Source organism: Streptomyces sp. NPDC033180 (assembly GCF_055577645.1).
Genome location: NZ_JBVIPU010000001.1, coordinates 221,566 through 278,688, shown reverse-complemented (window position 1 = coordinate 278,688; position 57,123 = coordinate 221,566). Strand labels below are relative to the sequence as shown.

Here is a 57,123-nt window from a genome sequence, read left to right as displayed (position 1 = left end):
AGCCCAAGGCCCCGATGGGCTGCGGCCCTTGCTCGCCGCCACCCTGGACGCCCTGCGCACCGGAACGACCGCCCGAGGAGGGCCACTCCCCGCCGGCGGCCCCACCGCGGTCGCCGCCCGGGTGCGCGAGGCCACCGGCGAGGTCCTGCCCGCCCGGGGCGAAGGCGCCGAAGCGGCCCTGCGCACGCTGGTCCACGCACTGGCGGAAGGCGCGGCCGACCCCGCCGACGCCCTCTGCGCCGCCCACCTGCACTGCCCGCCCCTCGCCCTGGCCGTCGCCGCCGACCTGGCAGCGTCCGCGCTCAACCCCTCGATGGACTCCTGGGACCAGGCCCCCGCCGCGTCGGAGATCGAAACCCTGGTCACGCGCGCCGTCGCCGCGGAGGCCTACGGCGCCGGCAACGGAGATGCCCTCGTCACCACCGGCGGCACGGAGTCCAACCAGCTCGCCCTGCTCCTGGCCCGCGAGCGCACCGCCGCGCACGGCCCAGTCCAGATCGTCGTCGGCGAGAACGCCCACCACTCGCTCGGCCGCGCCGCCTGGCTGCTCGGCATGCCGGAACCGGTCACCATCCCCGCGCCCGCAGGCGTCCTCGACCCGGCCGCGCTCGACGAGGCCCTGTCCGAACTCAACGGCCCACCCGGCACATTCCTCGTCGCCGCCACCGCCGGCACCACCGACGCCGGACTCATCGACCCCCTCGACCAGATCGCCGACCTCTGCGCGGACCACGGCGCCCGCCTGCACCTCGACGCCGCGTACGGCGGTCCGCTGCTCTTCAGCGACGCACGAAGAGAGCTGCTGCGCGGCATGGAGCGCGCCGACAGCATCACGTTCGACCTGCACAAGCTCGGCTGGCAGCCCGTCGCCGCCGGCCTCCTCCTGGTCCGTGACGGCCGCGACCTCACCGCGCTCGGCCACCACGCCGACTACCTCAACGCGGGCGACGACACCGAAGCGGGCCTCCCCGACCTCCTCGGCCGCTCCCTGCGCACCACACGCAGGCCCGACGCACTCAAGATCGCCGTCACCCTCAAGGCCCTCGGGCACGAGGGCATCGGCGCGCTCGTCGACCAAGTCTGCGACCAAGCAGAGGAGTTCGCCGCACTCGTCGCCGCGCACCCCGGCTTCGAGCTGTACGACCGGCCCGTCATCAGCACCGTCCTGTTCCGCCCCGTCGACGCCGACGACGACCACATCGCCTACGTCAGGCGGGAACTGCTCGGCCAAGGCCGTGCCGTGCTCGGCCGCGCCACGATCGACGGACGCCGCTGGCTCAAGGCCACCCTGCTCAACCCGCACACCCGGCCCGGCGACCTCGCCGAGCTCCTGAAGCTCGTGGAAGGAACCACCCCCCGATGACCGGCCAGAACGACAAGCCCGCCCCGCCGCTCACCACCCCCGAGGACCCCCGGGACCTGGTCGGCATCGGCATCGGCCCCTCCAACCTCTCCCTCGCCGCCCTCGCCCAACCCCTGACCGGCCTCGACGCCGCCTTCTACGAACAGCGGCCCGGCTTCCACTGGCACCCCGGGCTCCTCATCGACGGCGCGAGCCTCCAAGTGCCCTTCCTCGCCGACCTGGTGACCCTCGCCGACCCGGCGAGCCCCTGGTCCTTCCTCAACTACCTCAAGACCCGAGAGCGGCTCTTCCCCTTCTACTTCGCCGAGCGGTTCCACATCCAGCGCGCCGAATACGACGCGTACTGCCGCTGGGTCAGCGAGAACCTGCCCGCCCTGCACTTCGGCCACCAGGTCGACGCGGTGCGCTGGAACCCCGAACGGGACCTCTTCGAAGTCGACTTCACGCAGCTCGACGCCGAGGGGGAGGCCGAGGCGCTCGGCCGGACCTACACGAAGAACATCGCCGTGGGCGTCGGCACCGCGCCCCACATCCCCGACCCCCTGAAGCCCCTCGCGGACGCCCCCGCCGTCCCCGTGATCCACTCCGCGGACTACCTCCTGCACCGCGACCGGCTGCTGGCCGCCGACCACATCACCGTCATCGGCTCGGGCCAGTCCGGCGCCGAGGTCTTCCTCGACCTGCTCAAGCACCGCCCGGTGGGCGCCGAGAAGATCCACTGGCTCGCCCGCACCGAGGCCTTCGCACCCATGGAGTACTCCAAGCTCGGCCTGGAACACTTCACCCCCGACTACACCCGCTACTTCCACTCCCTGCCCGAATCCGTGCGCGACGGCCTCGTCCCCCACCAGTGGCAGCTCCACAAAGGCATCGACGCCGACACCATCGCCGCCATCCACGACGAGCTCTACCAGCGCACCCTCCACGGCGGCTGGCCCGACGCCGTCCTCACCCCCGGCGTCTGCGTACGCACCGCGGGCCGCGTCGCCACCACCCGCGTGGAACTCCACCTGGAACACCTCCAGCAGGGCACCCGCTCCCGCCTCACCACGGACGCCGTCGTCCTCGCCACCGGCTACCGCGAGCGCCCCCTCGACCAGCTCCTCGCCGGCCTCGACCCCTACATGCGCCGGGACTCCTCGGAACGCCCCCGCATCGACGAGGAATACCGCCTGATCCTCGACCCCTCCATCACCGGCACCGGCAGCCACATCTACGTACAGAACGCCGAACGCCACACCCACGGCGTCGGCGCCCCCGACCTCGGCCTCGCCGCCTGGCGCAGCGCCACCATCCTCAACTCCCTCACGGACACACCTCCTTACCCGCTCCCGCAGCGCACCGCCTTCACCAGCTTCGGCCTCCAGGAGACCCCGGCTCGCCGCGCCACGGGCCTGATCGGCGAGCAGCGCGGCAGCAACCTCGTACGCCTCAAGAACTGACCGGCCCGGCCAGCTCGCCGACACCCCGGCGGCCTTCCGCGTCCGAGGGCACGACCACACCGCCACGCCCCGCTCCACCCCGGCCTCCAGCGGATGGCTGTCGGGGTGGGTGGGGCACTCGGGCCACACGGCCGGTCCCCCCGCCGAGCAGAGTGCCTCCACAGCCCAGTCCTGTGCCTGGTCCGCGAGGCGGGCCGTCTGCTCGGAGGACCGGGGCGAGCGCCGTGATGAGCTCTTCGTCCATGGGCGGGATTGTCCGCCGCCGAGCGCCGCGGCGCCCTTGAGTATTCCCTCAGGCGCGGCTCAGCCCCTGAACGCCTAGAAGACGGGCGTGCCGTCCCGGGTCAGCTTCCAGTCCACCGACGCGAACTGGCCCGGGTCGACCGTCCCCTTCGCCTGCACCCACTGAATGATCGTGTTCCGGATCTCGTCCGAATTCGCCCACAGCTGCTTGGCGCCCGCCACGTGCGGGAAGTTCCCGCCGCCGCTCGCCCGGTAGTTGTTCACCGCGAGCACGAACTCGGCCTTCGGATCGATGTCCTTGCCCTCGAAGCTCAGCTTCACGATCCGGGAACCCGCCGGCTTGGCGATGTCGATCTCGTACGTCACGCCGTACAGCGCGTCGTAGTTGTAGTCCGGAATATTGTCCGCGTTCGTCAGCTTCGCCGGATCCACCGGGGCGCCGGCCGCCGTCTGCACGTAGTAGCGCGCCGAGAACTCCAGGTACTCCTTGAGCTGCGCACCCGTGACGAGCCGCGCCTCAAGGGTGTTCTCGAACGGATAGAGCCCCGCCGCGTCTTGGCCGCCCTTCAGCGCCTCCTTGACCGTCTGAGCCTGCACATGGCTGATCAGATCGATGATCGCGACATCCTTGTACGGGCCTTCGGCCGTGCTCATCGCCTGCGTCGACGTGCCGATGACCTGGTTGACGTACGCGACGACCTTCTTGTGCTCGTCGGCCAGCAGCCGCGTGATCTTCCTGTCCTCCGCCGCCGCGTTGGAGTTGAGGACCTGCGCGCCGACCTTCTCCACCGTCCAGCGGCCCTTGGACCACACCAGGTCGAAGTCGAAGAGCGTCAGGCGCTGACCCCACTTCAGCGGCTCGGACAGGACGACCTTCTTGCCGGTCTCCTTGTTCTGAACGAAGTACTCGGCGATCTCCGTGTGCGCGTGCCCGACCAGGACCGCGTCGATGCCGGGCACCTGCTCGGCCACCAGACCCGCCGCGTTCTCGATGTACGGCAACTGGTCACCGTACGAGGACGTGCCGCTGGAGCCGGAGTGCGCCGAGACGATCACGACGTCCGCGCCCATGGAACGCAGCTTCGGCACCCACTTCGCCGCCTGCTCCTCAAGACCCGGGAACGTCATCTTGCCCTGGACGTTCGCCTTGTCCCAGATCGCGATCCCGGGGTTCGTCAGACCCAGGACCGCCACCTTCACGTCACGGCCGTGCGGGGTGCGAAGGCGCTTCACGAAGTACGGCGGGAAAGCGGGCTTCTGCGTCTTCGCATCGAGGGCATTTGCGCCGAGCAGCGGGAAGTCGCACTGCTCCTCGAACTTCCGCAGCACGGGAATGCCGTAATTGAACTCGTGGTTTCCGAGCGCCGCCGCGTCGTAGCCGATGCTGTTCATCGCCTGCGCCATCGGATGGACCGGTCCGCGCCTGGCCGTGATCGGGTCGATCTTGGCGTAGTAATAGGAGAGTTGAGTGCCCTGAATGGTGTCGCCCGCATCGATGAGGAGCGTATTGCGGCGCCCTCTCTCCTCGCGGATCTCGTTCACGAGAGTGGAGATCTTCGCAAGCCCCACATCGTTGTGGTCCTTGTCGTCGAACTCCTTGTCCGTGAAGTAGTCCCAGTTGAAGACATTGCCGTGCAGGTCCGTCGTGCCCATGACGGTGAACGAGTACCGCTTCTTCCGCTTGGCGGGCTTCCCGGCTGCCTGCGCCGACGCGGACGGCGCGGCGGCCACACCGCCCGCGAGCGCCACACCCGTGGCGGCGGCGGACTTGCCCAGGAACTTCCGGCGGTTCAGCGGCATTTCGTACTCCCCTTGGACCTCAGGTCGACCGACGTAACGCGCGTAGATAACGCGCGTAGATTCTGACCCCGACCGCCCCACCGGCAACAGACCCCGCAGGTTTCGATCCGATGACTCTCCGGTGCCGCCTCCCGATGACTGTCCGGTGCCGCCCCCCGATGACTGTCCGGTACCGCCCCCCAGTGCGAGAGTGGCCGCATGGACGAGACCACCCCCGAGACCACCCCCACTCCGGCCCCCTACGGCACCCCCGACGCCCCACGCCTGGCCGTCAAGGGAGAGGCACACCTCGAAGTCGACCCCGAGATCGCCCGCATCGGCATCACCGTCAGCGCACGCGGCACCGACCGGCGCGACGCCCTGAACGACCTCACACGCCGCAACGCAGGCGTCATCGACCTCGTGAAGACCTACGGCGAATCCGTCGAGACCCTGGAGACCGGCGCCTTCTCCATCAGCCCCGAACTGACCAAACACGGCCGCGGCGAACGCATCCGCGCCTACCACGGCCGAGTCCACATCACCGCCGAGCTCACCGACTTCACCGCCCTCGGCGAACTCACCACCCGCCTCGCCGACCTCGAACTGACCCGCGTCGACGGCCCCTACTGGGCCCTGCGCCCAGGCTCGCCCACCCACCGCGACGCCCGCCAGCACGCGGTCAGGGAAGCCGTCCAACGAGGCAGGGAATACGCGGAAGCACTGGGGACCACACTCGCCGCCCTCGTCGAACTCGCCGACATCGGCGCCGAGAACGCCCAGCCGTACGGCTACGGCGGCCCGACACCCGCCATGCGCACCGTCGCGTACGGCGGCGCCGCCGACATGGGCCAGGAAGCCGCACCCCTGGACCTCGAACCCCAGCGGCAACACGTCTACGCACAAGTCAACGCACGCTTCACGATGACACCGCCACAGCTGTAGACACGGAGAGACTCTGTAGTCACGAAGGGGCTTTACGTCGCGGGGCGGGCCGTAAATCGCTCATCAGAGCAGCGCCCCGCACAATTCAACACTTGTCAATAACCTTTCACGCAAAGGTTGTTGAGTAGTCATGCCCAGCCAATTCTCTACCGGCCGGTAAGGCCTAGGCTCGAAGCATGCGCCGAGCGAAAATCGTCTGCACCCTGGGCCCCGCCACCGACTCGTACGACCAGATCAAGGCACTGGTCGAAGCCGGAATGGACGTGGCCCGCTTCAACCTCAGCCACGGCACGTACGCCGAGCACGAGGAGCGCTACCAGCGCGTACGGAAGGCCTCCGACGAGACCGGCCACAGCGTCGGCGTCCTCGCCGACCTTCAAGGCCCGAAGATCCGCCTCGGCCGCTTCAGCGAAGGACCCGTACTCCTTGAACGCGGTGACGAGTTCACCATCACCGTCGAAGACGGCGTCGAAGGCGACCGCCAGACCTGCGGCACCACCTACGACGGCCTCGCCGAAGACGTCACCCCCGGCGAACGCATCCTCGTCGACGACGGCAAAGTGACCCTCGAGGTCACCGCCGTCGACGGCCCCCGCGTCACCACCACCGTCGTCGAGGGCGGCATGGTCTCCGACCACAAGGGACTCAACCTCCCCGGCGTCGCCGTCTCCGTCCCCGCCCTCTCCGACAAGGACGAGGCCGACCTGCGCTGGGCCCTGCGTTCAGGATTCGACGTCATCGCCCTCTCCTTCGTCCGCAGCGGCCGCGACATCGAAGACGTACACCGCATCATGGACGAGGAAGGCCGACGCCTCCCCGTCATCGCCAAAATCGAGAAGCCACAGGCCGTCGAGAACATCGACGACATCGTCGCCGCCTTCGACGCCATCATGGTCGCCCGCGGAGACCTCGGCGTCGAAATGCCCCTCGAACAAGTGCCGATCGTCCAGAAGCGAGCCATCAAACTCGCCAAGCGCAACGCCAAGCCCGTCATCGTCGCCACCCAGATGCTCGACTCGATGATCGACAACTCCCGCCCCACGCGCGCCGAAGCCTCCGACGTCGCCAACGCCGTCATCGACGGCACCGACGCCGTAATGCTCTCCGGCGAGACCAGCGTCGGCAAATACCCCATCGAGACCGTCCGCACGATGAGCCGCATCGTCGAAGCCGCCGAAGAAGACATCCTCGCCAAGGGCCTCCCGCCGCTCACCGAGCGGAACAAGCCCCGCACCCAAGGCGGCGCCGTCGCCCGCGCCGCCGCCGAAATGGGCGACTTCCTCGGCGCGAAATTCCTCGTCGCCTTCACCCAGTCCGGCGACACCGTCCGCCGCCTCTCGCGCTACCGCTCCCCGATCCCGCTGCTCGCCTTCACCCCCGACCGATCCACACGTTCGCAGCTGAACCTCACCTGGGGTGTGGAGACCTTCCTCGGCCCGCACGTCGAGTCCACCGACGCCATGGTCCGCCAGGTCGACGAACTCCTCCTCAAGTACGGACGCTGCGAAAAAGGCGACGTGGTCGTCATCACCGCGGGCTCCCCACCCGGAGTCGCCGGCTCCACCAACCTCGTACGCATCCACCACATCGGCGAGGACGACAGCCCTCAGTAGGAGGACTGTCCGCAGGGACCGAGGGGCCGCTCCGGGGGGAGCGGCCCCTCGCGCGTGTGAGGGGCCGCCTAGGGCGTCACGATGGCGAACCTCGGATCAGGCTTCTCCACCACGCCCAGCAGATCAATGAGAAGCGAGACGTCACCCTCCACCTTGATGTCACCAAGCCCCTTACCGCCCAGCATCGCGAGCAGCTGCGGCTTGGTCATAGTCAACGCGACCCCCGCACCAGGGTCCTTCTCCGCGTCGCTGCGATACGTCAACACCCCATGCCGCAAGGTCAGATGCCAGACCTTGCCGAGCGCGGGAAGACACCAGTCCATCCGCAGCTCCAACTCCCACGCCTTCGGACCATTCACACGGATCGCCACGGAGTCGATCAACTGATCCACGGAGAGCGCCATCAACATGTCAGCGCTGACCACCGAGGTGGGGGAGTCCTGCACACCCTCACGCAACTCCTGGGCACCCATCAGATAGAAGTTCCGCCACACAGCGTTCTCCGAAGCCCGACCCAACTTCACGTACAGCTGCGCCAGTTCGGACTTGGCGGCCTTGTGGTGAGGGTCCGCGAACACCACATGATTGAGCAAAGTCACCGCGAACCGCAGATCGCCGTCCTTCGCGAACGCCCTGGCTTTGGCGACCGTAGCCGTACGACCCCCCATCGCCTTGACGTACCGCTTGGCCTCCTCGACGGGAGGGTGCTCCCACAGGTGCGCGGGGTTGCCATCAAACCACCCCATGTAGCGCTGGTAGATGCCCTTCACGTTATGACTCAGCGACCCGTAATACCCACGATTCGCCCACACCCCGGCCAGAGCGGGCGGCAACTCCATCTCCTCGGCGATCTCCCGCCCCGTCATCCCCGCATTGATCATCCGCAACGTCTGATCATGCATGTACGCATACAGATCCCGCTGCTGCTCAAGCAGCTCCACAATCGTGTCCCCACCCCACGTAGGCCAATGATGCGAGGCGAAGGCGACATCGACCCGCCCATCGAAGAGCACGACAGACTCATTCAGATAATGCGCCCACTGCCGGGCATCCCGCACCTGCGCGCCACGCAACGTAATGATGTTGTGCATCGTGTGCGTCGCGTTCTCCGCCATACAGACCGCACGCAGATCCGGCAGCACGAAATTCATCTCGGCCGGCGCCTCGGTCCCCGGCGTCATCTGAAACTCGAACCGCACCCCGTCGACGGTCTCCACCTGACCGGTCTCGGTGACGTCCTTGGTCGGCGGAATCAACCCGATCGACCCCACGGAAACGGACTGCCCTAGCCCACAACCAATCTGCCCAGCAGGGGACTTGGGCAACAACGCCCCGTACATGTACCCGGAGCGCCGCTGCATGGCAGTCCCGGCATACACATTCTCCGAGACGGCATGCTCCATGAAACCGTCAGGAGCGAGGATCGGCACCTCACCGGCCCCATCCGGCAGCACACCTCGGCAACCGCCGAAGTGATCGACGTGCGGATGCGTGTAGATGAGCCCGGTGACCTTCTTGTCACCGCGGTGCGCGCGGTACAGCTTGAGCGCGGCGGCAGCGGTCTCCGCCGAGATCAGCGGATCGATCACGACGACACCGGTGTCACCCTCGATGAGGGTCATGTTCGACAGATCGAGGCCACGCACCTGATACACACGGTCAGTGACCTTGTAGAGCCCCTGCTTCGACACCAGCTGCGACTGCCGCCACAGGCTCTCGTGCGCGGTCTTGGGGGCGTCCTTCTTGAGGAAGTCGTACGCGTCGCCATCCCAGACGACCTGGCCCTTGGCGTTCTTCACAACACCCGGGGTGAGGGCCGCGATGAACCCCTTGTCGGCATCGGCGAAGTCGTCCCCGCCCTTGCCTGTGCCCTCACGGTCGACGGCGGATGCGGTCTGCGGATTCATGGCCACGGCTGCCGCGGCGGCACCCGCGGCGGCGGCGACGAAGGTACGCCGGTTCAAGGGAGTCATGCGGCCGAAGATCGCAGCGGGGTGCGGGGCGGGGCAAGGGTTTCCGGGGGATTTGGGGCAGCTCCCAGGGAGAGCGGGGGAGGGGAGTGACGCGTCATATTGCGTGGGTGGGGGTGGGGCGGTACCTGGGTCAGTACTTCGGGCCCACGTGGGCGTCCATCAGGGCTACTGATGCCTTGCGGGCGACGGAGATGTTGCGATGGTTCGCTGCCTTCCAGTCGACGCCGGCGCTGTCCAGGGTGTCGGTGAAGAGCCGGATGATGTCGCCCGACAGATTGGTGAAGAAGTACCGCGGATACTCGTAGCGCTTGCGCTCGCCGCCGATCATGCGGGTCGTCCAGTTGGTGACGCGGCAGCCGTCGGAGTGGATGAGGCCGCGGATGAGTTCCCAGGGGTGGGCGTCGACGATCTCTTGCTGCCAGGGTTCGAGGGCGATGGGGCGCTCGTGCTTCTTGCCGGGGCCGTGTTGGGGGAGAAGGCAGGGCCAGTGCTTGCTCCAGCTCGTGACGTACTGGCAGCCCTCGCTCTGGACGCGACAGACCTTGTTGTCCGGACGTACGGACTGGATGGCGTCGGCGCAGGCATCGATGAGGCCGGGCCACGCGTCGGCGCAGGCGATCCGCAGGGAGTGGACACCTCGCCGCTGGAGGCTGATGCAGCCGTCGCCGAGGTAGAGGCCCAGCAAGTAGGAGTAGGCGGCCGGGTCTTCGGGCTCTCCGGGGACGTCGCAGCACCTTGGGCACGGAACTGCGCGACGCATCCAACCGAGCGGTTCGATGCGGGTCTGCCAGGAGCGGATCGCGGCACGCGATATGCCGGTTTCCTTGCTGACTGAGTTCAGGCTGCGGCCTTGGCCGACCAGCGTCAGGGCTCGCTTTCGCATGCCGATGTCGTACATATGCCCGAGCGTGGCCGGATCTTTATGACCCCGTGAGGATTCGAAGGCACGTTCACTGCGACGAGTGAAGATCGCCAACCTTCGACTGCGCCTTCGATTCGAAGGTAAAGTGCCCCGGGTGGGATTCGAACCCACGCTGGATGGTGTTTGAGACCACTGCCTCTACCGCTGGGCTACCGGGGCATCCTTCAGAACGAAGGTTAGCGGTGACCCGCCGTGCCTCAAACATACAGGAGCTAGGTAGGCTCAAGGCAAGCAGTAACCTGCCCCGCACCTAGGAGCCCCCGTGACTTCCCCCGAGTCGCCCCAGCCCGTAGCCGATGACGACGACAAGTCGCACGTGCCTCCGCTGACGACCCGTGTCGTCATCGCCGAGGACGAGGCTCTCATCCGGCTCGACCTCAAGGAGATGCTCGAGGAAGAGGGTTACACCGTCGTCGGTGAGGCCGGTGACGGGGAGAAAGCCGTCGAGCTGGCCCGCGAGCACCAGCCGGACCTGGTGATCCTTGACGTGAAGATGCCCGTCATGGACGGCATCTCGGCGGCCGAGAAGATCGCCGAGGAGTCCATCGCCCCGGTGCTCATGCTGACCGCGTTCTCGCAGCGTGACCTGGTCGAGCGGGCCAGGGACGCCGGCGCGATGGCGTACCTGGTGAAGCCGTTCAGCAAGACCGACGTCGTGCCCGCGATCGAGATGGCTGTCTCGCGCTTCGCTGAGCTGAAGACGCTGGAGAGTGAGGTCGCGGACCTCACCTTGCGTCTTGAGACGCGGAAGCTGGTGGACCGTGCGAAGTCGATTCTTCAGACGGAGTACGGCCTGACGGAGCCCGCCGCGTTCCGCTGGATCCAGAAGACGTCGATGGACCGGCGGCTTTCGATGCAGCAGGTCGCGGAGGCCGTCATCGAGGACGCCGACGAGAAGAAGGCGGCCAAGGGGCAGTAGCCCCCGGTCCCCAGGACGCGTACGAGAAAGGCCCGCACCCCGAAGCCGGGGTGCGGGCCCTTTCCGTATGCCGGGACGGAGTCCTAGTCCTCGCCGAGGTACGCCTTGCGCACGGATTCGTCGTGCAGCAGGTGGTTGCCGGTTCCGGAGAGGACGATCTTGCCGACCTCCATGACGTGACCGTGGTCGGCGAGTGAGAGTGCCGCTTGGGCGTTCTGCTCGACGAGGAGAATGGTCGTGCCCTGGGATTTGAGTTCGGCGATGGTCGCCATGATCTTCTGCATCATGATCGGTGACAGGCCCATGGAGGGTTCGTCGAGCATGAGCAGTTTGGGCTGGGACATGAGGGCGCGGCCCATGGCGAGCATTTGTTGTTCGCCGCCGGAGAGTGTGCCCGCTGCTTGCTTTCTGCGTTCTCCGAGGATGGGGAAGAGCTCGTAGGCGCGCGCGATGTCCTTTTCGATGGCGGCTTTGTCGCTGCGCAGATATGCGCCGAGCCGCAGATTGTTCTCGATCGTCATGCGGGGGAAGATGTGCCGGCCCTCGGGAGAGTGGGCGAGGCCGAGCGAGACGATCTGGTCGGCGCGGTATTTCCGCAGTGCTTTCCCGTTGAATTTGATGGAGCCGCCGACCGGCTTGAGCAGTCCGGACAGCGTGCGCAGCGTGGTGGTCTTGCCTGCGCCGTTGGTGCCGATCAGCGTGACGACCTCGCCGGCTTCGACCTTGAAGGAGATGCCTTTGACGGCTTCGATCTTGCCGTAGGCGACCTTGAGGTCCTCGACTTCGAGCAGTGCGGTCATCGGTTGTTCTCCTCGTTGCCCGTGGCGTCGGCTTCTGTGCTGCCGGGGGCTCCTTCGAAGGGTTCGCCCAGGTAGGCGGCGATGACGCGGTCGTCCTGTTGGACGGTTTCGCTGCTGCCCTCGACGAGTTTTTCGCCTTGGACGAGTACGGCTACGCGGTCGCACAGGTTGAAGATGAAGCGCATGTCGTGCTCGATGACGAGGACGGCGATGCCCATGTCCCGGATGGCGAGGACGAGTTCTTCGGTGGCGCGGGTTTCTTGGGGGTTCATGCCGGCGGTGGGCTCGTCCAGGAGGAGGAGGCCGGGTTCGCTTGCCAGCGCGCGGGCGATTTCCAGCTTGCGCTGTTCGCCGTAGGGGAGGTTGCGGGAGAGGTGTTCGGCCTTGTCGGCGAGGCCGACGAACTCGAGGAGTTCCAGGGCGCGTTCCCTGGACTTGGCCTCGGCCTTGTGGAAGCCGGGGCCGCGCAGGAGGGCTGACCAGAGGCCTTCTTTGGTGCGTGTGTGGCGGCCGACGAGGACGTTTTCCAGGACGGTCATGTTGGCGAAGAGTCGGATGTTCTGGAAGGTGCGGGCCACGCCGGCCGCGGTGACCTTGAAGGATTTGCTGGGCAGGACCGTGCCTTTGTACCGGACTTCGCCCTCGGTGGGGATGTAGAGGCCGGTGAGGCAGTTGAAGAAGGTGGTCTTGCCGGCGCCGTTGGGTCCGATGAGGCCGACGATCTCGCCGCTGTTGACGGTGAGGTCGACGGAGCGTACGGCGGTGAGGCCGCCGAATCGCATCGTGACGCCGCGGGCGTCCAGGACGGTCTGCCCGGCCGGTGTCGCGGCGGGGCTGTCCTTGCTGGTGGTGGTGTCGGTGGTCATGGCTCAGGCCCCTGTCTTGCTGAGGACTGTGGGTGGCGGCGTGTCGCCGGGGGCCAGTTCGGCTTCGTGGAATTCGAGCTGGCGGCGGCGGTTGGGGATGAGGCCTTCGGGGCGGAAGCGCATGAGGAGTACGAGCGCGAGGCCGAAGGCGAAGAGCTGGTAGTCGCCCAGGAACGAGAGTTTGCTGGGGATGAGGTAGAGCAGTGCGGCGCCGACGAGGGGTCCGCTGATGGTGCCCATGCCGCCGAGGACGACGGCGGCGAGCAGGAACGCCGAGTTGGGCGGGACGGTGTTGGCGAACTGGTACTGCTCGGGGGTGACGGTGTAGGTGACGTGTGCCTGCACCGTGCCCGCGAGTCCGGCGAGCGTGGCGCCGAGTGCGAAGGCGATGAGCTTGACGCGGAAGCCGTTGATGCCCATGGCGAGTGCGGCGGTCTCGTCTTCGCGGATGGCGACCCAGGCTCGCCCGATGCGGGAGTCGCCGCTGCGCCGGAAGACGAGGACGACGACGAGGGTGATGAGCAGCATCAGGAAGAAGTAGTTCGCGAAGCGGCCGATGGTGAAGCCGCCGATGGTGTGCTCGATGCCGAGGTCGAAGCCCAGGATCTTGAGGTTCGGGATGGAGGAGATGCCGTTCGAGCCGTTGGTGATGTCGGGGCCGGAGGTGCCGTCGGAGTTCATGGCGACGAGCCGGAAGATCTCACCGAAGCCGAGGGTGACGATGGCGAGGTAGTCGCCGCGCAGTCGCAGTGTTGGGGCGCCGATGAGCACGCCGAAGATGAGTGATGCGCCGGCGCCGACCAGGATGGCGCCCCAGAACGGCAGATGGACGTCGAAGGGCGAGGACGGTGATCCGGAGACCATGGACGCCGCGTAGGCGCCGACGCCGAGGAAGGCGACGTATCCGAGGTCGAGGAGTCCGGCGAGGCCGACGACGATGTTCAGGCCGAGTGCGACGGTGGCGAAGATGAGGATGTAGACGCCGATGGTGGCGTACTGGTCGTCGCTCTGGGTGAACGGGAAGGCGGCTGCGGCGGCGAAGGCACCTGCGAGCGTGATGTTGCGGTGTCGCGCGGTGTAGGTGGAGACCTGGGCGACGAGCCCCGCCTTGGACAGCGCGGCGAAGCCGAACGCCACGGTGACCAGGAAGCCGATGAAGAGTTCGTCGTACTCGGTGCCGATGCCGTAGGTGAAGACCAGGAGGCCCACGGCGAGTGCGGCGATGATGACGAGGATCTCGACGTAGCTGGGCAGTTTGCGCGGTGTGGGTGGGGCTTCCGCGGCGAAGGCGCCTTTGAAGACGGTTATCGCGTTGCGTATGCGGTGTTTGAACTGTTCGCTGCCGGTGTCCTCGGTGTCGATCGCGTAGGTGTGCGGCCGTACGAAGGGCAGGGCGAGGGCGCCGATGAAGGCGCCGAGGGTGGCGATGGCGGCGACCCAGCCGCCGGGGTCGAGGTTGGCGAGGCCGCCGAGTTGGTAGCTGATCGAGATGATCGTGTACCAGGTGGTGGCGAAGGCCGCGAGAGCGGCGTATTTCAGCGCGGCGTCGGCGCTGCCGGGTGCCAGCGCCCGGACGCCCTTGACGCCGTAGGAGGCGAGGCCGAAGACCGTCGTCAGGAGCCCGGCGATCAGGACGAGGACCTGGAGGCCGCCGGGGTAGCCGTAGACGGTGAGGTCGCCGGGGAATTTCGCGGTCCAGGTCCACGCCATGAAGGTGGAGATGACGGTGAGGATGCCGCCGCCGGTGGCCAGTGCGCGGGCGGGGCCCACGGGGATGGCGATGAGGCCGGTGGGGGTGTGGTCCTGCTTGGGGCTGGGCGCGTCGGCCGCAGTGGTGTGTGTGGTCATGGTTCTCACGCCCTGTCCGCGACGCGCTCGCCAAGGAGGCCTTGTGGCCTGACGAGGAGTACGACGATGAGGAGTACGAAGGCCCAGACGTCGGCCCAGGACTGCCCGCCGAGTTGGCTCATGCCGGGGATGTCGTTCATGTAGGCGGTGGCCATGGCTTCGGCGATGCCGAGGACGAGGCCGCCGATCATCGCGCCGTAGATGTTGCCGATGCCTCCGAGTACGGCGGCGGTGAAGGCTTTGAGGCCCCAGAGGAAGCCCATGCGGAACTGGACTTCTCCGTAGCGGAATCCGTAGGCGACGGCGGCGATGCCGGCGAAGGCGGCGCCGATCGCGAAGGCGACGACGATGACGCGGTCGGTGTTGACGCCCATGAGTTTGGCGGTGTCGGGGTCCTGTGCGGTGGCTTGCATGCCGCGGCCGACGCGGGTCTTCATCACGAAGTAGCCGAGGGCGAACATGCAGATCGGGGCGGTGATCAGCAGGAAGATGTCGCCGGGCTGGATGGTGATGGAGCCCAGGTGGATGGAGTCGCCGGGCATCTCGGGGAAGGTGCGGGACGACTTCGCGTTGGGGTACCAGGCCCAGACGGCCTGCTGCAGTGCGAGCGAGAGGCCGATGGCGGTGATGAGGGGTGCGAGGCGGGGTGCGCCGCGCAGGGGGCGGTAGGCGAAGCGTTCGGCTCCGACCGCTATGAGGGTGGAGACGATGACGGCGCCTATGAGCATGAGCGGCAGGGCGAGCCACATGCTGGTGCCGCCTGGGAGCCACAGCCAGACGGTGAGGGCGCCGAAGCCGCCGACCATGAAGATCTCGCCGTGGGCGAAGTTGATGAGCTGGACGATGCCGTAGACCATTGTGTAGCCGATGGCGATCAGGCCGTACATGGATCCCAGTAGCAGGCCGTTGACCAGCTGTTGCGGCAGTTCGTGCACCGCAGGTCCTCCGAGTCTTTCGGTGTCGTTCGGCCTGCGGGCGGTGGCGGTGGGCCTCGCAGGACGGACGGCTTAGGTGACGGATGCGACGCCGCGCGGGGCGCTGTCTGAGGCAGCGCCCCGCGCGGTGGTGTCGTGCTGCGGGGTGGGTCAGCCGGTGAAGGTGCCGGACTTGACCGGCTTCCAGCCCTTGGTCGGGTCCTCGGTGGACTTCACCTGGTACACGGTGAGTTGCTTGTTGGTGGCGTCGCCGTACTCGTCGAAGGAGACCTTGCCGGTCACGCCGTCGAAGGAGACGTCCTGCATGGCTTCGACGATCTTGGCGCGGGCGTCGTCGGGCAGCTTGCCGTCGTTGTCCTCGACGACCTTCTTGACCGCTTCGATGATCGCCCAGGCCGAGTCGTAGGAGTAGCCGCCGTAGGCCTCGTAGGCCTCCTTGAAGCCGGCCTTCTTGTAGTTGGCGATGAACTCCTTGGCGGAGGGCAGTTCCTCGACGGGCTGGCCGACGGAGGTGGCGTAGTCGCCCTTGCCTTCCTTGCCGGCGAGCTTGACGAAGTCGGCGCTGTAGATGCCGTCGCCGCCGACGAGCGGGATCTTGGCCCCGGCCTTCTTCATCTGCTTGCTGAGGGGGCCTGCGGCGGGGTATTCGCCGCCGTAGTAGACGACGTCCGCGTCAGAGTTCTTGATCTTGGTGGCGACGGCGCCGAAGTCCTTGGTGTCCGGGTTGACGTGCTCGGTGCCGGCGACCTTGCCGCCGAGCTTCTTGAACTCGTCGGTGAAGGTGGCGGCCAGGCCGGCGCCGTAGGTCTTCTTGTCGTCGACGACGAAGACCTTCTTTTTCTTCGCCTCGTTGTACAGGTACTGCGCGGCGAACGGGCCCTGGATGGCGTCCGTGGTGGCCGTACGGAAGTAGGCCTTGTAGGGGCGCACCTTCTTGCCGCCGTTCCAGTCCTGGCCCTGGGTCATGGCCGGGTTGGTGTTGGCGGGGGAGACCTGGACGAGCTTCGCGTCGTCGAAGACCTTCTGCATGGACTCGCCGACGGAGGAGTTCAGGGGGCCGACGGCGCCGAGGATGTCCTTGTTGGCGACGAACTTGGTCGCGTTGGTCTGGCCCGACGCGGGCTGTCCCTGGTCGTCGGCGGATTCGATCTTGAAGGTGATGCCGTCGACGTACTTCTTCTCGTTGGCCTGCTTGGCGGCGAGATCCACGGAGTTGCGGATGCCGAGGCCCAGCGCGGACAAGTCGCCGGTCAGTGGCGCGTCGACGCCGATGACCACGGTGGTACCGCCGCCCGCGGAGTCTTCCTTGTCCTTGTCGTCGCGTGAGCCACAGGCGGTGAGGGTGAGTGCCCCCGCGGTGAGTGCAGCGGTGATGGCTATGAGCGAACGTTGACGCACGATCAGTCCTTTCCCCTGGCACGGCCGTCCCCTGTTGGGTGGCCGAGTCGAGCGCGGAACCGAACTGACAGGAATCCGGTGGGCGCGGTGACTGGCCGTGACTCTAAGGGCCGCTTTGTTCTTGGTGGAGTGGTCAGGCCAAAGGTGTGACGCTCTTGTTATGCCACGGAGTATTCCGGGCTGGAACTCAGGGTGTGGTTGGGGCGGAATAAGCCACCTTCGGCGCATCCCGCATGCTGAGAACTTGCAGGACTGTCAGGGTGTTTTACTCATGACATCAGTGTTCGGGGGGCATGCGACTGTCAGGGCCCCGGAAAGATCTTTTGCGTACCTCTCACCGAGGATGAAGCTCTGCAACTGCATTGCACGGACATTACGCAGTGTTACGGCCAGGAAAGGGAGTCCGGCATTCCGTTGCACCTTTCCGCATTCGCGAATGTGCATCGTGATGCGTGCCGTACGAGGGGTTCCTGTTTTCACGTTGAATGGGGTATGGGGGGCGACGGTGACCGACAGGCCTTCCGACGTCTGGGCGATCCGTCTGACGGAAACCGGCGGCCCCGAGTTCTGGCTGAGGGCGACGGTGAAGCTGAACGTGCGGTCGCCGGCCCGTGGGTGCGTCATGTCGCCCCGGTAGGTCACGGACACGGTCTGCGACGGATAGAGCGGGGGTGACGGCGCCGGGGGCCGCGGTCGGGTCAGGTAGAGGGTGAGCCCGGCCGCTCCGACGGTCACGGCCGCGGCGAGCGCCAGGGCGGTGCGGCGGTGCCGGGCGAGCAGGGGGCGGGGCCGGACGGGGTGTGCGGTGACCTGGTCCGTGGCGGCGGCGCGGCCGGCCCGGGTCTCGCCGTCGGCCCGGGTCTCGTAGGTGTCGTCGCCGGGCTCGATGGGGCCGATGGCGTTCACACCCACGGCCCGCCGCTCGGCTCCCCGTGGCGGTAGCGCTCCTCGCACCGCTCGCGGGCCTCACGGGCGATCAACTTGCGCCCCGCGTCGGGTCCGTGGCGCTTACGCTCGGCGCGGGCCAGGTCGAGGGTTTCCCTGAGGATCATGTACTGCCCGTTGGAGAGGCCCATCGACTGGTAGTCGCCGTAGGTCTCCTTGCCCGAGTCGTGGATCTGCCGCCCCCACTTGGTGATCAGGGCCGTGCAGAGGTCCTCGGGGGATGTGGTGGCGGGGGAGGGCTCGGGGCTCTTGCTGCGGGCGGCGTCGGCGGAAGGTGAACTCCCGCATCCGGCGGCCAGGGAGGCGGCGACGAGGGTGGCGAAGGCGAGCGCACAGAGCGGTTTCCGGTGCCTCATGCACAGACGCTAGACCGGTGCCCCACGCTCCGACAATGCGTAGGGCGCTCGCCTTCAGCCGCCGTGAACCGCCTGCGGCGGCCTTCAACCGCCTTACGCGGCCGAGCCGTTGGGCTCCACGTCACGCAGCAGGCAGGTCAGGCGCGCGGTGCACACCCGCTTGTCCTGCTCGTCGGTGATCACGATCTCGTACGTCGCCGTCGATCGGCCCCGGTGCACGGGCGTCGCCACGCCGGTGACCAGGCCCGAACGCGCGCCGCGGTGGTGCGTGCAGTTCAGGTCGACGCCGACGGCGAGCTTTTTGCTGCCGCCGTGCAGCATCGAGCCGACCGAGCCGAGGGTCTCGGCGAGGACGGCGGACGCGCCGCCGTGCAGCAGGCCGTACGGCTGGGTGTTGCCCTCGACCGGCATGGTGCCCACGACGCGATCGGCGGAGGCCTCGACGATCTCGACGCCCATCCGGGTGCCCAGGTCGCCCGCGGAGAAGAGGGCGGGCAGGTCGACGCCGAGCGCGGCGTACTCGTCGATGACCTCTTGCGGGAACTTCACGCTGTGCTGCTCGCCCATGGGGCCGGGCTCCGTTCGTCGTACCTCACCTGTGGCTGAGCGAACGCTCAGTCGGTCCCTGATTGTTCCAGGCGCACGACGACGGACTTGCTGGCGGGGGTGTTGCTGGTGTCGGCGGTCGCGTCCAGCGGGACCAGGACGTTCGTCTCCGGGTAGTACGCCGCCGCGCAGCCCCGGGCCGTCGGATAGTGCACGATCCTGAAGCCCGGCGCGCGCCGCTCGACGCCGTCCTTCCACTCGCTCACGAGGTCGGCGTACGACCCGTCGGCGAGGCTCAGCTCACGGGCGTCCTCGGGGTTGACCAGGACGACACGGCGGCCGTTCTTGATGCCCCTGTAGCGGTCGTCGAGGCCGTAGATCGTGGTGTTGTACTGGTCGTGCGAGCGCAGCGTCTGCAGCAGGAGGCGGCCCTTGGGCAGAGCGGGGAACTCGACGGGCGCCGCGGTGAAGTTGGCCTTGCCGGTGGCCGTGGGGAAGCGGCGCTCATCGCGCGGGGCGTGCGGCAGGGCGAAGCCCGCGGGGTCGGCCACGCGCGCGTTGAAGTCCTCGAAGCCGGGGATCACGCGCGCGATGCGGTCGCGCACCGTGGCGTAGTCCTTCTCGAACTCCTCCCAGGGCGTGGCCGATTCGGGGCCAAGGACGCGGCGGGCGAGGCGGCACACGATGGCCGGCTCGGAGAGCAGATGCGGACTCGCGGGCTCCAGACGCCCGCGCGAGGCGTGCACCATGCCCATGGAGTCCTCGACGGTCACGAACTGCTCGCCGCCACCCTGGACGTCCCGCTCGGTGCGGCCGAGCGTCGGCAGGATCAGCGCACGCGCGCCCGTGACGGCATGCGAGCGGTTCAGCTTCGTCGACACGTGGACGGTCAGGCGGGCCTTGCGCATCGCCGCCTCCGTCACCTCAGTGTCGGGCGACGCCGCCACGAAGTTGCCGCCCATCGCGAAGAACACCTTCGCCTCGCCGTCCCGCAGCGCCTTGATCGCGCGGACGACGTCCAAACCGTGCTCGCGCGGCGGCGCGAAGCCGAACTCCTTCTCCAGGGCGTCGAGGAACGCCGGGGCGGGCCGCTCGAAGATGCCCATCGTGCGGTCGCCCTGCACGTTCGAGTGGCCGCGCACCGGGCAGACGCCCGCGCCCGGACGGCCGATGTTGCCGCGCAGCAGAAGGAAGTTGACGACCTCGCGGATCGTCGGCACGGAGTGCTTGTGCTGGGTCAGGCCCATCGCCCAGCACACGACGGTGCGCTGGGAGGCGAGGACCATGGCGAGGGCTTCCTCGATGGCCTCGCGGGTGAGGCCGGTCGCGGCGAGTGTCTCGTCCCAGTCGGCGCCGCGCGCCGCCTCGGTGAACTCCTCGTACCCATGGGTGTGTTCGCGGACGAAGTCCTCGTCGACCGCTCCCTCGGTGTCGAGGATGAGCTTGTTCAGGAGGCGGAACAGGGCCTGGTCGCCGCCGAGGCGGATCTGCAGGAAGAGGTCGGTGAGGGCGGTGCCCTTGAGCATGCCCTGCGGGGTCTGCGGGTTCTTGAAGCGCTCCAGGCCGGCCTCGGGCAGCGGATTGACCGTGATGATCCTCGCGCCGTTGTTCTTCGCCTTCTCCAGGGCGGAGAGCATGCGCGGATGGTTCGTGCCCGGGTTCTGCCCGGCGACGATGATCAGATCCGACCTGTAGAGGTCTTCGAGCAGGACGCTGCCCTTGCCGATGCCGATGGTCTCCGTGAGGGCGGAGCCGGACGACTCATGGCACATGTTCGAACAGTCGGGCAGGTTGTTCGTGCCCAGCTCGCGGGCGAACAGCTGGTACAGGAACGCCGCTTCGTTGCTCGTGCGGCCCGAGGTGTAGTAGACGGACTCGTCCGGGCTGTCAAGAGCGGCGACCTCCTCGCCGATGATGTCGAAGGCCCGCTCCCAGGAAACGGCCTCGTAGCGCTCGGCGCCCTCGGCCAGATACATCGGGTGGGTGAGGCGGCCCTGCTGGCCCAGCCAGTACCCACTGCGGCCGGCGAGGTCGGCCACGGGGTGCTCGGCGAAGAAGTCGGGGGTGACGCGGCGCAGCGTGGCCTCCTCGGCGACCGCCTTCGCGCCGTTCTCGCAGAACTCCGCCGCGTGCCGGTGCTCCGGCTCGGGCCAGGCGCAGCCGGGGCAGTCGAAGCCGTCCTTCTGATTGACCCGCAGGAGCGTCAGCGCCGTGCGGCGCACACCCATCTGCTGCTGGGCCATGCGCAGCGAGTGACCGATGGCGGGAAGGCCCGCCGCGGCGTGCTGCGCCTGCGCGACCTGCGGCGCGTCCTGGACCGGATCACCCTTGGGCGACTTCCTTGCCATGGTCGGCTCCCCTTCGAGCACGTGCGTGAGCTACGTCTTCGATCCTCCCACGCGCCGCTGACAGCGCGGTCGCGGGTGAGGGTTGGGTCTGACTGTCAGTGGGGCGTGGCAGGATCGGGGACGTGGCAGAAAAAGCAGCGAAGAAGAAGTCCGAGACCGCGACGAAGCCGAGTGGCGAGCAGCGTCCGCGCCTGCTCCTCATGGACGGGCACTCCCTGGCCTACCGGGCGTTCTTCGCGCTGCCCGCGGAGAATTTCACGACCGCGACGGGCCAGCCGACCAACGCGATCTACGGCTTCGCGTCGATGCTGGCGAACACCCTGCGCGACGAGGCGCCCACGCACTTCGCGGTGGCCTTCGACGTCTCGCGCAAGACGTGGCGCTCCACGGAGTTCCCCGAGTACAAGGCGAACCGCTCCAAGACCCCGGACGAGTTCAAGGGCCAGGTCGAGCTGATCGGCGAGATGCTCGACGCGATGCACGCGGTGCGGTTCGCGGTGGACGGCTTCGAGGCGGACGACGTCATCGCCACGCTCGCCACCCAGGCCGAGGCCGCGGGCTTCGAGGTCCTGATCGTCACCGGCGACCGCGACTCCTTCCAGCTGATCAGCGACCACGTGACCGTGCTGTACCCGACCAAGGGCGTATCGGAGCTGACGCGCTTCACCCCGGAGAAGGTCGAGGAGAAGTACGGCCTCACGCCCAGCCAGTATCCGGACTTCGCGGCCCTGCGCGGCGACCCGTCCGACAACCTCCCCGGCATCCCCGGCGTGGGTGAGAAGACCGCCGCGAAGTGGATCAACCAGTTCGGTTCCTTCGCGGACCTCGTCGAGCGCGCCGAAGAGGTCAAGGGCAAGGCCGGACAGAACTTCCGCGACCACCTGGACGCGGTGAAGCTGAACCGCCGCCTCACCGAGATGGTGCGCGACGTAGAGCTTCCCAAGCAGGTCGGCGACCTGGAGCGGGCTCCGTACGACCGCACGGCCCTCGCCCTGGTCCTGGACACCCTGGAGATCCGCAACCCCTCGCTGCGCGAGCGGCTCCTCGCCGTCGACCCCGGCGCCGAGGAGGCCGACCAGACCCCGGCCGAGCCGGGCGTGGAGCTGGACGGCTCGGTGCTCGGCGCGGGCGAGCTCGCGCCGTGGCTCGCCGAGCACGGCAACGCGGTCCTCGGCATGGCCACGGTCGACACCTGGCAGCTCGGCACGGGCTCGGTGACCGAGGTCGCCCTCGCCGCGGCCGGGGGAGCGGCGGCCTGGTTCGACCCGTCCCGCCTGGACGAGGCCGACGAGAACGCCTTCGCGGCCTGGGCCGCAGACCCGAAGAAGCCCAAGGTCCTGCACAACGCCAAGGCCACGATGCGGGTCTTCCCCGAGCACGGCTGGACGGTGGACGGCGTCGCCATGGACACGGCGCTCGCCGCGTACCTGGTCAAGCCGGGACGCCGCTCCTTCGCCCTGGACGCCCTGTCCCTGGAGTACCTGGGCCGGGAGCTCGCGCCCGCATCGGCGGCCGACGGACAGCTCGCCTTCGGTACGGAAGAGGACGACCAGGCCGAGGCCGACGCACTGATGTCGCAGGCCCGCACGATCCTCGACCTGGGCACGGCCTTCGGCGAGAAGCTCCCCGAGGTCGGCGCGGGCAATCTCCTCACCGACATCGAGCTGCCGACGTCCATCCTCCTGGCCCGCCTGGAGCGGCACGGCATCGCGGCGGACCGCGCCCATCTGGAGGCGATGGAGCAGCAGTTCGCGGGCGCGGTGCAGCAGGCGGTGAAGGAGGCGCACGCGGCGGCGGGCCACGAGTTCAACCTCGGCTCGCCCAAGCAGCTCCAGGAAGTCCTCTTCGGCGAGCTGAACCTCCCCAAGACGAAGAAGACCAAGACCGGTTACACCACGGACGCCGACGCCCTGGCCTGGCTCGCGGCCCAGACCGAGAACGAACTGCCGGTCATCATGCTCCGCCACCGCGAGCAGGCGAAGCTCCGCGTCACGGTCGAGGGCCTGATCAAGTCGATCGCCGCGGACACCCGCATCCACACGACCTTCAACCAGACGGTCGCGGCGACGGGCCGCCTGTCCTCCACCGAGCCGAACCTCCAGAACATCCCCGTCCGCACGGACGAGGGCCGGGCGATCCGCCGCGGCTTCGTGGTCGGCGAGGGCTTCGAGTCCCTGATGACCGCGGACTACAGCCAGATCGAACTGCGCGTGATGGCCCACCTCTCCGAGGACGAGGGCCTCCTGGAGGCGTTCAGCTCGGGCGAGGACCTGCACACCACGGTCGCCTCGCAGGTCTTCTCCGTCGAGGGCTCCGCCGTCGACGCTGAGATGCGCCGCAAGATCAAGGCCATGTCGTACGGCCTGGCGTACGGCCTCTCCGCGTTCGGCCTCTCCCAGCAGCTGAACATCGAGGCGGGCGAGGCCCGCGCGCTGATGGACACGTACTTCGAGCGGTTCGGCGGCGTCCGGGACTATCTGCGCCGAGCCGTCGACGAGGCCCGCGCGACGGGCTACACCGAGACGATGCTGGGCCGCCGCCGGTATCTCCCCGACCTCAACAGCGACAACCGCCAGCGCCGCGAGATGGCCGAGCGGATGGCCCTGAACGCGCCGATCCAGGGCACGGCAGCTGACATCGTCAAGATCGCCATGCTGAACGTGCACCGCGCCCTGACGGAGGCGAAGCTCGACTCCCGCATGCTGCTCCAGGTCCACGACGAAATCGTCCTGGAGATCGCTCCGGGCGAGCGCGCCGAGGTGGAGAAGCTCGTCCGCCGCGAAATGGCGGGCGCGGTGTCGCTGAGGGCTCCGCTGGACGTGTCGGTGGGCGTGGGGGCGGACTGGGAGTCCGCCGCGCACTGACGGCTGCGCCGGGCTTGAGCGGGGTGTCCTGGCGCACCGCGAACAGCCGCCTTCGCCGAGCTCGTCCCCCATCGCCGGACAGGCCGGAAATTCCAGCCTGTCCGGCGATTCAGGACATCCTGTACAGAATCCCGGCCTCACCCTTGTGGCCCCCGCCCCCGAGCCCCGCAAAGGCGCCCCGGCCACGATGACCGCATGGCCCTTCACCTGCGAAACTGCCGGGCGGTCATAGCCACGGCCCTAGCCGCAGCCCTCGTCCCGCCGATACCCGCGAGCGCCGCTCGAGCCAGCGCAGCGCAACGCGCGGCCTCCTGCACGGCCCGCAGCGAACCCACCCTCGCCGCCCACCTCGCCCGCGACATCCGCGCCGCCCTGGTCGCCCGGCGGGGCACGGTGTCCGTGGCCCTCCACGACCCCGCCACCGGCCTCAGCTGCGCCCTCGGCAGCAGCTACCGTTACGACACCGCGAGCGTCGCCAAGGTCATGATCATGGAGGCGGCCCTCCGCCGCGCCCAGGACTGGGGCCGGGGGCTCACCGCCTGGGAGCGCCGCAAGGCCAGGGTCCGCCGACCCCTGCTGAGCCCGGCCTCACGCGCGTACGGCCTGAAGCAGCTGAACGAGATGCGGCGCCACCAGCGCTGGGCCGGAGCCAGGACCAGGACCCGGAGCGTGGCCTACCGCATCGTGGTTCTCTCGCACGACAACCCCACGACGGAGTACGGAGTCCGTACCATCGAACGCGTCGCCCGGGCCGTGCGCCGCGCTCTCGACAAGGGCCGTGCGGCAGGGCGGGAGCTCACCCCGGAGAACGAGGTCCTTTCCGACGTCCCACCCGAACAGGACGCGGCCAACCGGTGAAAATCGGGCGCGAACGGGTGTCTGGGCGCCGGAAGTTGTCGTAGTGTCGCCTGAGTCGGCCCGCTGGGGAGCACCACGGGGAGCACGGGAGAGCGGGCGGCGACACACACAGTCGTCAAGGGGAGGGGTTCACGGTCATGGCGGCGGTATTCGGCAGGCGGTTGCGCAGGGGAGCGGTGACCACCGCGGTGGCCGCGGCGGCGGTGGCCGCGCTCGCGGCGTCCCAGGCCCCGGGCGTGACGGACGTCCCCCGCGACGAGCGGGCGGGAGCATCCGGCGCCACGCCGCCGGCGGAGGATTCCGCGACCGGCAACTCGCCTTACTACACCGAGCTTCCGCGCCTGAAGTCCCCGGTGCCGCCGACCGGTTCACCCGACGGCACCGGCGACGGCGAAACCGATTCGGAGATCCCGGCCACCGTCCTCGACGCGTACAAGAAGGCCGAGGCGTCCCTGGCCACGACCAAGCCGGGCTGCAACCTCCCCTGGGAGCTGCTCGCCGCGATAGGCAAGGTCGAGTCCGGGCAGGCGCGTGGCGGCCGCGTGGACGCGAACGGCACGACGGTCGGAGAGATCCTCGGCCCGCCTCTCAACGGCAACGGCTTCGCGAAGATCACCGACACCGACAACGGCGCGTACGACGGCGACGAGACGCACGACCGCGCGGTCGGCCCCATGCAGTTCATCCCCTCGACGTGGGCGACGTGGGGGCAGGACGGCAACGCGGACGGCAAGTCGGACCCGAACAACATCTACGACGCCGCGCTCGCCGCCGGAAGCTACCTCTGCGCGAACGACCGCGATCTGTCGATCGAGGCCGATCTGCACAAGGCGATCCTCAGCTACAACCGCTCGACGCACTACCTGAACACCGTCCTGACGTGGCTGGAGCACTACCGCGACGGCATCCGCGAGATCCCCGACGGCTCGGGCGACCTGCCGGGCGACCGCAGCGACGGCAACGGCCCCGGCACGAGCCCGGTGCCCACGCCCCCGGCATCCGGTTCGCCCTCGCCGAAGCCGCCCAAGTCCGGCGACGACAAGCCCGGTGGCGACAAGCCCTCCGAGCCCGGCAACGGCGGCGGCAGCGGCGGCCCGACCACTCCGCCGTCCAACGGCGGCGGCTCCGGGACCCCGAAGCCCCCCTCGCCCACCGACCGGGTCGCGAGCCTGGAGGACGCCGGCACCGGCAAGCTCGCCGCGACGGCGGGCGACGCCTTCGCCGAACGCGTCGAGGTGCGCACGGAGTCCAGGTCGGGCTCCGCGGTGGCCAAGGCCAAGGTGAAGTTCGTGATCGTCGGCGACACCGACGCGCGCTTCCCCGGCGGCGCCACCAGCGCGAGCGTCACCACGAGCGCCTCGGGCAAGGCCACCGCCCCGGTGGTCAAGGCGGGCGAGAAGACCGGTGAGTTCAAGGTCCGGGCCACGGTCGTCGGCCGCTCGCTGCCCGGCCTCGACTACACGGCGACGGTCGGCGCGCGCCAGGCCGACGCCCTGACCAGGACCAGCGACAAGGCGCTGACCTGTGAGCCGGGCAAGGAGTTCGCCGACCAGGTCGAGGTCAAGGCCACGTACAAGGGGGAGGCCGCCGACCGCGTCGCGGCCACCGCCACCATGGTCAAGTCGGCGTCGGACGCCACGGCCAACGACAAGGGCCCGTACTTCAAGGACGCGGACGGCAAGCCGGTCCGCACCCTCAAGGCCCTGAAGACGGACGCGAACGGCGTGCTCAAGCTCCCCAAGATGTACGCCGACGACGCCGCGGGCACGTATCTCCTGCGCGTCACCACCGCCGGCGGCGCGACCCTCACGGTCGAACTGAAGGTGGCGGCTCCCGCGGCCTAGCCTCGGACCCCCGTGCGCACTCTGCCACAACGCCCCTGCGCCCGCCCGGCGCAGGGGCGTTCGTCTGTGTGCAACGTGTTCTCATCTGGCCGTCGCGTTGCTACGGTGCCCCAGCCCTGACGCCCTGTCAGTTCACGGCCGGCGTCCTCGATGCCGTCAGTTTTCCCGCCTCGGGAGGATCCGCATGCGCGCTCTCATCGCCGCCGCGACCGGTCTTGCCGTCGCCTTCGCCCTGGTCCTGACCATCACCGCGATGGGGGCCCCGCCCGGCGAGACCTCGCCGGAGCCGCTGCTCACCACCGTCCCCAAGCACCCCTGACTCGTAGGGAGGGCCGCCGCGATGCGCCGCAAGGCCAGCCTGATCCTGCTCGCCTTCGCCGTGTTCTGCACGGCGATGTCCCCGCTCATGCGCTGGTACGCCTTCCCGCGCCTGGCCAAGATTCCGCCGAGCCAGTACCAGGAGGCGGTCCTGGAGGCGAAGAACCCGACGCTCATCGACTACGGCTCGATGCGGGCCAAGAAGGTCGACAAGGTCACCATCGTGCAGACCCTCAAGGGCAACGTGGAGGCCTCGGAGAAGATCGAGAAGAGCGCGGACCGCGACGTCGTCGTCTGGGACGCCCTCTCCTACGTCCAGGACGCGGACGGCAAGATGGTCTCCAAGGTCCCCGAGCGCTACATCTTCGACGCGCACAGCCAGGAACCGGTGCACGCCACCGGCGAGATGGTCGACGGCGACGCGGTCAAGCGCGAGGGTATCGAGTTCAAGTGGCCCTTCCTGACCGAGAAGCGGGACTACGAGTACTTCGACGCGCAGGCCCGTGTCACCAAGCCCATCCACTACAAGGGCACGCAGACCTTCCGTGGCGTCGATGTCTACTACTTCGAGCAGACCATCCCCTGGACCAAGGTGCCCTTCCCCAAGACCATGCCGGTCAAGGGCATCACTCCCGAGTCCCTCGCCAAGACCGGGACCACGCGCTGGTACACCACGGTCCGCAAGTTCTGGGTCGACCCCACCACGGGGGCGCCCGTCTACGGCGAGGAGATCCAGAAGAACGAGCTGCGCGGCGGCACACTCCTCGGCGACCGCGACAAGGTCACGGTCTTCGAGGGGCACGTGAAGATGCGCGAGGACTACATCAAGAACACCGTCGACCTGGTGAAGTCCCAGCGCGTCCTGGTCCTCCTCCTGACGTCCTATCTCCCCTGGGGCTTCCTGGGCCTCGGCCTGCTCCTGCTCGCCCTCTCCCTCTGGCTCGAGGCCCGCAGCCGCAGGCCCGGCGAACCGCAGGCCACGGCCGCGCCCGAGCCGGAACCGGTCAACGCCTGAGCCGGGCGTTGGTGAACCGCGTCGCCCGGGCATCAGCCGGATCCTCCGGCCACGGATGCTTCGGATACCGCCCGCGCAGCTCGGCCCGCACGGCCCGGTAACCGTCCCGCCAGAAGGAGGCGAGATCGGCGGTGACGGCGGCGGGGCGGCCCGCGGGGGACAGCAGGTGCACGAGGACGGGCACGCCGCCGTCCGCGATCCGAGGGGTCTCGGCGAGCCCGAACATCTCCTGCAACTTCACCGCCAGGACGGGCTGTTCGGGGTCGGAGTAGTCGATCCGGATCCGGGACCCACTGGGCACGGCCACCCGCTCCGGAGCCAGCGCGTCGAGGCGGGTAGCCTCGCCCGTCGCCCATGGCAGGAGCCGGCCCAGGGCCTGCCCCGCGTCGATGCGCCGCAGGTCGGCCCGGCGCCGCGCCTTCGACAGCTCGGGCTCCAACCACTCGTCCACGCGCGCGTGCAGGGCGCTTTCGGAGACGTCGGGCCAGGGCGCTCCGCGATGCCGGTGCAAGAACGCGAGGCGCTCCCGCAGCTCCCGCGCACCCTGGGACCAGTGCAGGAGCGAGGTCCCTTCTTCCTCGAGCCCCGCCAGCAGCCCTTCCCGTACGAGTCCGGGGGCGGGCTTCTTGAGGGGCCGCACCGTCAGCTCCACGGCGCCAAGACGCTCGACGTGCCGCGCGACGAGATCCCCGTCGGCCCAGGCGACCTCGTCCCCCTCGCGGTAGAGAGGCGCGGCGGCGCTCCGGGCGACATCCTCGTCGATGTGCCCGCCGAGCAGCACGCGCGCGTGCCCGGCGCCCACCGGCCGGTCGGCCACGGCCACGGCGATCCACTCCGCGCCGGTCAGCGCGGACCCGGGCCGCACCTCGGCGCGGGTCCCGTTCACCATGAGGTACGTGCCGTCGCCCCGCCCCTGGGCAACGCGCTCGGGGAAGGCGAGAGCGGCAACGAGCCCGGCGACGTGCTCGTCGCTCCAGCGCCCCTGAGGCTCCCGACCCGCCCGCCCGTCTGCTTCGGGGTGCCGGGTGGGTGGGTGGGAAAGGTCTTGAGCCGAAGCTGCCGGAGGCGGCGTACCGGCACCGGCTCCCGGCGGCGACGCCCCCGCTGCGGTCAGCCGCCGCACCTCCGTGCGCCATCGCGCCGCGTACCCGTCCCCGCCCCGCCGGGCAGCGCGCCAGGCCGCCGCGAGATCGTCCCCGTACTCACGCGGTGGCTCCTCGCTCAGGAGGGCCACCACCTCGGCCGCGCGGCGCGCACCCACGAGGGGGGCCGCGTCCAGCAGGGCCCGCGCCAGACGGGGGTGAAGCCCGACCCGCGCCATCCGCGTGCCCCGCTCCGTGACCCGCCCCGACTCCGGGGACACCGCCCCGACCGCCGTCAAGACGGCCCGCGCCGCCGCCATCGCGCCACCCGGGGGCGGATCGAGCAAGGCGAGAGACGAGGCGTCAGGATCACCCCAGCACGCCGTCTGCAAGGCGAACGCGGCGAGGTCCGCCAGCTTGATCTCCGGCGCCGGAAAGCGCGGCAGACGGGCGTCCTCCGCCTCCGCCCAGCACCGGTACACGGCCCCCGGCGCCTCACGCCCCGCACGACCGGCCCGCTGCCGGCCCGCCGCCTGCGAAGCCCGTACCGTCGTCAGCGCGCTCAGCCCGCGCGCGTGGTCGACGCGCGGCTCACGCGCGAGCCCGGAGTCGACGACGACCCGCACCCCGGGCACCGTCAGGGAGGACTCGGCCACCGACGTCGCGAGGACCACCCGCCGGTCGCCTCCCGCCGAGCCCGCGAGCACCGCGTCCTGCACCGCAGCGGACGCCCGCCCGTGCACCTGCAGAAGCTCCGCGGGTGCGTCACCCAACTGTCCGGCCACGCGCGCGATCTCGCCGACCCCGGGCAGGAAGCACAGGACGTCCCCCTCCCGCTCGGCGAGCGCCCGCCGCACCACCGACGCCACATGCGTGAGCAGCGCCGGATCCACCCGCACCCCGTGCGGCGGCCGCACCGGACGCGCGGGCGGCGCCCAGACGACCTCGACCGGATGCGAGGTGCCCCGCGCCTCCACCACGGGGGCGTCCCCGAGGATCCGCGCCCACCCCTGCGCGTCCGTCGTCGCCGACGCGGCAACGAGCCGCAGCTCGGGCCGCAGCGCCGCCCGCACATCGACCAGGAACGCCGCCACCGTGTCGGCGTCGAGATGCCGCTCGTGGCACTCATCGATGATCACCACGTCGACGCCGGTCAACTCCTGGTCCCGCTGCAGCCGCTGCAGCAGGACACCGGTCGTGACGACCTCCACGCGCGCGTGGCGGCCCACGACGCGCTCACCGCGCACCGTGTACCCGACGCTCTCCCCGACCTTCTCGCCGAGCAGCCAAGCCATCCGCCGCGCGGCGGCCCGAGCGGCGATGCGCCGGGGCTCGGCGACCACCACACGACGTGCGGGCCCATCCCCGTAGAGCCCGGCGAGGACCAGCGGCACCAGCGTCGTCTTGCCCGTACCGGGAGGCGCGCACAGCACGGCGCTGCCCGGCCCCTCCAGAGCGGAACGCAACGCGGGCAGCGCACTGCGGACGGGCAGGTCCAGGGCTTCGTTACGGAGACGGCTCACGCACTCAGTCTCGTACGCAGACGTAGATCGCCGTCCCCGGGATCAGATTCCCGCGCAACGGGGACCAGCCGCCCCACTCCTGGGTGTTCCACGCCGGCCACTCCGGCTCCACCACGTCGACCAGCCGGAGACCGGCGGCCACGATGTCCCGCACCCGGTCGCCGAGCGTGCGGTGGTGCTCCACGTAGACGGCGTTCCCGTTCTCGTCCTGCTCCACATAAGGAGTGCGGTCGAAGTAGGAGGCCGACACGGAGAGCCCCTCAGGACCCGGCTCGTCCGGGAACGCCCAGCGGATGGGGTGCGTCGCGGAGAAGACGAGCCGGCCCCCGGGGCGCAGGACGCGCCGCGCCTCCTTGAGGACCATGACAGGGTCGGCGACGAAAGGCAGCACTCCGTAGGCGGAGCAGACGAGGTCGAAGGCGCCGTCCTTGAAGGGCAGCACCCCGGCATCGGCCTGGACCAGCGGAACGCTCCCGCCGATCCGCAGCGCGTGCTGCAGCTGCCGGTGGGAGAGATCGAGGGCGACCGGACGCGCGCCCTGGGAGACGAGCCAGCGCGAGCACTGCGCCGCACCCGCGCCGATCTCCAGGACGTCCTTGCCCTTCAGCTCCTCGGGCGGACCCAGCAGTTCGGCCTCCACCTCGTCGAGCCCCTCGGGACCCCACACGAACCGGTCGTCACCCAGGAAGGTGCCGTGTTCGATCTGGTAGTCGTCCGCGTTCCTGTCCCACCAGCCGCGATTGGCGCGACTGCTCTCCGTGACATCGGCGTCACGGCGGGTTGCTTCCGGGTCGGGCGTCTCGGGCAGCTCGGACTCTTGGATGATCGGCTCCATCGTCGTACTCTTCCGTCTGGCTTCGTCGAGGCTCGTCGCGGTGAGGCGGCGGTCGCGAGACGCCTTTGAAGCGTCGCGACAGGGCGCTGTGCGGCCCGTGTGGCCTCACGCGACAGCATTTGTGCCGGGTATGCGGCGTTCCGCCCCGGGTGTGCGTCTTCGCGCATTGACCCTGTCCGGCTGCCCCCGTATGCTACAAGTTGCGCTGCGAGCCTGCCGTCCTCAGACCTAGCGGGATGCGCTCGCGTCTGTTGCATGTCCCCTCGGTTGTCGAGGCGCCTTCACTGTTTCTCCGGAAACAGGAATCGGCGCTTCCCAGGCTGTCCGGCTTCTTCAGAGCGAAATCGGTTCCGGCGCTAGCAGTACCTACGACTCACTGTCCGTACCGGAGCCCTTACCCACATGACGAGCAGCACCGAGACCACCGCCACCACCCCGCAGGTAGCGGTCAACGACATCGGTAACGAGGAAGCCTTCCTCGCCGCGATCGACGAGACGATCAAGTACTTCAACGACGGCGACATCGTCGACGGCGTCATCGTGAAGGTCGACCGGGACGAGGTCCTGCTCGACATCGGTTACAAGACCGAAGGCGTCATCCCGAGCCGCGAGCTCTCCATCAAGCACGACGTCGACCCGAACGAGGTCGTCGCTGTTGGTGACGAGATCGAGGCCCTGGTTCTCCAGAAGGAGGACAAGGAAGGCCGTCTGATCCTGTCCAAGAAGCGCGCTCAGTACGAGCGTGCCTGGGGCACGATCGAGAAGATCAAGGAAGAAGACGGCATCGTCACCGGTACCGTCATCGAGGTCGTCAAGGGTGGTCTCATCCTCGACATCGGCCTCCGTGGCTTCCTGCCGGCCTCCCTCGTCGAGATGCGCCGCGTCCGCGACCTCCAGCCCTACGTGGGCAAGGAGCTCGAGGCCAAGATCATCGAGCTGGACAAGAACCGCAACAACGTGGTCCTGTCCCGCCGTGCCTGGCTCGAGCAGACCCAGAGCGAGGTCCGTCAGACCTTCCTCACGACCCTGCAGAAGGGTCAGGTCCGCTCCGGCGTCGTTTCCTCGATCGTCAACTTCGGTGCGTTCGTGGACCTCGGCGGCGTCGACGGTCTCGTGCACGTCTCCGAGCTTTCCTGGAAGCACATCGACCACCCCTCCGAGGTCGTCGAGGTCGGCCAGGAAGTCACCGTCGAGGTTCTCGACGTGGACATGGACCGCGAGCGCGTGTCCCTGTCGCTCAAGGCGACGCAGGAAGACCCGTGGCAGCAGTTCGCCCGCACGCACCAGATCGGGCAGGTTGTTCCCGGTAAGGTCACCAAGCTCGTTCCGTTCGGTGCGTTCGTGCGCGTCGACGAGGGCATCGAGGGCCTGGTCCACATCTCCGAGCTGGCCGAGCGCCACGTGGAGATCCCGGAGCAGGTCGTCCAGGTCAACGACGAGATCTTCGTCAAGGTCATCGACATCGACCTCGAGCGTCGCCGGATCTCGCTGAGCCTCAAGCAGGCCAACGAGTCCTTCGGTGCCGACCCGTCGGCCGTCGAGTTCGACCCGACCCTGTACGGCATGGCCGCGTCCTACGACGACCAGGGCAACTACATCTACCCCGAGGGCTTCGACCCCGAGACGAACGACTGGCTCGAGGGCTTCGAGACCCAGCGCGAGGCTTGGGAGGGCCAGTACGCCGAGGCGCAGCAGCGCTTCGAGCAGCACCAGGCCCAGGTCATCAAGTCCCGCGAGGCGGACGCCCAGGCCGAGGCCGAGGGCGCTGCGGCTCCCGCGTCCTCGACCGGTGCCCCGGCTGCCGGTGGCAGCGGTGGCGGCGGCGGTTCGTACTCCTCGGAGTCGGACGACAACTCCGGCGCCCTGGCGTCGGACGAGGCGCTTGCCGCCCTTCGCGAGAAGCTCGCGGGTGGCCAGAGCTGAGGCTCGCCCCTAGGCGGTAGCTGAACGCTGCGGGCCCGCATCCCTTCGGGGGTGCGGGCCCGTTGTTCTGTTTCGGGTGCGGGTCCGGTGGGGGCTGGGCGCGCGGTTCCCCGCGCCCCTGAAGGCTCGTCCCTTCGGGACGTTGCCCTCAGGGAGTCACCGGGATGTTCGTCAGGCCCTTGCCGCCCGTCACCGTGTTGCTGCTGTAGACCGTCGTTTTGCAACTGCCGCTGTGGTTGGTCACGTTGATGGCCAGCTGCTTGTCGCCCGTCGAGCCGGTCAGGTTGGACTTGTTGCCGCGGAACACCGTGCCGCAGCCCCAGCCCGACTGCTGGCTGTGGGTCTCGTAGCCGTTGTTCGTGGTGTTCTTGCCGGTGTTGTTCTCGATGACGTAGTTGTTGCCCTTCACGTCGATCCACGAGTCGTCGTAGTGGTTACCGGTCAGGCCCCTGCCGTCGAACGTGTTGCCCGAGACCCTGCCGCCCGTGGTGCCTTCCTTGAGGTCGACCGCCTCGCCGCCGACGTCCGGGCCGATGGTGTTCCCGACGATCTGTACGTTGTCGCTCTTGTCGGAGAGCGTGTTGGCGCTGCCCACGTAGACGCCCTCTCCCATCCCGCGGTCGTCGTTCCCGGTGTCGTGGATCCGCGAGTTCTTGATGACGCCGTCCGTGCTCGACTTCCGGAAGTGGACGCCCTCCATGTCGAGGCCGTGGACCGTGACCGTGTCGACGGTGACGCCCTTCGCGGAGTCGATCATGATGCCCTTCTGGCCGCCCGTGACGGTGATGCCCTTCACCGTCCAGTAGGAGGCGCCGTTCAGATGCAGGCCGTATCCGCCGCCCGCCGTGAGCACCGCCTTCGAGGAGCCGGTCAGGGTGATGCGGGCGCCTGAGCTCGCGGCGGTGCTCGTCTTGAAGTTTCCGCTGTACGTGCCGTCGGCGAGGTGGATCGTGTCGCCCGGGGATGCGCCGGTGAGCGCGGACTTGAGCTCGGCGGCCGTGGAGACCTCGATGGTCTCGGCGGCCGTCGAGACGGGGGAGGCGGTAGCCGCGACAGTCAGGCCTCCGGCGAGAGCTGTCGTGGTGAGCGTGGTGAGCGCGGAGATGAGCAGGGTGCGTCGGGTGCGCATGTGGGGTGACCCTCCGGTTCTTGTACGTGAACTCTGGGTGTGCACATGAACGTAGAGGTGGGTCATGTTCGCGTCAAGGTCTGGACCAGGTCGGGTGGAGGCGAAGGAGGGAATGCCCCTGGCCTGACGGGTGTTCTGCTGTACGAGTCACGACGAAGAGGGCGAGGAGCGGTCACAGTGCTTGATCCGCAGGGTTTGTACGCATGGGAGCCGAAGGGCCTCGCGGTCGTCGACATGGCGCTCGCCCAGGAGTCGGCCGGACTTGTCATGCTCTACCACTTCGACGGCTACATCGACGCGGGCGAGACCGGCGATCAGATCGTCGAACGGCTCACGGACAGCATGCCGGGCCAGGTGGTGGCGCGCTTCGACCACGACCGGCTCGTCGACTACCGCGCGCGCCGCCCGCTGCTCACGTTCCGGCGCGACCGCTGGACCGAGTACGAGGTGCCCACGCTCGACGTGCGGCTCCTCCAGGACGCCACGGGAGCGCCTTTCCTGCTGCTCTCCGGGCCCGAGCCCGACATCGAGTGGGAGCGCTTCACGGCTGCGATCGGGCAGATCGTGGAGAGGCTCGGCGTACGCCTGTCGGTGAACTTCCACGGCATTCCCATGGGCGTGCCGCACACCCGCCCCGTGGGCCTCACGCCGCACGGCAACCGCACGGACCTGGTGCCGGGGCACCGGAGCCCCTTCGACGAGGCGCAGGTGCCGGGCAGCGCGGCGTCGCTCGTCGAGTACCGCCTCCTGGAGGCGGGCCACGACGTGCTCGGTGTCGCCGCTCACGTCCCGCACTACATCGCGCGCTCCACGTACCCGGACGCCGCCCTCACGGTCCTGGAGGCGATCACCGCCGCGACGGGCCTCGTGCTGCCGGGCGTCGCGCACGGCCTGCGCACCGAGGCGCACCGCACCCAGACCGAGATCGACCGGCAGATCCAGGAGGGCGACGAGGAACTGGTCTCCCTCGTGCAGGGACTTGAGCACCAGTACGACGCGGCGGCCGGAGGCGACGCGCGCGGCAACATGCTCGCGGAGCCCATGGACATCCCGTCGGCCGACGAGATCGGCCAGGAATTCGAGCGTTTCCTCGCCGAGCGTGAGGGCGACGCGTAAACGATGCCCGGCCGAGGGGGCGGAGAGTAAGGCCAACCCCTAAGCTGCCGGTCATGCTGAAGGTGGGCCTGACCGGCGGTATCGGCGCCGGCAAGAGTGAAGTCTCGCGTCTCCTTGTCGCGTCCGGAGCCGTGCTGATCGACGCCGACAAGATCGCGCGGGAAGTCGTGGAGCCCGGAACTCCGGGCCTGGCGAAGATCGTTGAAGCCTTCGGCCAGGAGATCCTCGCTCCGGACGGTACCCTCGACCGGCCGGGGCTCGGCTCGATCGTCTTCGCCGACCCGAAGAAGCTGGCCGTACTGAACTCGATCGTCCACCCCCTGGTCGGCGCCCGCTCCGCCGAGCTGGAGGACGCGGCCTCAAAGGACGCCGTGGTCATCCATGACGTGCCGCTGCTCGCGGAGAACGGCCTGGCGCCGCTCTACGACCTCGTGGTCGTCGTCGACGCGAGCCCCGAGACCCAGCTGGATCGTCTCGTGCGGTTGCGCGGCATGAGCGAGGAGGACGCCCGCGCGCGGATGGCGGCTCAGGCGACGCGCGAGAAGCGTCTGGAGATCGCCGACATCGTGATCGACAACGACGGCCCGCTGGAGGGTCTCGAACAGCGCGTCGCCGCCGTGTGGGCTGACCTCGCGCGGCGGGCTCGGGCGGCCTAGAAGGGGGCGGGGGAGTGGTCGTACTGGCGGCGTTCACCGCCCTGGGCGGCCTGGTCGCGCTGCTGGCCGGGGCGTACGGCCTGCGGCAGACCCGGCGCATCACGGCCGCGGGCGAGGTGGCGCAAGCCCTGGTCAAGGCGGCGCCGCCGGGGGCCGAGCGGCCGGTGCTGCAGTTCGAGACGGGGGACGGCCGGGTCGTCGAGGTGGTGTCGCCGGTGCCGCCGAGCAGCAGGCGCCCGCTCGCCGCAGGGGACCGGGTGCGCATCGCGTACGACAGTGATGATCCCCGGGAGACCGTCGTGCTCGGCCGCGAGCGCAGGGGCATCGACCGGGGGTTCGTGGCGGCGGGGGCGGTGGTTCTGGCGCTCGGTCTTGTGCTCACGGTCCTTGCGCTGTGAGGCTCCGGGCGCCCGATGGGGACCGGCGGAATAGGCGTCGGCGTAGCGGGCGTTGACACAGTGCAGCGAGGGAAGGAGTCACGCGTGCCCGAAATTACCCCGGAGACCCATGTCATCGACTTCCGTGCGGCGGAGCAGCTTCTTGCCGCGCGGGATCCCAGAGGCGCCGTGAAGCTGCTCGACACGGTCATCGCGGCCCACCCCGAGAACACGGCGGCGCGGCTGCTGCGTGCCCGCGCCTTCTTCGCCGCCGCTCAACTGCGCGCTGCGGAGCTTGAGTTCAGCATCGTCCTGGAGCGCGAGCCGGACAACGCCTTCGCGCACTTCGCACTCGCCCGCACCTACGAACGCGGGGCGCGGCCCGACCAGGCCCGGCGCCACTTCCGCCTTGCCGCCGCGCTCGACCCGCAGCCGGATTATCTGGCGGCGGCGCGCTTCGACGACGCCGATGGCTGACGCGGGCCAGCCGGCTCTCGGGGGGCTGACGCGGGCTAGCCGGCCCTCGGGGGCTGACGCGGGCTAGCCGGTCCTCGGGGGGTCGTACGGCGGGATGTCGCGGCCCGGCTGGTAGTGCGGGCCCTGATGGATGTGGCGCAGGATCATCGCCATGTCGGCGGTGACGATCAGCCACAGCACGCCGCACGCGGCCGCCCACTCGGGGCGCCCCGCGAGGGCGAAGGCGACGGTGCCGAACGTCGCCCAGATCAGACCCCACACGCTGAACCAGAAACGCATGCGCAGCGGACTGCGCGCGGTCACCGGCTCACTGCCTGTGCGCATCATGAGAGGTCATCTCCTCCCTTGCCACCCCGTTGCCCGGGCGTCTGACACCTTCCAGGATCCACCTGCGGGCAGTGGACCGGAAGGGCCGGAGGCTTCAAGATCGTAGATGTGTCGATCGGGGACGGGACTGTGCTGGACGTACTGAGGAACCGGGCGAGGACGGACGAGCGCCTCGCCGCGTGGCTGAAGGATCTTGAGGACGCGCGGGAGCCACGGGCCGAGGCGGTGCTGCCCCCGGCCGGCGAGCTGCCGGACGTGCTGCTCGACCTGGCCGTGCCGCACGAGGACATCAACGACCTGGTGGCTCTGCGCGGGCGGCTGATGGGGGACCCCGGGGCGCGGTGGCTGCTCGACCGCAGCGTGGACGGGACGGTACGGGACATGGGGAAGGCAGGGGCGGGCCCGCAGTACCCGCCACTGCCGGCCGAGTTGGGCGGACTCGGGGCCTTCTTCTACCTCTACGTGTTCGTGGCGGCACTGCCGTACGTACGTGCGTATCACCGCGGCCGCGGCATCCCGGACGACATCTCCCGGCGCACGCTCGCGGACCTCGGCCGACACATGGCGGTGCACCGCCGGGCGCGCGGTGGCCCCGGTTTGCTGCACCCGGGCTGGAACTCCCTGCATTTCCGCGGCGAGCGCTACCAACTGGGCCGGCTGCAGTTCCAGCGTGCCGTCCTCGGGGAGCGGATGGGCGGCGCGGTGACGGCGGCGGGGCATTCCGCGGGGCGGGGCGATCCCTGCCTGAACCTCCACATCACCGACTTCCGGGGGCCGCTGACCCCGGAGTCCTGCGACCGGTCGCTGGCGCAGGCGCGGGAGTTCTTCGCGCGGCACTTCCCGGAGGAGCGATATGAGACAGCCGTGTGCCACTCCTGGCTGCTCGACCCACAACTGAAGCGGTATCTGTCGGCGGACTCGAACATCGTCCGCTTCCAGGAGCGCTTCCACCCGGCTGCCGGATACGAGCGGGAGCCGGACGACACCACCCCCGTCGCTTTCGTCTTCGGCGACCAGGACATCCCCGTGGCCGAACTGCCAAGGAGGACAAGGGCGGAGCGGGCCGTGGGCGACCACTTGCGGGCGGGCGGTCACTGGTACGGGGGGCATGGCTGGTTTCCGCTGTAGACCCCGGGCCGCGGGGAGAGGTGGGAACGGGCCCTCGGGGCACTTCGTTGAGGGGGCATGAGTGTGGAGATGCGTGAGGGATACGAGGGGACGGGCCCCGGAGCGATCACGCCGGACGGCTGCGCGGTGGAGCTGTACGCGCGCCTGTCCGCCGGGGACGAGCCCGATGTCATCGCCGGTGCGGTGCCGGCCGGGGCGCACATGCTGGAGCTGGGCAGCGGCGCGGGGCGGGTGACGCGCCCCCTCCTGGAGCGCGGCTTCCGGGTCACGGCGGTGGACGAGTCCGCCGAGATGCTGGAGAAGGTCGCCGCACTCGAAGGGAGAGTGCGCACCATCCGGAGCCCGATCGAGCAGCTCGACCTGGGGGAGCGGTTCGAGGTGGTGACGCTCGCGTCGTTCCTCGTGCACACCGGCGACCTGGCGGTCCGGCGCGGGATGCTGCGGGCCTGCCGGAGCCATGTGACGGACGACGGCTGTGTACTGATCCAGCGCGAGGGCGCGGACTACCACACGAACCTGCCGAGGGAGCGGGTCGACCCGGGCGGGTACACGGTGCGGATCGTGTCGGCGGAGCCGGTGGGTGACGGGGTGAACGAGGTGCACGCGGAGTACGTCTTCCCGGACGCTGTATGGACCCAGACGTTCCGCGCCCGGCCGCTCACGAAGGAGCAGTTCGAGCAGGCGCTGGAGGAGGCGGGGCTCCGGGTCGACAAGTACCTGACGGAGGACGGGATGTGGGTGCGGGCCGTGCCGGTCCGCTGAGGCGGTGGCGCTGTGCGGAGATGGCTCGCTGACCGGCGATGAGTTCCGCGGGGCGGTCCGGTCTATCACGGTGACAGCACAACAGCCCCTGCTCACCGAGGAGATCACCATGACCACGACCGCCTCCGCCGCCTCCGCCGCCATCGTCCCCACCGCCTCCGCCGGCACCACCACCGGCCACCGCTCCGTCCGCATCGCGCTGCGCACGGTTCAGGTGGTGCTCGCCCTGTTCTTCGGCATCGCAAGCGGGGCGCCGAAGCTGATCGCGCACCCCACGGCGGGCGAGGCCTTCGAGAAGCTCGGATGGGGCGATCCGGGGATGTACACGATCGGCGCCCTTGAGGTGCTCGGCGGGATCGCACTGCTGGTTCCGGTGCTCGGTTCCGTGGGCGCGACGGCCCTCATCGGGCTGATGATCGGCGCGTTCGTCGTGAGCGTGACCGCGCTCGGCGGGGAGAACGCCGCCACGCCGCTCATCCTGATCCTGCCGCTCGCGTGGATCGCCTGGGCCCGGCGCGGGCAGACGACGGAGCTTGTCCGTCTCCTCATGCGACGCGGGGCGTGAGAAGCGGCGTACGGGGCCGGGTGTCCGATCGGGACGGGCTCAGCCCTCGAAGCCGCGCAGCCGTTCCATCTCCCTGCGGTCGCGCTTGGTGGGGCGGCCCGTTCCCCGGTCCCGCACCCCGGCGGGGGCCACGGCCTCGCGGGGCGGTGGGGGAGGGCTGTTGTCGACGTAGCACTCGGCGGCCACCGGCGGGCCGACGCGCTTGCGGATGACGCGTTTGACGACGACGACGCGTTCGCGGCCGTCCGCGTGCCGCAGGCGTACTTCGTCGCCGACGTGCACGGCGTAAGCGGGCTTCACACGCTCGCCGTTGACCCGCACGTGGCCGCCCTTGCAGGCCGCAGCGCCCATGGGGCGGGTCTTCACCAGACGTACGGCCCAGATCCAGGCGTCGACGCGCACGGAACCCCCGCCCGCGACACCGCCCGTACTCGCGCCCCCGCCTGAAGTCTCCGAAGCCATGCTCCGACTTTAATGCCTGCCCGGCGGCGCAGGGCGGGGTCGCGACGTGGCAAGCGCAGTGCGGCAGCAGTGCGGCATCCCCTCCCGCACGGCGAGCCGTTCGGAAACCGTTCCCCTCGGAGTCTGATAATTCGGGCTATTCGTCGCAAAGCAGGACGTAGACCGAGGGGTGCCGCCCATGAAGCTCGAAGCCACCGTCGATGACCTGATGGATACGTTGCGCGCCGACCTCGAACGGCTCGCGGCGATCCCGTCGATCGCCTTCCCCGGCTTCCCGGCCGCACCGGTGCAGGAGGCACACGATCTGATCGTCGGGCTGTTGCGGGAAGCGGGCGTCCCGAGCGTCGAGCGGCTCGATCTGCCGGACACCGCGCCCGTGATCTACGGGGAGATCCCGCCGCCCACCCCCGACGCGCCGACCGTCCTGCTCTACGGCCATTACGACGTCCAGCCGCCCGGCGACGAGAGCCTGTGGAAGTCGCCGCCCTTCGAGCCGACCCCGATCGAGGGAGGCCTGCGCGCCCGCGGCATCGCGGACGACAAGTCCAACGTCATCGCGCACCTGGGGATGCTGCGGGCCTACGGCGGCCGCCCACCCGTCGGGATCAAGATCGTCATCGAGGGGCAGGAGGAGTACGGCAGCGCCTTCGACGACTATCCGCCCACCGACCCGGAGCGCTTCGCCTGCGACGCCATGGTGGTCGCGGACCTCGGCAACCTCCGGCCCGGCACCCCCACCCTCACCACCGCCCTGCGCGGCGCGTCCGAAGTCGTCGTGGAGGTCCGCACCCTCGACGAGCCGCGCCACAGCGGGGAGTTCGGGGGCGCGGCGCCCGACGCGCTGCTCGTCCTGCTCAAGGCCCTCGCCACCCTTCACGACGTACACGGAGACGTGGCCGTGGAGGGCCTTCGGCGCGAGGACTGGAGCGGCACGAGCTACACCGAAGACGAGTTCCGCTCGCTCGCCGGTGTGCGCGACGGGGTGCCGCTCATCGGCAGCGGCAGCCTGGGCGAGCGGCTGTGGAGCGGCCCCGCGATCACGGTGATCGGCCTGGACGCGCCCACGGTCGAGCACGCCGCGTCGGCGGTCGTGCCGTACGCACGCGCCAAGTTGAACCTCCGTTTCCACCCCCGTCAGGACCCGAAGGAGGCGCGGGGCAAGCTGGTCGACCACCTGCGCTCGCTCAGGCCCTTCGGCGTCCCCCTCACCGTCACGCCCGGCGACACGGGCCCCGGCTACGAGGCCGCCACCGGCGGGCCCGCCTACCGTGCCGCGCGCGCCGCGCTCAAGGAGGCCTGGGGCGAGGAGGCCTCGTTCGTGGCGACCGGCGGCTCCATCCCCCTGGTCAACGGCCTCGCGAAGGCGGCGCCCGGCGCCGAGGTCCTGCTCTTCGGCGCCCAGGACAGCATGTGCAATCTGCACGCCCCGAACGAACGCGTCCTCTTCTCCGAGCTGCGCAACACCGTCATCGCCATGGCGGCTTTCGTGCGTGAGTACGCCGCCGACTTCGGCGGATTCGATGTCACCGCGGAGCGCCCCGCATGAGCACCACCGCGACCGACCCCGGCACCGAAGAGCCGCGGTACAAGCGGAAGTTCACCTTTCCCAGCGCCCTGACCATCCTCGCGATCGTCACCGTGGCCGTCTGGTTGCTCGCCTTCCTCATCCCCTCCGGTGCCTACGACCGCAACGACAAGGGCGCCCCCGTCCAGGGCAGCTACCACCGCGTCGACTCGGACCAGACCTTCGTCGACCGCCTGAACGACCTCTTCCTCGCCCCGGTCAACGGCCTGTACGGCATCCAGGACGAGAAGTCGGGCGTCGTCGGGCCCGACCTGGCCGGTGAGCTGTACGGCAGCGCGGGCGTGTTCCTGTTCGTGCTCGCCATCGGCGCGTTCATCACCGTCGTCTTCGCCACCGGCGCCCTCGACCGCGGCATCGGCCGTCTCGCGCACCGGCTCCGCGAGCGCGGCGCGATGCTGATCGCGGGAGTGATGCTCGTCTTCTCCGTCCTCGGCACGGTCGAGGGCTTCGCGGAGGAGACGCTCGGCTTCTACGGCCTGATCGTGCCGCTGATGCTCGCCCTCGGCTACGACCGGATGGTCGCGGTCGGCGCGATCATCCTGGGCGCCGGGGTCGGCGTGCTCTGCTCGACCGTCAACCCGTTCGCGACCGGAGTCGCCTCCTCTGCGGCGGACATCTCACTGGGCGACGGCATCGTGCTGCGGTTCGCGATGTGGATCGTCCTGACCGCGGTCACCATCGCCTACGTCATCCGCTACGCGAAGCGCGTACGGAAGAACCCGGAACGCTCCCTCTCCGGCTTCCTGCCCGGTGACCGCGAGCAGACCGCTGCCGACGCGGGCGAGGTGCCGGAGCTGACGCGCCTGCACAAGGCCGTCCTCGTCGTGGTCGCCCTCGTCTTCGCCTTCATGATCTTCTCCGTGGTGCCCTGGGCGAGCGCGCTCACGGGCGACGCCGACGCGAAGCCGTACGGCTTCGAACTCGGCTGGTCCTTCCCGCAGTTGGCGGCGCTCTTCCTCTGTGCGGCGGTGCTCGTCGGGTGCGTGGCACGCATGGGCGAGCAGAAGCTCAGCTCCACGATCACCCAGGGCGCGGCCGACTTCATCTCACCCGCCCTCGTCATCGTCCTCGCGCGCGGGGTCACGGTGATCATGAACAACTCGAAGGTCACGGACACCGTCCTGCACTCCATCGAGGGCGTGGTGAAGGGCACGTCCTCCGGCCTCTTCGCGATCATCGTCTTCGTCGTGAACCTGCCGCTGGCCTTCCTGATCCCGTCCACCTCCGGCCACGCGACCCTCGCCATGCCGATCCTCGCCCCGCTCGCCGACTTCGCCGGGGTCTCACGCTCGGTCGTCGTCACGGCCTGGCAGTCGGCGAGCGGGTGGATGAACCTCTGGGTGCCGACGACCGCCGTCACCATCGGCGGCGTCGCGCTCGCGAAGGTCGGCTACGACAAATACCTGCGGTTCGTCTGGCCGCTGCTGGCCATCCTCTTCGTACTGATCTGCGCCTTCGTGGCGCTAGGAGCGGCACTCACATGACAACAAACTCATCGGCAACCCCCTTGGCGAACCCGCCGGCGAACACATCCGCCGCCGCGGCTCGTCCCTCGGCCGCCGCCTACCGCAACCTCGCCGTGGCCACGGTCGGGTTCACGCTCACCTTCTGGGCGTGGGACCTGATCGCACCGCTCGGCAGCGACTTCGGGGAGCGGCTCGGGCTCTCCTCGTTCGCACAGTCCCTGCTGGTGGCGGTGCCGGTCATCGTCGGCTCGCTCGGCCGCGTCCCGGTCGGCGCACTCACCGACCGCTACGGCGCCAAGCGGATGTTCCCGCTGGTCTCGGCGCTCACGATCGTGCCGGTGCTGCTGATCATCCCGGCCAAGGACAACTACGTCGCGATGCTCGCCGTCGGCTTCCTGCTCGGCCTCGGCGGAACGACCTTCGCGATCGGTATCCCGCTGGTCAACTCCTGGTTCCCGCCCGCCCACCGGGGCTTCGCGCTCGGGGTCTTCGGGATGGGCATGGGCGGTGTGGCGCTCTCCGGGTACTTCACGCCGCGCATCGCCAAGCACGGCGAGAACCTGCCGTTCCTGGTCGTGGCCATCGCGCTCGCGGCGTTCGCGGTGCTCGCGGCCCTGCTGATCACCGACCGCCCCGACCGTCCGGTGCCGACGAGCCCGCTCGCGACCCGGCTCGGGGAGGCGGGGAAGCTGCGGGTGACGTGGGAACTCTCCGCGCTGTACGCGATCGGGTTCGGCGGCATCGTCGCCTTCGGCGTCTACCTGCCCACGTATCTGAAGACCTGGTACGACCTCTCGCCCACGGACGCGGGCACCAAGGCGGCCGGGTTCGCGCTGGTCACCGTCATCTTCCGGCCCATCGGCGGCTGGCTCTCGGACCGGATCCACCCGGCGACGGTCACCTCGTTCGCGCTGGCCGTCGTCGCGGTCTTCGCCATCGCGCAGGCCTTCGAACCGTCACTGAACCCGGGCGGCACGATCTGCTTCCTGGCCATGGCGGCGGGGCTCGGCACGGCGAGCGGCAGCGTCTTCGCGCTCGTCTCGCAGGTGACGCCTCAGGCACAGGTCGGGTCCGTGACGGGCATCGTGGGCGCGGTGGGCGGCCTCGGCGGCTTCGTCCCGCCGCTGGTCATGGGCGCGATCTACAGCGCCAAGGACTCGTACTCGATCGGCTTCATGCTGCTCTCGGACCTGGCGCTCGCGGGATGCGTGTACGCGTACGGGCGGATGCGGGGCCTGCGGGCCGGGTGAGCGGCGAGGCGCGTGGTGCGCGTCGAGCGCGGTTATCGTCGGCCGATGGGCCTTTATCCGGAGATCGAGCCGTACGACCACGGCATGCTCGAAGTCGGCGACGGCAACCGCGTGTACTGGGAAGTCTGCGGGAATCCGCTGGGCAAGCCGGCGGTGGTCCTGCACGGAGGGCCGGGGTCGGGGTGCACGCCGTTCTTCCGGCGGTACTTCGACCCCGACGCGTACCGGGTGGTGCTCCTGGACCAGCGCGGGTGCGGGCGTTCGACGCCGCCCGCGAGTGATCCCCGTACCGACATGAGCGTCAACACGACCGGGCATCTGCTGGCCGACCTTGAGCTGCTGCGGCGGCATCTGGGGATCGAGCGATGGCTGGTGTGGGGCGGGTCCTGGGGGTGCGTGCTGGGGCTCCGGTACGCGCAGACGTACCCCGACCGGGTGACGGAGCTGGTCCTCACGGGGCTCGCCACGGGGAGCCGGGCCGAGGTCGAGCTGATGACCAGGGGCCTTGGGCAGATCTTCCCCGAGGCGTGGGAGACGTTCCGGGAGGGGGCCCCGGCGGGGGAGCGGGACGGGGATCTCGCCGCCGCCTACAACCGGCTCCTGGAGTCCACCGACGCGGAGGTCCGGGCCGCCGCCGCGCGGGCATGGACCGACTGGGAGACGGCCTTCGCGTCGCAGCCGCCGCGGTCTGTTCCCCGGTACGAGGACGAGACCTTCCGGGCGGGCTTCACCAGGACCGTCACGCACTACTTCGCCCATGACCACTGGCTCGGCGGAGACGAGGTCGTCCTGCGGGACGCGGGGGCGCTGGCCGGAATCCCGGGAACGCTGGTGCAGGGGAGCCTCGATTTCGGGAACCTGGTGGGCGTCCCCTGGCGTCTCCAACGGGCTTGGCCGGGCAGCGAGTTGGTTCTTGTCGGTACTGCGGGGCATGACGCGGGGGCGCGGGGGATCGCGGATGAGCTGGTGGCGGCGACGGATCGGTACCGGTCGGGGTAGGGCGCCCGAAACTGGGGCGGAGCCGGTGATCGACGGCATCCAAGGCCCCCGCGCCGAGCGGCCCGCGGCGGAGCCGCAAATGTCACAGCCGGGAAGGGGCGGGGTCGGGGCCAATCCTTTCCTCCTTCCCGCAGAACGACCACGAGCCGGTTCGGCGGCAACATCAAACCTCCACCGAAGGCCCGCACTTGAGCGCCGCCGTCGGAGTGATTCTTCGGGTGGACTGTCGCCCGACCGGCGGTGTACGAGGCATGGCGGGGGCCGGACGACCGCAGACTCCGGGGAACACGCCGGGCCGGTCCGGCGTCGAGCCACTGGAGGTGCCCGGTGTCGCAGCCGCCCTTCCGATCACCCGGCCGAGCCCGCCCCCGCCTCACCCGGCTGCTGGCCACCGTGCTCCTGCTGTGCGCGGCGGCGTCCGGCGGCGCGGAGGCGGCCGGGGCGGGCCCGCATGCCTCCCCCGCTCCTGAGCCGACAGCCCCCGCCCCCGGCCCGACAGCCCCCGCCTCCGACGCCACCTTCTGGGTCGATCCGAACAGTGCCGCAGCCCGGCAGGTCGCCGCATGGCGGAGCCAGGGGCGGACCGCCGATGCTCAGCTCATTCAGCGCATCGCGGGGCGTCCGCAAGCCGTCTGGTTGCACAGCTCGGGGCCGGGGGCGGTGGTCCGTGCGGTCACGGAGGCGGCCGCAGCGGAGCAGCGCACCGCGGTGCTCGTGGCGTACTACATCCCGTACCGCGACTGCGGTGACTACTCCGGAGGTGGGGCGGGGGACGCGGTGGAGTACCGGCAGTGGATCGATGAGTTCGCCGCGGGCATCGGGGAGCGCGCCGCGTACGTCATCGTCGAACCGGATGCCGTCGCGCAGAAGATCGCGGGCTGCGCGAAGGCCGACGCCGCCGAGCGGTACGGCCTGCTCGCCTACGCCGTCGACCGCCTCAAGGCACGCCCGCACACCAGGGTCTACCTGGACGCGGGCAACTCCAGCTGGATCCCCGACGAGCGGCGACTGCTCGCCCCGCTGCGGCAGGCCGGGATCGCAAGGGCCGACGGCTTCGCCGTCAACGTGTCCAACTACCGGTCGGACGCGGAGAGTTCGGCCTTCGGTCGCCGCCTCGCCGCAGCCCTCGGCGGCGCCAAGCACTTCGTCGTGGACAGCAGCCGCAACGGCAACGGCCCCTACGCGGGCGACGGCGACGAGCCCTGGTGCAACCCGCCCGGCCGCGCCCTCGGCACCTCGCCCACCTCCGTCACCGGCGACCCCGTCCTCGACGCCTACCTGTGGGTCAAACGCCCCGGCGAGTCCGACGGAACCTGCCGGGGCGGGCCGAGAGCGGGGCAATGGTGGCCGGAGTACGCCCTGGGACTCGCGAGCCGGGCCCGGGGCTGAGGGGCGGGTCCCGCAGGTCGGCGCCGGCGGGACCCGGGGTCAGGCGGACTTGGGGGGTACGACCGCCGTCGCCGTGATCTCGACCAGCTGGCCGGGGTAGCCGAGGCACGTCGTGCCGAGCAGCGTCGAGGTGTGCGGGCCCTTCGCGAGCAGGTCGGAGGCGCGGACGACCTCCCATGCCTCGCTCAGCGGGCCCGGCTCGTCGCTCACGACGTACACCGTGCTCGCCACCACCTGCGTCAGTTCGCTGCCGATCGCGCGAAGGGCCTCGTCGAGATTGGCGATGACCTGCTCGGTCTGGCGTGCCACGTCACCTTCCCCTACGAGGTTCCCCTCGGGATCGAGCGGCACCGACCCCGCCATGAAGGCGAGCTCGGTGCCGGCCTCGACAAGGGCGGCGTGGGCGTATCCGGGCGGCGGGAAGAGGGTGGGTACGACGACATGGGAAACACTGCGGCGAGTGGTGGTCATGGGCCGATCCTGCGGGAGGCGGACGCCGGTGCGCACCCGAATTCCGCCCGGGGCCCGGGTGGGGGGGGCGGTTGTAGGCCCCTCAGCGCACCGCCGCCGGTGAAGTACCGCCCCGTACCAGCAGGTTCGGTGCCCCGGCCCCGTCCGCCCGCGTCGTCCAGATGTCCTGCTTCCTGCCCTCCGCGCCCGGCAGGGCGTACGCCAGGGTGTCGTCGTCCAGCCATGCGGCCTGGTCGTCGACGTTGCGGGATTCGGCGAGCGGGTGCTCGCGCATCGTGCGGAGGTCCAGGACGTAGAGGCGCCATGGGTCCGAACTCCCCTTTCGTACGCGCTTCTTGAACGCGATGCGCGTGTTGTCGGGCGAGAGTGAGGGGCACTCCACGTTCGTACGCAGCGCGTGCGCCGCCCACCGCTTCATGTCGCCCTGTATCAGGTACGTCCTGCCCTTCGTCGAGACCGTCGCGTAGAAGCGGTTGTCGTCCTTGGTGAAGGTGACGCCCCAGTAGTTGACGTCGGGGGAGTGGTAGCGGCGGCCGTTGATGGTGAGGGGGATCTCCTCCATGTTCTTGATCAAGTAACCCGTGCGGGTGTCCAGGATCGATGTGCGGGTGGAGAAGGAGGAGCCCGCGTACGAGTCCCCCGTCGCGAACATCGTCCAGGACAGCATGTGGCCCGACGCCGATACCCGGGCCCGGTTGGGAATGCCGGTGAGCGCGATACGCCGCTTCACGCGCAGCTGCCGGTCCAGGACCAGTGCGTACGACCTGGGCGGGATTCCCGCGCGTCGCTGGAGGCACAGCCCGGTGCTCGCCGCGGCGTAGAAGCGCTCGCAGGAAGGGCCACCCGTGGTACGGGGTCCCTTGCCGGGCGTGGTGCCGGTGCGGGCCACTCGGCCCGCACCCGCTTCCGTGCTGCGGTAGTAGAGGTGGCCCGCGTCGAGCGCGAACCCCGAGGAGGCGGCGGCCGGTTGGGCGCGGTCGGCCGCGTGGAGGGTGTAGCCGACGGCCACCGCCGCGAGGACGGCGGCAGCCGCGGCCACGGCGATGACCCGGGTGCGCGGGGACTTGAGGGCGGGGGCAGGAGGCGTGGTGGGGGTGGGATCGCTGCTCGGGGGTTTCATGGCTGGGTCCGCCCTTCTTGGCGGGGCAGCAGCGCCGTCGCCCCCGCCAGTGCCGCCGTCAGCGCGAGCGCCGCGCAGGTCAGTGCCGGGCCGACGCCCCACAGTGTCCAGGCCGCGCCGAACCCGGCGGCCGCGATCAGACGGGCCAGCGCCTGGCCCGTCTGCAGGACCGCCATGCCACTGGCCCGGCGCCCCCGCGGAAGCACCGGCGTGGCGAGCGCCATCAGGACGCCGTCGGTGGCCGCGTAGAAGATGCCGAGGAGCAGGAGTACGCCGACGAGCAGGGCCCAGCCGTCGGTGGGCGAGAGCAGCAGGACGTAACCGCCGAGCAGCGCCACATGCCCGGCAAGGAACGGGGCGCGGCGGCCCGTGCGGTCGGCGAGCCGCCCGGCGGGCACCGCGAGCAGCAGATAGACCGCGGCGGCGCCCAGCGGCAGGAGCGGGAACCAGCTCACCGCGAAGTCGAGCCGCCGCTGGAGGAGCAGATAGAGGAAGGCGTCGCCGATGGTGGCGGCGCCGAGGAGGGACGCGGCGCCGAGGATGCGCCGGAAGGCGGGGAGGCGGAGGAGGTCAACCACCTTGATTCTGACGCTCGTTCGCCGATCCGCCCCTTTCGGGGCGGGCGCCATGTCACCCCGCCCCGGCACGAACGCCACCAGTATCAGCACTCCGAGCAGCCCGAAGCAGAAGCTGACCACGAACACGGCGTCGTACGCGTCCGCCGTCGCCCAGAGCAGCGCGAACGCGGCGAGCGGACCGAGCAGCGCGCCCGTCGTGTCCATCGCGCGGTGCACGCCGAACGCCCTGCCGAGGGCGTCCGGCGGACTGCTGAGCGAGATCAGCGCGTCGCGCGGCGCGGTCCGCACGCCCTTGCCGATGCGGTCCGCGGCGAGCGCGGCGCCGATCCCTGCCGTGGCGCCGCCCGCCAGGAGCAGGGCAAGGCGGGACAGCGCGGAGAGGGCGTAACCGCTGCCGGCGACGAGCTTGTGGCGCTCGCCGCGGTCGGCCGCGTACCCGCCGATGAGCCGGACGAAGGCGGTGACGCCGTTGTAGAGGCCGTCGAGGAAACCGAACTGGAGGGGGGACAGGCCGAGTTGCAGTACGAAATAGAGCGGAAGGACCGCTGTGACCATCTCGGAGGAAATGTCGGTGACCAGGCTGACCGCGCCGAGGGCGAAGACGGGACCGGCGACACGGCCACGCTTGGCCTCAGCCCGCGAAGCTGCCTCTGCCTCTGCCTCGGCGTTGTCCTTCGCGTCCGTTGACGCTGCTGACGCCAGATACATCTCAGCGGCTCATCGGCACTGGTAGGACGGGCTGGTGTCCTTCGTCGCGCCGTCCGTACCGACGAGGTTCCAGGAGAAGCCGGTGTCGGTGAAGTTCAGCTTCACCACGCCGTAGGTCTTGGTGATCCGCTTCTGGCTGTTGGGCTGGACTTCCTCGATCTTGTACGGATTGGCGCCGCCCATGCCGCCGAGCAGCTCGACGATGCCGTCGGCGTCGGCCCTCCCGTCCGGGTTCTGCGGAGCGAACCGCTCGTAGTGGTGATCGTGGCCGTTCATGACGAGCTCGGCCTTGTTGGCGTGAAGGAGCTTCCAGACGGGCCTGCTGACCGGGTTGTTGCCGTGCTCGCCCGAGGAGAAGAGGGGATGGTGCCAGTAAGCGGCCACGCACTTCCTGGAGTTGGCGGCGAGGTCGGCCTTGAGCCAGTCGATCTGCGCCTGGTCGTCGAAGCTGTTGGAGTCCAGGGCGATGAAGTGCCAGTTGTCCTTGTCGTAGCTGTAGTAGCTCTCGCCCTTGGGGTAGGCGACGCTGCCGAAGTAGGACTTGTAGCCCTTCAGGGCACCCGCCGGGTCGTACGTCTCGTGGTTGCCCGGCACCGGACGCGTCTTGTCCTTGAACGCGCCCCAGCTGGTGTCGTAGTACTCCTCGAAGTCCCGCAGCCTGGCGTCGTCGTACTGGTTGTCGCCCATCGTCAGGACGAAGGAGGGGTTGAGCCTCTCGACGAGCGCGGCGGTCTTGGGGTGTGCGCAGCCACTCTCGTCCGATGTGCACTGTTCGGCGATGTCTCCGGCGGCCACCGCGGTGAAGGCCGCTTTCGTCTGCGTGCCACCGGGTGCGGCGTCGGCCTCACCGGCAGGGGACCAGATGAGGACCCCGCCGACGAGCGCGAGCGAGGCGCCTGCTGCCAGAGGGATGAGCCAACGTGCCTTGCTCGTGCGGGAGTTCATGGCGCGGGGGGTGGGCGACATGTCCGTCTCCTGGATCGGCTTGGGGGGCCGTGAACGGTGCGGAGGCCATTCGCAGGCATCTTGTCGGGATGTCATGTGCGGGTCAATGACCTCGGCAGACTATTGTTAGGAAAGTTTCCTACCAGCGCTCACTTCGGGACAGCTGCCCTAGGCTGGCGTGCGGGAATGACGTACGAGTGACCGAGGGTGAGCGAGGTGGTGAACGTGAGGGCGGGGGTTGCCGCGGCCACGGGTGCCACCGCTGCCGTCCTTTCGGAGGAGGGGCGGCGGTCCGCGGAGCTCGTGCGGTCCTGTGCTGCTGTTTTCCTTCCGGCCGAGGTGCCCAGGGAGGGGCGGGTCGCTTTCTGGGCACCTGAGGGGAGGGGGCCCGGGGGCGGGGTCGACGCGGAGGGGCTGCCCGGTGAGGACGGTCCGCCCGGCGCCGTCGACGGTGAGATCGCCGTCGTACGCCCGTACGGCAAGGGCGTCCGTACGCGTACCGTCCCCGCGCTGATCCTGCCCGTGGCGGACGCCCTCCCGCTCCTGCTGCGCGCCGCGCCCGCACACCCCGCGGTGGCCTGCTGGGCCGCCGCGGCCCGGCACGCCCTGCACCTCGCCGCGCGGGGCAGGCTGCTGCCCGGCCTGACCGGCGGTGACCTCGACGCGTGGCGGGCCGGGCCGCTGGACGCCGCCGACGTCACGCAGCTGCGGGCGATCGCCTCCGCGATGCCGGCCGAGGCGCACGCCGTACCGCTGCCCGGTCGTGGGCCCCTCCTGCTCCCCGAGCCGCTCGCCCTGGTCAGAGCCTTCGTCGACGCGGTCGTGGACACCCTGCCGCGTACGCCCGCCGCCGCGCACGCGGTCGGCACGCCCTTCGCGGCGCGGGAGCCGCAGCGGCTGCCGGGCGCGCGGGAGTGGGCCGCGGAAGTGGCGGCCGGGATGGATGCCGGGGTGCGGGTCTCGCTGCGGCTCGATCTGCGGGCGCACGAGGTGTTCGACGGGGCGGCGGACGACGTACCTGACGGTGGGCTGACGGGGGCGGGGGGTATCGGCGAGAGCGCGGGCGGCTCGCCGGAGGGCGCCCCGGTCGGCTCACCGGCGGGCTCACCGGCGGGCTCCTCGGCCGGCTCACATGAGGGCGTGGCCAGCCCCGCGGCGGCCGTCGTGCAGGTGCACAGCCTCGCCGACCCGACCCTCGTGGCGGACGCCGCCCAACTCTGGTCCGGGGTCGACCACTTCGGCCCCCGTGCGCGCGTGGACACACTGCTCGCGGTACGGCGTGCGGCCCGCGTATGGCCGCCGCTGGCCCGCCTCCTGGAACGGCCGCGGCCCGATGTACTGCCGTTGAGCGAGGGGGAGTTGTACGAACTGCTCGGTGCGGCGGCGACCAGGCTCAGCGCGGCGGGGGTGGCCGTGCACTGGCCCCGCGAGCTGACGCGCGGCCTGACGGCGACCGCTGTCGTACGCCCCGCACCCGGCACGGCGGCCGACAACTTCGACTTCTTCAAGACCGAGCAACTGCTGGAATTCCGCTGGCAGTTGGCGCTCGGCTCGGGTGAGGAGGAAGGGGGCGGCGCCGGGGGGCCGCTCACCGAGGCGGAGATGGACATCCTGGCTGAGGCGCACCGCCCGGTGGTACGCCTCCGTGACCAGTGGGTTCTGGTCGACCCCGAACTCGTACGCAAGGCACGCAAAAGGGACCTGGGACTTTTGGACCCGGTGGACGCGCTGTCCGTCGCGCTGACAGGAGCGGCGGAGGCGGAGGGCGAGCACGTCGAGGCGGTCCCGGTCGGAGCCCTGGCCCTGCTGCGGGAACGCCTGACCGACGACCTGCGGCCCATCACGCCGCCCCGAGCGCTCGCCGCCACCCTCCGCGACTATCAGCTGCGGGGGCTTGCCTGGCTGGACCGGATGACGTCGCTTGGCCTCGGCGGCTGTCTCGCCGACGACATGGGCCTCGGCAAGACGGTCACACTGATCGCCCTCCATCTGCACCGCGACCGGCCGGAGCCGACGCTGGTGGTCTGCCCGGCGTCGCTGCTCGGCAACTGGCAGCGGGAGATCGAGAGGTTCGCGCCAGGGGTACCGGTGCGCCGCTTCCACGGCGCGGGCCGCAGCCTGGCCGGCGATCTGGAGGGCGGCTTCGTCCTGACGACGTACGGGACGATGCGTACGAGCGCGCCCGAACTGGCCGCCCATGCCTGGGGGTTGGTGGTCGCGGACGAGGCGCAGCACGTCAAGAACCCGCACGCGGCGACGGCGAAGGCGCTGCGCACGATCCCCTCCCCGGCGCGAGTGGCCCTCACCGGCACCCCGGTGGAGAACAACCTCTCCGAACTCTGGGCGCTGCTCGACTGGACGACACCCGGTCTCCTCGGCCCGCTCAAGGCGTTCCGCGCGCGCCACGCCCGACTGGTGGAGGGTGGTGAGACCGCCGAGAACGACGAGGCGATCGCCCGCCTCGCCCGCCTGGTCCGCCCGTTCCTCCTGCGCCGCAAGAAGTCCGATCCGGGCGTCGCCCCGGAACTGCCCCCGAAAACGGAGACGGACCACCCGGTCACGCTCACCCGCGAACAGGCGTCGCTCTACGAAGCGGTCGTACGCGAGACGCTGGCCCGCATCGAGGCGTCCGAGGGCATCGCGCGGCGGGGCCTGGTGATGAAGCTCCTGATGGCGCTGAAGCAGATCTGCAACCACCCGGCGCAGTACCTGAAGGACGGCGAGATCGCGACACGCGGGGGCCGCGCCCGCTCGGGAAAACTGGAGCTGCTCGACGAACTCCTCGACACGATCCTGGCGGAGGACGGCGCGGTCCTTGTCTTCACGCAGTACGTGGAGATGGCTCGCCTCCTCGAATCGCACCTGTCGCGGCGCGGTATCGGCACCCAACTCCTGCACGGGGGTACGCCGGTCGCTCGGCGGGAGGAAATGGTGGACCGCTTCCAGTCGGGCGAGGCCCCGGTGTTCCTCCTCTCTCTCAAGGCGGCGGGCACGGGCCTGAACCTCACCCGAGCGGGCCACGTCATCCACTACGACCGCTGGTGGAACCCGGCAGTGGAGGAACAGGCCACGGACCGCGCCTACCGCATCGGCCAGACCCAGCCGGTCCAGGTCCACCGCCTGATCACGGAGGGCACGGTGGAGGACCGCATCGCCGAACTCCTGGCTGCGAAACAGGCGTTGGCGGACGCGGTACTGGGCGAGGGCGGCGAGTCGGCACTCACGGAGCTGTCGGATGCGGACCTGGCGGACCTGGTGTCGCTGCGGAGGGCGTCGTGAGGGGCGGGCGGGCCGGGGGCCGCGGCGCGGGTGGCACTGGCATGACCCCCGCCAGTCGCGCCACCGGCGCCAGCCGCGTGTTCCCCCCGCTCCCGCAACACCCCGGCCCCCAGGCGCCGTTCGCCACCTCCTGGTGGGGAAACGCATGGATCGACGCGCTGGAAGGTACGTCGCTCGATGCGGGACGACTCGCCCGTGGGCGGGCATACGCCCGCGAGGGGCACGTGGACACGATCACCGTCGCGCCCGGCCGCATCGTGGCCTACGTACACGGCAGTCGCCCCCGCCCCTACCGCGCCGAGATCCGCATGCGCACCCTCGCGCCGGAGGACTGGGACAGCTTCCTGGACGCGGTGGCCACGGAACCCGCGCACATCGCGGCGCTCCTGGACAAGGACATGCCGCACGCGCTGGTGGACGCGGCGGGGCGATCGGGGATCCAACTCCTTCCGGGCGCAGGCGACTTGGTCCCGTCCTGCACCTGCCCTGACCACGGCCGTCCGTGCAAACACGCGGCAGCCCTCACGTACCAGACGGCCAGACTGCTGGACGCCGACCCCTTCGTACTCCTCCTCCTGCGAGGCGGGGACGAGCAGGCGCTCCTGGACGAGCTGGCCCAGCGCAACGCGCACCAGGCGGCCCGCGAGCAGTCCGCCGCTGCCACGGCAGGCGCGACCGGCACATCCTTCCCCGGAACCCTGGCCCGGGACATCCTGGCCACGGAGTACCGCCCACCGCTCCCGGCCCCGCTCCCACCCCCGCCCCACCCGGGCGAACCCCCGCTCCTCCCCTCCCTCCCCGGCGCCCCCAGCCCCACATCCCTGGAGTTCCTGGCCACGGACACGGCATCGCGGGCCCACGCACACCTGACCACCGGCACGGACCCGTTCCCCGCTGTCGACCCCTGGCACGACGCGGTACGCCTGGCCGCCTCCCACCCCGGCCTGACGGGCCGCCGCACGTTCAGCCGCCAATTCACCGAACTGGCAAGGGCGGTGAACCACACCCCCGCAGACCTCGCCCGCGCGGCGGCGGCCTGGCGCCAGGGCGGCGAGGAGGGCCTGGCGATCCTGGAATCCCCATGGGACCCCCCGGCGGGCCCCTTCGACAGAGCGAGAGGCGCACTGATCGCAGCCGACCTCCCTCGCATGACAATCCACCGAAACCAACTCACCGACGCGAAAGGCTCATTGCAGCTCCGCTTCGGCCGAGACGGCCGCTGGTACCCGTACCGAAGCGAGCCGGGGCGGGGCGACTGGTGGCCGGAGGGGGAGGCGGATGGGGATCCGGTGGGGGCGCTCAGTACGGCGATCGGTCCGTAAGGGCGTGACGCCACCTCACGCGCGCAAGTGAGCCAGCAGGGCGTCGGGGGTGGGGTAGGGCCGTTCCGCGGGAAGCAGGGCCGCCGCCGATTCCAGGTCCTGGGCGCGTACCCGCTCGTGCGTGGCTCGGGCCCGGTCGGTGACGTCCGTGATCGAGACCGTCCACTCGTCCGCGTAACGGCGCGCGGCAGCTCCCGCCAGGCCCAACTGGAGGGAGCGGTGCGGCAGCGGGTTGAGCCGGAGGTCGCGTTCCGGGTCCCACTGGACGCGAGTGGGGGAGCGCCTCAACTCCCGTTTCCAGGCGGCCTGGTCGGCATGGACACCGGGCGCGTAGTGCGACAGGCAAGCGTGACGAAGCGCCCATTCGAAGCCCTCGCGGGTGATCTCCACCGCGAGCACGGTCCCCTGGCCTTCCTTCGTGGCCCAGCCGCAGCGGTACATCATCCACAGGAAGGACGGCTTGATCCATGTCATGCGGTCCCGCTTCCAGGCGGCGGGAAAGCGGCCGGTGCGGGCTGCGGGCTCGCCGATCTCTGCGGCGTACGCCTGGTAGACGGTGACCGTCGACTCCGTGTGCAGGGCGCGGATCTGGTGGCCGGGTGGGGCGGTAGTGGTGGCGTCGTCGGTCGTGGTGCGGTTCATGGGGTCAGCTTGTGGTTCGCGGGCCTCCGCTCGCCAGCGAATTGTCGGCGGGGGGATTCACAGGCTCACGGAATCGACTCGATTCGCCCCATGTGCTCCTCGCCCCACTCCCCGAGCGGCGCCATCGCCGTGTTGAGCGACTGGCCGAACGCCGTCAAGGAGTACTCCACCTTCGGCGGGACCTGGTGGAAGACCTCGCGGTGCACCAGGCCGCTGTTCTCCAGCTCCCGCAGCTGGAGGATCAGTATCCGTTCGCTGATGCCGGGCACGGCTCGCCTCAACTCGCCGAAGCGTAGAGGGCCTTCGTGGATGGCGAAGAGGATCAGGCCCTTCCATTTGCCGCCCATGATGTCGATGGCGGCGTCGAGGCCGCACGTGTAGGTCCGCTTCTTCGCCGGCATTCCCGTCCCGTCCCATCTCATCCCACCCCATCCCCGAGGGGTCCTCTTTGGTACTTACAAAACTGTGGGTACCTAACAGAATTGTAGGTACTTGTCGGAATGTGTGTGTCGGCCCAGCATGGAACACGTCCCCGAACATACTCACTCCGGACTGGAGTCACTCATGCCCGCTCTCACTCCAACCCCCGTGACCCTCATCGGACTTGGCTCCATGGGCAGCGCGCTTGCCGAGGCCTTCATCGGCGCCGGGCATCCCACCACCGTGTGGAACCGAAGCCCCGGGAGAGCCGCGCCGCTCGTCGCCAAGGGGGCCGTCCATGAGGCGTCGATCGCGGACGCCGTGGCCGCCAGTCCCTTGGTCATCGCGTGCCTCTCCACGTATGACGCCACGATCGAGAGCCTGGAGCCCGCCTCCGCCGCGCTGGCCGGGCGTACTCTCGTCACCCTGAACAGCGGAACCCCGGCC

Annotated in this window: 49 protein-coding genes and 1 tRNA gene (2 of these 50 cut by a window edge); 26 read left to right on the top strand and 24 right to left on the bottom strand. The window is 69.9% G+C overall.

The features are described 5' to 3' along the window. Together ACZ5WE_RS01325 and ACZ5WE_RS01320 are read left to right on the top strand one after the other, a co-directional pair. Positions 1-1,363, top strand: partial view of a pyridoxal phosphate-dependent decarboxylase family protein gene (locus tag ACZ5WE_RS01325; RefSeq protein ID WP_467689971.1) — the 3' portion only. 29 nt of this gene lie to the left of the window's left edge; 1,363 of the gene's 1,392 nt are visible here — the last part of the coding sequence; its start codon lies beyond the left edge, outside the window; the stop codon is at positions 1,361-1,363. Further along, on the top strand, positions 1,360-2,805 hold the full coding sequence (locus ACZ5WE_RS01320) for a lysine N(6)-hydroxylase/L-ornithine N(5)-oxygenase family protein (RefSeq protein WP_467689973.1): 1,446 nt from the start codon (positions 1,360-1,362) through the stop codon (positions 2,803-2,805). The genes ACZ5WE_RS01325 and ACZ5WE_RS01320 overlap by 4 nt, the downstream gene beginning before the upstream one ends. A gap of 318 nt (positions 2,806-3,123) precedes the next feature. Here the strand turns inward: ACZ5WE_RS01320 and ACZ5WE_RS01315 are convergent, their stop codons facing one another. Further along, a complete protein-coding gene (locus tag ACZ5WE_RS01315; protein WP_467689975.1) occupies positions 3,124-4,848 on the bottom strand; it encodes a bifunctional metallophosphatase/5'-nucleotidase in 1,725 nt (574 codons plus the stop codon). 198 nt (positions 4,849-5,046) lie between these two features. Between ACZ5WE_RS01315 and ACZ5WE_RS01310 the strand changes: the two genes are divergently transcribed. Together ACZ5WE_RS01310 and pyk are read left to right on the top strand one after the other, a co-directional pair. After that, positions 5,047-5,772, top strand: coding sequence for an SIMPL domain-containing protein (locus ACZ5WE_RS01310; protein ID WP_467689977.1), 726 nt, complete (start codon positions 5,047-5,049; stop codon positions 5,770-5,772). A 176-nt stretch (positions 5,773-5,948) separates the two neighbouring features. Further along, complete coding sequence (pyk, locus tag ACZ5WE_RS01305; protein ID WP_467689978.1) at positions 5,949-7,385, top strand: pyruvate kinase; 1,437 nt, start codon at positions 5,949-5,951, stop codon at positions 7,383-7,385. A 68-nt stretch (positions 7,386-7,453) separates the two neighbouring features. On the opposite strand, the gene ACZ5WE_RS01300 is transcribed toward pyk, so the two are convergent. From ACZ5WE_RS01300 to ACZ5WE_RS01290, 3 genes are all read right to left on the bottom strand, one after another. Then, positions 7,454-9,358 carry an alkyl/aryl-sulfatase gene (locus ACZ5WE_RS01300; protein ID WP_467689980.1) on the bottom strand — a complete coding sequence of 635 codons (1,905 nt, stop codon included), beginning with the start codon at positions 9,356-9,358 and terminating at the stop codon, positions 7,454-7,456. A 130-nt stretch (positions 9,359-9,488) separates the two neighbouring features. Continuing rightward, positions 9,489-10,256: a transcriptional regulator gene (locus ACZ5WE_RS01295; protein ID WP_467689982.1), complete on the bottom strand. Its 768-nt coding sequence runs from the start codon at positions 10,254-10,256 to the stop codon at positions 9,489-9,491. A gap of 110 nt (positions 10,257-10,366) precedes the next feature. Then, positions 10,367-10,439: transfer RNA gene (locus ACZ5WE_RS01290), tRNA-Leu, on the bottom strand. Positions 10,440-10,542: 103 nt separating this feature from the next. Between ACZ5WE_RS01290 and ACZ5WE_RS01285 the strand changes: the two genes are divergently transcribed. Continuing rightward, the gene (locus tag ACZ5WE_RS01285; RefSeq protein WP_367040817.1) at positions 10,543-11,199 is read left to right on the top strand and encodes an ANTAR domain-containing response regulator; all 657 of its coding nucleotides are present in this window, start codon (positions 10,543-10,545) and stop codon (positions 11,197-11,199) included. Between the two features lie 83 nt (positions 11,200-11,282). Here the strand turns inward: ACZ5WE_RS01285 and ACZ5WE_RS01280 are convergent, their stop codons facing one another. The 9 genes from ACZ5WE_RS01280 to ACZ5WE_RS01240 form a co-directional block, all read right to left on the bottom strand. Then, complete coding sequence (locus tag ACZ5WE_RS01280) at positions 11,283-11,999, bottom strand: ABC transporter ATP-binding protein (RefSeq protein WP_399386024.1); 717 nt, start codon at positions 11,997-11,999, stop codon at positions 11,283-11,285. Continuing rightward, positions 11,996-12,865: an ABC transporter ATP-binding protein gene (locus ACZ5WE_RS01275; RefSeq protein WP_467689984.1), complete on the bottom strand. Its 870-nt coding sequence runs from the start codon at positions 12,863-12,865 to the stop codon at positions 11,996-11,998. The genes ACZ5WE_RS01280 and ACZ5WE_RS01275 overlap by 4 nt, the downstream gene beginning before the upstream one ends. A 3-nt stretch (positions 12,866-12,868) precedes the next feature. Beyond that, positions 12,869-14,713 carry a branched-chain amino acid ABC transporter permease gene (locus ACZ5WE_RS01270; protein ID WP_467689986.1) on the bottom strand — a complete coding sequence of 615 codons (1,845 nt, stop codon included), beginning with the start codon at positions 14,711-14,713 and terminating at the stop codon, positions 12,869-12,871. Positions 14,714-14,718: 5 nt separating this feature from the next. Beyond that, positions 14,719-15,648: a branched-chain amino acid ABC transporter permease gene (locus tag ACZ5WE_RS01265; protein ID WP_367040809.1), complete on the bottom strand. Its 930-nt coding sequence runs from the start codon at positions 15,646-15,648 to the stop codon at positions 14,719-14,721. Positions 15,649-15,798: 150 nt separating this feature from the next. Beyond that, positions 15,799-17,046: a branched-chain amino acid ABC transporter substrate-binding protein gene (locus tag ACZ5WE_RS01260; protein WP_467689988.1), complete on the bottom strand. Its 1,248-nt coding sequence runs from the start codon at positions 17,044-17,046 to the stop codon at positions 15,799-15,801. A gap of 255 nt (positions 17,047-17,301) precedes the next feature. Then, positions 17,302-17,958: a Tat pathway signal sequence domain protein gene (locus ACZ5WE_RS01255; protein WP_467689990.1), complete on the bottom strand. Its 657-nt coding sequence runs from the start codon at positions 17,956-17,958 to the stop codon at positions 17,302-17,304. Continuing rightward, positions 17,949-18,347 carry a hypothetical protein gene (locus ACZ5WE_RS01250; RefSeq protein WP_467689992.1) on the bottom strand — a complete coding sequence of 133 codons (399 nt, stop codon included), beginning with the start codon at positions 18,345-18,347 and terminating at the stop codon, positions 17,949-17,951. Before ACZ5WE_RS01250 ends, ACZ5WE_RS01255 begins: the two co-directional genes overlap by 10 nt. 93 nt (positions 18,348-18,440) lie before the next feature. Continuing rightward, positions 18,441-18,914: a PaaI family thioesterase gene (locus ACZ5WE_RS01245; RefSeq protein ID WP_467689994.1), complete on the bottom strand. Its 474-nt coding sequence runs from the start codon at positions 18,912-18,914 to the stop codon at positions 18,441-18,443. 47 nt (positions 18,915-18,961) lie between these two features. Beyond that, entirely contained in the window at positions 18,962-21,241 is a 2,280-nt protein-coding gene (locus tag ACZ5WE_RS01240) for an FdhF/YdeP family oxidoreductase (RefSeq protein ID WP_467689996.1), read from the bottom strand. Positions 21,242-21,363: 122 nt separating this feature from the next. Here ACZ5WE_RS01240 and polA point away from each other — a divergent pair, with 122 nt between their 5' ends. The 5 genes from polA to pgfA all read left to right on the top strand — a co-directional run bounded on the left by polA (position 21,364) and on the right by pgfA (position 28,140). Beyond that, positions 21,364-24,105 carry a DNA polymerase I gene (gene polA, locus ACZ5WE_RS01235; RefSeq protein WP_467689998.1) on the top strand — a complete coding sequence of 914 codons (2,742 nt, stop codon included), beginning with the start codon at positions 21,364-21,366 and terminating at the stop codon, positions 24,103-24,105. Between the two features lie 195 nt (positions 24,106-24,300). Beyond that, positions 24,301-24,963: a hypothetical protein gene (locus tag ACZ5WE_RS01230; protein ID WP_467689999.1), complete on the top strand. Its 663-nt coding sequence runs from the start codon at positions 24,301-24,303 to the stop codon at positions 24,961-24,963. Positions 24,964-25,100: 137 nt separating this feature from the next. Then, positions 25,101-26,807: a lytic transglycosylase domain-containing protein gene (locus ACZ5WE_RS01225; protein WP_467690001.1), complete on the top strand. Its 1,707-nt coding sequence runs from the start codon at positions 25,101-25,103 to the stop codon at positions 26,805-26,807. Positions 26,808-26,991: 184 nt separating this feature from the next. Then, positions 26,992-27,126 (top strand): SPW_0924 family protein, encoded by a 135-nt coding sequence (locus ACZ5WE_RS01220; protein WP_361045215.1) that lies wholly within the window; start codon positions 26,992-26,994, stop codon positions 27,124-27,126. 21 nt (positions 27,127-27,147) lie between these two features. Beyond that, positions 27,148-28,140 carry a cell envelope lipid trafficking protein PgfA gene (gene pgfA / locus ACZ5WE_RS01215; RefSeq protein WP_467690003.1) on the top strand — a complete coding sequence of 331 codons (993 nt, stop codon included), beginning with the start codon at positions 27,148-27,150 and terminating at the stop codon, positions 28,138-28,140. Here the strand turns inward: pgfA and hrpB are convergent. Beyond that, positions 28,130-30,745, bottom strand: coding sequence for an ATP-dependent helicase HrpB (gene hrpB / locus ACZ5WE_RS01210; protein ID WP_467690005.1), 2,616 nt, complete (start codon positions 30,743-30,745; stop codon positions 28,130-28,132). The two genes, pgfA and hrpB, sit on opposite strands and share 11 nt — an antisense overlap. Before the next feature lie 4 nt (positions 30,746-30,749). Further along, entirely contained in the window at positions 30,750-31,580 is an 831-nt protein-coding gene (locus ACZ5WE_RS01205; RefSeq protein WP_467690007.1) for a class I SAM-dependent methyltransferase, read from the bottom strand. A 402-nt stretch (positions 31,581-31,982) separates the two neighbouring features. On the opposite strand from ACZ5WE_RS01205, the gene rpsA reads away from it, so the two are divergent. Then, positions 31,983-33,503 carry a 30S ribosomal protein S1 gene (rpsA, locus tag ACZ5WE_RS01200; protein ID WP_190083195.1) on the top strand — a complete coding sequence of 507 codons (1,521 nt, stop codon included), beginning with the start codon at positions 31,983-31,985 and terminating at the stop codon, positions 33,501-33,503. 148 nt (positions 33,504-33,651) lie between these two features. On the opposite strand, the gene ACZ5WE_RS01195 is transcribed toward rpsA, so the two are convergent. Beyond that, the gene (locus tag ACZ5WE_RS01195) at positions 33,652-34,632 is read right to left on the bottom strand and encodes a right-handed parallel beta-helix repeat-containing protein (RefSeq protein WP_467690009.1); all 981 of its coding nucleotides are present in this window, start codon (positions 34,630-34,632) and stop codon (positions 33,652-33,654) included. Positions 34,633-34,809: 177 nt separating this feature from the next. Here ACZ5WE_RS01195 and ACZ5WE_RS01190 point away from each other — a divergent pair, with 177 nt between their 5' ends. The 4 genes from ACZ5WE_RS01190 (at position 34,810) to ACZ5WE_RS01175 (ending at position 37,258) form a co-directional block, all read left to right on the top strand. Beyond that, positions 34,810-35,748, top strand: a complete 939-nt coding sequence (locus ACZ5WE_RS01190) for a PAC2 family protein (protein WP_467690011.1) — start codon at positions 34,810-34,812, stop codon at positions 35,746-35,748. 53 nt (positions 35,749-35,801) lie between these two features. Beyond that, complete coding sequence (gene coaE / locus ACZ5WE_RS01185; RefSeq protein WP_467690013.1) at positions 35,802-36,404, top strand: dephospho-CoA kinase; 603 nt, start codon at positions 35,802-35,804, stop codon at positions 36,402-36,404. Between the two features lie 14 nt (positions 36,405-36,418). Then, positions 36,419-36,802: a hypothetical protein gene (locus ACZ5WE_RS01180; RefSeq protein WP_467690015.1), complete on the top strand. Its 384-nt coding sequence runs from the start codon at positions 36,419-36,421 to the stop codon at positions 36,800-36,802. A gap of 84 nt (positions 36,803-36,886) precedes the next feature. Beyond that, positions 36,887-37,258 (top strand): tetratricopeptide repeat protein, encoded by a 372-nt coding sequence (locus ACZ5WE_RS01175; protein WP_467690016.1) that lies wholly within the window; start codon positions 36,887-36,889, stop codon positions 37,256-37,258. Positions 37,259-37,321: 63 nt separating this feature from the next. Here the strand turns inward: ACZ5WE_RS01175 and ACZ5WE_RS01170 are convergent, their stop codons facing one another. After that, entirely contained in the window at positions 37,322-37,582 is a 261-nt protein-coding gene (locus ACZ5WE_RS01170; protein ID WP_467690366.1) for a DUF6343 family protein, read from the bottom strand. A 186-nt stretch (positions 37,583-37,768) separates the two neighbouring features. Here ACZ5WE_RS01170 and ACZ5WE_RS01165 point away from each other — a divergent pair, with 186 nt between their 5' ends. The 3 genes from ACZ5WE_RS01165 (at position 37,769) to ACZ5WE_RS01155 (ending at position 40,040) form a co-directional block, all read left to right on the top strand. Further along, positions 37,769-38,713, top strand: coding sequence for an acyltransferase domain-containing protein (locus ACZ5WE_RS01165; RefSeq protein WP_467690368.1), 945 nt, complete (start codon positions 37,769-37,771; stop codon positions 38,711-38,713). A gap of 57 nt (positions 38,714-38,770) precedes the next feature. Beyond that, a complete protein-coding gene (locus ACZ5WE_RS01160) occupies positions 38,771-39,475 on the top strand; it encodes a class I SAM-dependent methyltransferase (protein WP_467690018.1) in 705 nt (234 codons plus the stop codon). A gap of 109 nt (positions 39,476-39,584) precedes the next feature. Next, positions 39,585-40,040, top strand: coding sequence for a DoxX family protein (locus ACZ5WE_RS01155; protein WP_467690020.1), 456 nt, complete (start codon positions 39,585-39,587; stop codon positions 40,038-40,040). 39 nt (positions 40,041-40,079) lie between these two features. Here ACZ5WE_RS01155 and ACZ5WE_RS01150 read toward each other — a convergent pair whose 3' ends face one another. Further along, positions 40,080-40,502, bottom strand: coding sequence for an RNA-binding S4 domain-containing protein (locus ACZ5WE_RS01150; RefSeq protein ID WP_467690022.1), 423 nt, complete (start codon positions 40,500-40,502; stop codon positions 40,080-40,082). A gap of 178 nt (positions 40,503-40,680) precedes the next feature. Here ACZ5WE_RS01150 and ACZ5WE_RS01145 point away from each other — a divergent pair, with 178 nt between their 5' ends. The 5 genes from ACZ5WE_RS01145 (at position 40,681) to ACZ5WE_RS01125 (ending at position 47,191) form a co-directional block, all read left to right on the top strand. Further along, a complete protein-coding gene (locus ACZ5WE_RS01145) occupies positions 40,681-42,048 on the top strand; it encodes a M20/M25/M40 family metallo-hydrolase (protein WP_467690023.1) in 1,368 nt (455 codons plus the stop codon). After that, positions 42,045-43,571, top strand: coding sequence for a YfcC family protein (locus tag ACZ5WE_RS01140; RefSeq protein ID WP_467690025.1), 1,527 nt, complete (start codon positions 42,045-42,047; stop codon positions 43,569-43,571). Before ACZ5WE_RS01145 ends, ACZ5WE_RS01140 begins: the two co-directional genes overlap by 4 nt. After that, positions 43,568-44,803 (top strand): MFS transporter, encoded by a 1,236-nt coding sequence (locus tag ACZ5WE_RS01135; RefSeq protein WP_467690027.1) that lies wholly within the window; start codon positions 43,568-43,570, stop codon positions 44,801-44,803. The genes ACZ5WE_RS01140 and ACZ5WE_RS01135 overlap by 4 nt, the downstream gene beginning before the upstream one ends. A gap of 45 nt (positions 44,804-44,848) precedes the next feature. Next, positions 44,849-45,802, top strand: coding sequence for a prolyl aminopeptidase (gene pip / locus ACZ5WE_RS01130; RefSeq protein WP_467690029.1), 954 nt, complete (start codon positions 44,849-44,851; stop codon positions 45,800-45,802). A 327-nt stretch (positions 45,803-46,129) separates the two neighbouring features. Next, a complete protein-coding gene (locus ACZ5WE_RS01125) occupies positions 46,130-47,191 on the top strand; it encodes a glycoside hydrolase family 6 protein (RefSeq protein ID WP_467690031.1) in 1,062 nt (353 codons plus the stop codon). 39 nt (positions 47,192-47,230) lie between these two features. On the opposite strand, the gene ACZ5WE_RS01120 is transcribed toward ACZ5WE_RS01125, so the two are convergent. From ACZ5WE_RS01120 to ACZ5WE_RS01105, 4 genes are all read right to left on the bottom strand, one after another. Further along, the gene (locus tag ACZ5WE_RS01120; RefSeq protein ID WP_467690032.1) at positions 47,231-47,662 is read right to left on the bottom strand and encodes a RidA family protein; all 432 of its coding nucleotides are present in this window, start codon (positions 47,660-47,662) and stop codon (positions 47,231-47,233) included. 82 nt (positions 47,663-47,744) lie between these two features. Then, positions 47,745-48,782 carry a TolB family protein gene (locus tag ACZ5WE_RS01115; RefSeq protein WP_467690034.1) on the bottom strand — a complete coding sequence of 346 codons (1,038 nt, stop codon included), beginning with the start codon at positions 48,780-48,782 and terminating at the stop codon, positions 47,745-47,747. Beyond that, positions 48,779-50,068: an MFS transporter gene (locus tag ACZ5WE_RS01110; RefSeq protein ID WP_467690036.1), complete on the bottom strand. Its 1,290-nt coding sequence runs from the start codon at positions 50,066-50,068 to the stop codon at positions 48,779-48,781. Before ACZ5WE_RS01110 ends, ACZ5WE_RS01115 begins: the two co-directional genes overlap by 4 nt. 9 nt (positions 50,069-50,077) lie before the next feature. Next, positions 50,078-51,034: a metallophosphoesterase family protein gene (locus tag ACZ5WE_RS01105; protein WP_467690038.1), complete on the bottom strand. Its 957-nt coding sequence runs from the start codon at positions 51,032-51,034 to the stop codon at positions 50,078-50,080. A gap of 198 nt (positions 51,035-51,232) precedes the next feature. Between ACZ5WE_RS01105 and ACZ5WE_RS01100 the strand changes: the two genes are divergently transcribed. Beyond that, positions 51,233-54,292, top strand: a complete 3,060-nt coding sequence (locus ACZ5WE_RS01100; protein WP_467690370.1) for a DEAD/DEAH box helicase — start codon at positions 51,233-51,235, stop codon at positions 54,290-54,292. A 41-nt stretch (positions 54,293-54,333) separates the two neighbouring features. Next, entirely contained in the window at positions 54,334-55,614 is a 1,281-nt protein-coding gene (locus ACZ5WE_RS01095; protein ID WP_467690039.1) for an SWIM zinc finger family protein, read from the top strand. A gap of 15 nt (positions 55,615-55,629) precedes the next feature. On the opposite strand, the gene ACZ5WE_RS01090 is transcribed toward ACZ5WE_RS01095, so the two are convergent. Both ACZ5WE_RS01090 and ACZ5WE_RS01085 read right to left on the bottom strand, forming a co-directional pair. After that, positions 55,630-56,256, bottom strand: a complete 627-nt coding sequence (locus tag ACZ5WE_RS01090; protein WP_467690041.1) for a DUF4291 domain-containing protein — start codon at positions 56,254-56,256, stop codon at positions 55,630-55,632. 65 nt (positions 56,257-56,321) lie between these two features. Then, the gene (locus ACZ5WE_RS01085; protein WP_467690043.1) at positions 56,322-56,678 is read right to left on the bottom strand and encodes a winged helix-turn-helix transcriptional regulator; all 357 of its coding nucleotides are present in this window, start codon (positions 56,676-56,678) and stop codon (positions 56,322-56,324) included. 142 nt (positions 56,679-56,820) lie between these two features. Between ACZ5WE_RS01085 and ACZ5WE_RS01080 the strand changes: the two genes are divergently transcribed. Further along, a protein-coding gene (locus ACZ5WE_RS01080) for an NAD(P)-dependent oxidoreductase (protein ID WP_467690044.1) crosses the window boundary here: on the top strand, positions 56,821-57,123 show its beginning. 591 nt of this gene lie beyond the right edge of the window; only the first 303 of its 894 coding nucleotides appear in the window; it begins with the start codon at positions 56,821-56,823; its stop codon lies off the right edge, out of view.

Coding starts and splice junctions, on each gene's coding strand:
- ACZ5WE_RS01320 (WP_467689973.1), top strand. CDS start 1,360: ATGACCGGCCAGAACGACAAGCCCGCCCCGCCGCTCACCACCCCCGAG.
- ACZ5WE_RS01315 (WP_467689975.1), bottom strand. CDS start 4,848: ATGCCGCTGAACCGCCGGAAGTTCCTGGGCAAGTCCGCCGCCGCCACG.
- ACZ5WE_RS01310 (WP_467689977.1), top strand. CDS start 5,047: ATGGACGAGACCACCCCCGAGACCACCCCCACTCCGGCCCCCTACGGC.
- pyk (WP_467689978.1), top strand. CDS start 5,949: ATGCGCCGAGCGAAAATCGTCTGCACCCTGGGCCCCGCCACCGACTCG.
- ACZ5WE_RS01300 (WP_467689980.1), bottom strand. CDS start 9,358: ATGACTCCCTTGAACCGGCGTACCTTCGTCGCCGCCGCCGCGGGTGCC.
- ACZ5WE_RS01295 (WP_467689982.1), bottom strand. CDS start 10,256: ATGTACGACATCGGCATGCGAAAGCGAGCCCTGACGCTGGTCGGCCAA.
- ACZ5WE_RS01280 (WP_399386024.1), bottom strand. CDS start 11,999: ATGACCGCACTGCTCGAAGTCGAGGACCTCAAGGTCGCCTACGGCAAG.
- ACZ5WE_RS01275 (WP_467689984.1), bottom strand. CDS start 12,865: ATGACCACCGACACCACCACCAGCAAGGACAGCCCCGCCGCGACACCG.
- ACZ5WE_RS01270 (WP_467689986.1), bottom strand. CDS start 14,713: ATGACCACACACACCACTGCGGCCGACGCGCCCAGCCCCAAGCAGGAC.
- ACZ5WE_RS01250 (WP_467689992.1), bottom strand. CDS start 18,347: ATGAGGCACCGGAAACCGCTCTGTGCGCTCGCCTTCGCCACCCTCGTC.
- ACZ5WE_RS01245 (WP_467689994.1), bottom strand. CDS start 18,914: ATGGGCGAGCAGCACAGCGTGAAGTTCCCGCAAGAGGTCATCGACGAG.
- ACZ5WE_RS01240 (WP_467689996.1), bottom strand. CDS start 21,241: ATGGCAAGGAAGTCGCCCAAGGGTGATCCGGTCCAGGACGCGCCGCAG.
- ACZ5WE_RS01230 (WP_467689999.1), top strand. CDS start 24,301: ATGGCCCTTCACCTGCGAAACTGCCGGGCGGTCATAGCCACGGCCCTA.
- ACZ5WE_RS01225 (WP_467690001.1), top strand. CDS start 25,101: ATGGCGGCGGTATTCGGCAGGCGGTTGCGCAGGGGAGCGGTGACCACC.
- ACZ5WE_RS01220 (WP_361045215.1), top strand. CDS start 26,992: ATGCGCGCTCTCATCGCCGCCGCGACCGGTCTTGCCGTCGCCTTCGCC.
- pgfA (WP_467690003.1), top strand. CDS start 27,148: ATGCGCCGCAAGGCCAGCCTGATCCTGCTCGCCTTCGCCGTGTTCTGC.
- ACZ5WE_RS01205 (WP_467690007.1), bottom strand. CDS start 31,580: ATGGAGCCGATCATCCAAGAGTCCGAGCTGCCCGAGACGCCCGACCCG.
- rpsA (WP_190083195.1), top strand. CDS start 31,983: ATGACGAGCAGCACCGAGACCACCGCCACCACCCCGCAGGTAGCGGTC.
- ACZ5WE_RS01195 (WP_467690009.1), bottom strand. CDS start 34,632: ATGCGCACCCGACGCACCCTGCTCATCTCCGCGCTCACCACGCTCACC.
- coaE (WP_467690013.1), top strand. CDS start 35,802: ATGCTGAAGGTGGGCCTGACCGGCGGTATCGGCGCCGGCAAGAGTGAA.
- ACZ5WE_RS01170 (WP_467690366.1), bottom strand. CDS start 37,582: ATGCGCACAGGCAGTGAGCCGGTGACCGCGCGCAGTCCGCTGCGCATG.
- ACZ5WE_RS01160 (WP_467690018.1), top strand. CDS start 38,771: ATGAGTGTGGAGATGCGTGAGGGATACGAGGGGACGGGCCCCGGAGCG.
- ACZ5WE_RS01155 (WP_467690020.1), top strand. CDS start 39,585: ATGACCACGACCGCCTCCGCCGCCTCCGCCGCCATCGTCCCCACCGCC.
- ACZ5WE_RS01150 (WP_467690022.1), bottom strand. CDS start 40,502: ATGGCTTCGGAGACTTCAGGCGGGGGCGCGAGTACGGGCGGTGTCGCG.
- ACZ5WE_RS01145 (WP_467690023.1), top strand. CDS start 40,681: ATGAAGCTCGAAGCCACCGTCGATGACCTGATGGATACGTTGCGCGCC.
- ACZ5WE_RS01140 (WP_467690025.1), top strand. CDS start 42,045: ATGAGCACCACCGCGACCGACCCCGGCACCGAAGAGCCGCGGTACAAG.
- ACZ5WE_RS01135 (WP_467690027.1), top strand. CDS start 43,568: ATGACAACAAACTCATCGGCAACCCCCTTGGCGAACCCGCCGGCGAAC.
- pip (WP_467690029.1), top strand. CDS start 44,849: ATGGGCCTTTATCCGGAGATCGAGCCGTACGACCACGGCATGCTCGAA.
- ACZ5WE_RS01120 (WP_467690032.1), bottom strand. CDS start 47,662: ATGACCACCACTCGCCGCAGTGTTTCCCATGTCGTCGTACCCACCCTC.
- ACZ5WE_RS01115 (WP_467690034.1), bottom strand. CDS start 48,782: ATGAAACCCCCGAGCAGCGATCCCACCCCCACCACGCCTCCTGCCCCC.
- ACZ5WE_RS01110 (WP_467690036.1), bottom strand. CDS start 50,068: ATGTATCTGGCGTCAGCAGCGTCAACGGACGCGAAGGACAACGCCGAG.
- ACZ5WE_RS01105 (WP_467690038.1), bottom strand. CDS start 51,034: ATGTCGCCCACCCCCCGCGCCATGAACTCCCGCACGAGCAAGGCACGT.
- ACZ5WE_RS01095 (WP_467690039.1), top strand. CDS start 54,334: ATGACCCCCGCCAGTCGCGCCACCGGCGCCAGCCGCGTGTTCCCCCCG.
- ACZ5WE_RS01090 (WP_467690041.1), bottom strand. CDS start 56,256: ATGAACCGCACCACGACCGACGACGCCACCACTACCGCCCCACCCGGC.
- ACZ5WE_RS01085 (WP_467690043.1), bottom strand. CDS start 56,678: ATGAGATGGGACGGGACGGGAATGCCGGCGAAGAAGCGGACCTACACG.